The organism is Microbacterium mitrae, assembly GCF_008017445.1.
Lineage (GTDB): Bacteria > Actinomycetota > Actinomycetes > Actinomycetales > Microbacteriaceae > Microbacterium > Microbacterium mitrae.
The window spans coordinates 1432586-1483109 of record NZ_VRSW01000001.1 but is presented as its reverse complement, the minus strand read 5'-3'; the positions used below and the strand labels follow the sequence as shown (position 1 = coordinate 1483109).

General features: G+C 64.3%; 53 protein-coding genes and 1 pseudogene (1 of these 54 only partly in view). 32 read left to right on the top strand and 22 right to left on the bottom strand.

The window, feature by feature from the left end:
• A partial coding sequence (locus tag FVP60_RS13135) for a hypothetical protein (RefSeq protein WP_222705893.1) occupies positions 1 to 648 on the top strand: 648 nt, incomplete at its 5' end.
• Positions 649 to 1121: 473 nt separating this feature from the next.
• Here FVP60_RS13135 and FVP60_RS13005 read toward each other — a convergent pair.
• Positions 1122 to 1448: a hypothetical protein gene (locus FVP60_RS13005; protein WP_187240585.1), complete on the bottom strand. Its 327-nt coding sequence runs from the start codon at positions 1446 to 1448 to the stop codon at positions 1122 to 1124.
• 275 nt (positions 1449 to 1723) lie between these two features.
• Here FVP60_RS13005 and FVP60_RS06775 point away from each other — a divergent pair, with 275 nt between their 5' ends.
• The 4 genes from FVP60_RS06775 (at position 1724) to FVP60_RS06760 (ending at position 5665) form a co-directional block, all read left to right on the top strand.
• Positions 1724 to 2830, top strand: a complete 1107-nt coding sequence (locus tag FVP60_RS06775; RefSeq protein WP_246132478.1) for a tyrosine-type recombinase/integrase — start codon at positions 1724 to 1726, stop codon at positions 2828 to 2830.
• Positions 2827 to 3156: a helix-turn-helix domain-containing protein gene (locus FVP60_RS06770; RefSeq protein WP_147825443.1), complete on the top strand. Its 330-nt coding sequence runs from the start codon at positions 2827 to 2829 to the stop codon at positions 3154 to 3156. Before FVP60_RS06775 ends, FVP60_RS06770 begins: the two co-directional genes overlap by 4 nt.
• Positions 3157 to 3191: 35 nt before the next feature.
• Positions 3192 to 5141, top strand: a complete 1950-nt coding sequence (locus tag FVP60_RS06765; protein WP_147825442.1) for a hypothetical protein — start codon at positions 3192 to 3194, stop codon at positions 5139 to 5141.
• An 80-nt stretch (positions 5142 to 5221) separates the two neighbouring features.
• Positions 5222 to 5665, top strand: a complete 444-nt coding sequence (locus FVP60_RS06760; protein ID WP_147825441.1) for a GyrI-like domain-containing protein — start codon at positions 5222 to 5224, stop codon at positions 5663 to 5665.
• Between the two features lie 22 nt (positions 5666 to 5687).
• Here FVP60_RS06760 and FVP60_RS06755 read toward each other — a convergent pair whose 3' ends face one another.
• On the bottom strand, positions 5688 to 6071 hold the full coding sequence (locus FVP60_RS06755; protein ID WP_147825440.1) for a Fic family protein: 384 nt from the start codon (positions 6069 to 6071) through the stop codon (positions 5688 to 5690).
• A gap of 102 nt (positions 6072 to 6173) precedes the next feature.
• Positions 6174 to 6461, bottom strand: coding sequence for an antitoxin VbhA family protein (locus FVP60_RS06750; protein ID WP_147825439.1), 288 nt, complete (start codon positions 6459 to 6461; stop codon positions 6174 to 6176).
• A gap of 555 nt (positions 6462 to 7016) precedes the next feature.
• Between FVP60_RS06750 and FVP60_RS06745 the strand changes: the two genes are divergently transcribed.
• From FVP60_RS06745 to FVP60_RS06725, 5 genes are all read left to right on the top strand, one after another.
• Positions 7017 to 8135, top strand: coding sequence for a histidinol-phosphate transaminase (locus tag FVP60_RS06745; protein ID WP_147825438.1), 1119 nt, complete (start codon positions 7017 to 7019; stop codon positions 8133 to 8135).
• 4 nt (positions 8136 to 8139) lie between these two features.
• Positions 8140 to 9267 carry a thiamine pyrophosphate-dependent enzyme gene (locus FVP60_RS06740; protein ID WP_147825437.1) on the top strand — a complete coding sequence of 376 codons (1128 nt, stop codon included), beginning with the start codon at positions 8140 to 8142 and terminating at the stop codon, positions 9265 to 9267.
• Positions 9264 to 10244 (top strand): alpha-ketoacid dehydrogenase subunit beta, encoded by a 981-nt coding sequence (locus FVP60_RS06735; RefSeq protein ID WP_147825436.1) that lies wholly within the window; start codon positions 9264 to 9266, stop codon positions 10242 to 10244. Before FVP60_RS06740 ends, FVP60_RS06735 begins: the two co-directional genes overlap by 4 nt.
• 11 nt (positions 10245 to 10255) lie before the next feature.
• Entirely contained in the window at positions 10256 to 11563 is a 1308-nt protein-coding gene (locus FVP60_RS06730) for a dihydrolipoamide acetyltransferase family protein (protein WP_147825435.1), read from the top strand.
• A 208-nt stretch (positions 11564 to 11771) separates the two neighbouring features.
• Positions 11772 to 12647, top strand: coding sequence for a carbohydrate kinase family protein (locus FVP60_RS06725; RefSeq protein ID WP_147825434.1), 876 nt, complete (start codon positions 11772 to 11774; stop codon positions 12645 to 12647).
• A 39-nt stretch (positions 12648 to 12686) separates the two neighbouring features.
• Here the strand turns inward: FVP60_RS06725 and FVP60_RS13320 are convergent, their stop codons facing one another.
• Entirely contained in the window at positions 12687 to 13115 is a 429-nt protein-coding gene (locus tag FVP60_RS13320; RefSeq protein ID WP_342779450.1) for a zinc-binding metallopeptidase family protein, read from the bottom strand.
• 68 nt (positions 13116 to 13183) lie between these two features.
• A pseudogene (locus FVP60_RS13315) lies at positions 13184 to 13930 on the bottom strand (amidohydrolase); the annotation flags it as partial.
• A 248-nt stretch (positions 13931 to 14178) separates the two neighbouring features.
• On the opposite strand from FVP60_RS13315, the gene FVP60_RS06715 reads away from it, so the two are divergent.
• On the top strand, positions 14179 to 16548 hold the full coding sequence (locus FVP60_RS06715; RefSeq protein WP_187240584.1) for an alpha/beta hydrolase-fold protein: 2370 nt from the start codon (positions 14179 to 14181) through the stop codon (positions 16546 to 16548).
• A 29-nt stretch (positions 16549 to 16577) separates the two neighbouring features.
• Here FVP60_RS06715 and FVP60_RS06710 read toward each other — a convergent pair whose 3' ends face one another.
• The 4 genes from FVP60_RS06710 to FVP60_RS06695 are packed head-to-tail and all read right to left on the bottom strand — an operon-like array spanning position 16578 to position 19130.
• Positions 16578 to 17360, bottom strand: a complete 783-nt coding sequence (locus FVP60_RS06710; RefSeq protein ID WP_147825432.1) for a hypothetical protein — start codon at positions 17358 to 17360, stop codon at positions 16578 to 16580.
• Complete coding sequence (locus FVP60_RS06705; RefSeq protein WP_147825431.1) at positions 17339 to 18553, bottom strand: hypothetical protein; 1215 nt, start codon at positions 18551 to 18553, stop codon at positions 17339 to 17341. Before FVP60_RS06705 ends, FVP60_RS06710 begins: the two co-directional genes overlap by 22 nt.
• Positions 18550 to 18849, bottom strand: a complete 300-nt coding sequence (locus FVP60_RS06700; protein ID WP_147825430.1) for a hypothetical protein — start codon at positions 18847 to 18849, stop codon at positions 18550 to 18552. The genes FVP60_RS06705 and FVP60_RS06700 overlap by 4 nt, the downstream gene beginning before the upstream one ends.
• A complete protein-coding gene (locus tag FVP60_RS06695; RefSeq protein ID WP_147825429.1) occupies positions 18846 to 19130 on the bottom strand; it encodes an SAV_915 family protein in 285 nt (94 codons plus the stop codon). Before FVP60_RS06695 ends, FVP60_RS06700 begins: the two co-directional genes overlap by 4 nt.
• 132 nt (positions 19131 to 19262) lie before the next feature.
• On the opposite strand from FVP60_RS06695, the gene FVP60_RS06690 reads away from it, so the two are divergent.
• The 12 genes from FVP60_RS06690 to FVP60_RS06635 all read left to right on the top strand — a co-directional run bounded on the left by FVP60_RS06690 (position 19263) and on the right by FVP60_RS06635 (position 28429).
• Positions 19263 to 20348 carry a metal ABC transporter substrate-binding protein gene (locus FVP60_RS06690; RefSeq protein WP_147825428.1) on the top strand — a complete coding sequence of 362 codons (1086 nt, stop codon included), beginning with the start codon at positions 19263 to 19265 and terminating at the stop codon, positions 20346 to 20348.
• Positions 20345 to 21163 carry a metal ABC transporter ATP-binding protein gene (locus FVP60_RS06685; RefSeq protein WP_147825427.1) on the top strand — a complete coding sequence of 273 codons (819 nt, stop codon included), beginning with the start codon at positions 20345 to 20347 and terminating at the stop codon, positions 21161 to 21163. Before FVP60_RS06690 ends, FVP60_RS06685 begins: the two co-directional genes overlap by 4 nt.
• The gene (locus FVP60_RS06680) at positions 21160 to 22020 is read left to right on the top strand and encodes a metal ABC transporter permease (RefSeq protein ID WP_147825426.1); all 861 of its coding nucleotides are present in this window, start codon (positions 21160 to 21162) and stop codon (positions 22018 to 22020) included. The genes FVP60_RS06685 and FVP60_RS06680 overlap by 4 nt, the downstream gene beginning before the upstream one ends.
• Before the next feature lie 35 nt (positions 22021 to 22055).
• Complete coding sequence (locus FVP60_RS06675) at positions 22056 to 22457, top strand: Fur family transcriptional regulator (RefSeq protein ID WP_147825425.1); 402 nt, start codon at positions 22056 to 22058, stop codon at positions 22455 to 22457.
• On the top strand, positions 22454 to 23458 hold the full coding sequence (locus FVP60_RS06670; RefSeq protein ID WP_246132477.1) for a permease: 1005 nt from the start codon (positions 22454 to 22456) through the stop codon (positions 23456 to 23458). Before FVP60_RS06675 ends, FVP60_RS06670 begins: the two co-directional genes overlap by 4 nt.
• Positions 23451 to 24206 (top strand): TIGR03943 family putative permease subunit, encoded by a 756-nt coding sequence (locus FVP60_RS06665; protein WP_246132476.1) that lies wholly within the window; start codon positions 23451 to 23453, stop codon positions 24204 to 24206. Before FVP60_RS06670 ends, FVP60_RS06665 begins: the two co-directional genes overlap by 8 nt.
• Positions 24196 to 25623 carry a hypothetical protein gene (locus tag FVP60_RS06660; RefSeq protein ID WP_147825423.1) on the top strand — a complete coding sequence of 476 codons (1428 nt, stop codon included), beginning with the start codon at positions 24196 to 24198 and terminating at the stop codon, positions 25621 to 25623. Before FVP60_RS06665 ends, FVP60_RS06660 begins: the two co-directional genes overlap by 11 nt.
• Positions 25599 to 26285, top strand: a complete 687-nt coding sequence (locus tag FVP60_RS06655) for a DNA-3-methyladenine glycosylase (protein ID WP_147825422.1) — start codon at positions 25599 to 25601, stop codon at positions 26283 to 26285. The genes FVP60_RS06660 and FVP60_RS06655 overlap by 25 nt, the downstream gene beginning before the upstream one ends.
• Positions 26286 to 26570: 285 nt before the next feature.
• Positions 26571 to 26807, top strand: coding sequence for a 50S ribosomal protein L28 (rpmB, locus tag FVP60_RS06650; protein ID WP_147825421.1), 237 nt, complete (start codon positions 26571 to 26573; stop codon positions 26805 to 26807).
• Positions 26807 to 26977: a 50S ribosomal protein L33 gene (rpmG, locus tag FVP60_RS06645; protein WP_147825420.1), complete on the top strand. Its 171-nt coding sequence runs from the start codon at positions 26807 to 26809 to the stop codon at positions 26975 to 26977. The genes rpmB and rpmG overlap by 1 nt, the downstream gene beginning before the upstream one ends.
• A 2-nt stretch (positions 26978 to 26979) precedes the next feature.
• On the top strand, positions 26980 to 27285 hold the full coding sequence (gene rpsN / locus FVP60_RS06640) for a 30S ribosomal protein S14 (RefSeq protein WP_147825419.1): 306 nt from the start codon (positions 26980 to 26982) through the stop codon (positions 27283 to 27285).
• Between the two features lie 304 nt (positions 27286 to 27589).
• Positions 27590 to 28429, top strand: a complete 840-nt coding sequence (locus tag FVP60_RS06635) for an endonuclease domain-containing protein (RefSeq protein WP_147825418.1) — start codon at positions 27590 to 27592, stop codon at positions 28427 to 28429.
• A 234-nt stretch (positions 28430 to 28663) separates the two neighbouring features.
• Here FVP60_RS06635 and FVP60_RS06630 read toward each other — a convergent pair whose 3' ends face one another.
• Positions 28664 to 29527, bottom strand: a complete 864-nt coding sequence (locus FVP60_RS06630; protein ID WP_147825417.1) for a YfhO family protein — start codon at positions 29525 to 29527, stop codon at positions 28664 to 28666.
• A gap of 311 nt (positions 29528 to 29838) precedes the next feature.
• On the opposite strand from FVP60_RS06630, the gene FVP60_RS06625 reads away from it, so the two are divergent.
• Complete coding sequence (locus tag FVP60_RS06625; protein ID WP_147825416.1) at positions 29839 to 30126, top strand: HU family DNA-binding protein; 288 nt, start codon at positions 29839 to 29841, stop codon at positions 30124 to 30126.
• Positions 30127 to 30326: 200 nt separating this feature from the next.
• Positions 30327 to 32300, top strand: a complete 1974-nt coding sequence (locus tag FVP60_RS06620) for a bifunctional copper resistance protein CopD/cytochrome c oxidase assembly protein (protein WP_147825415.1) — start codon at positions 30327 to 30329, stop codon at positions 32298 to 32300.
• Positions 32301 to 32404: 104 nt separating this feature from the next.
• On the opposite strand, the gene FVP60_RS06615 is transcribed toward FVP60_RS06620, so the two are convergent.
• Entirely contained in the window at positions 32405 to 33463 is a 1059-nt protein-coding gene (locus FVP60_RS06615) for a hypothetical protein (protein WP_147825414.1), read from the bottom strand.
• 213 nt (positions 33464 to 33676) lie between these two features.
• Between FVP60_RS06615 and FVP60_RS06610 the strand changes: the two genes are divergently transcribed.
• A complete protein-coding gene (locus FVP60_RS06610) occupies positions 33677 to 35056 on the top strand; it encodes an ATP-dependent DNA helicase (RefSeq protein WP_187240583.1) in 1380 nt (459 codons plus the stop codon).
• A gap of 1014 nt (positions 35057 to 36070) precedes the next feature.
• On the opposite strand, the gene FVP60_RS06605 is transcribed toward FVP60_RS06610, so the two are convergent.
• Positions 36071 to 36721 carry a biliverdin-producing heme oxygenase gene (locus FVP60_RS06605; protein ID WP_147825412.1) on the bottom strand — a complete coding sequence of 217 codons (651 nt, stop codon included), beginning with the start codon at positions 36719 to 36721 and terminating at the stop codon, positions 36071 to 36073.
• A gap of 152 nt (positions 36722 to 36873) precedes the next feature.
• Positions 36874 to 37179, bottom strand: coding sequence for a DUF2470 domain-containing protein (locus FVP60_RS06600; protein ID WP_147825411.1), 306 nt, complete (start codon positions 37177 to 37179; stop codon positions 36874 to 36876).
• Positions 37180 to 37231: 52 nt separating this feature from the next.
• Between FVP60_RS06600 and FVP60_RS06595 the strand changes: the two genes are divergently transcribed.
• Positions 37232 to 38524 carry a serine hydrolase domain-containing protein gene (locus tag FVP60_RS06595; protein WP_246132475.1) on the top strand — a complete coding sequence of 431 codons (1293 nt, stop codon included), beginning with the start codon at positions 37232 to 37234 and terminating at the stop codon, positions 38522 to 38524.
• Between the two features lie 82 nt (positions 38525 to 38606).
• Here the strand turns inward: FVP60_RS06595 and FVP60_RS06590 are convergent, their stop codons facing one another.
• From FVP60_RS06590 to FVP60_RS06580, 3 genes are all read right to left on the bottom strand, one after another.
• Positions 38607 to 39215, bottom strand: a complete 609-nt coding sequence (locus tag FVP60_RS06590; protein WP_147825410.1) for a hypothetical protein — start codon at positions 39213 to 39215, stop codon at positions 38607 to 38609.
• A gap of 12 nt (positions 39216 to 39227) precedes the next feature.
• Positions 39228 to 40079, bottom strand: a complete 852-nt coding sequence (pdxY, locus tag FVP60_RS06585; protein ID WP_147825409.1) for a pyridoxal kinase PdxY — start codon at positions 40077 to 40079, stop codon at positions 39228 to 39230.
• A gap of 69 nt (positions 40080 to 40148) precedes the next feature.
• Complete coding sequence (locus tag FVP60_RS06580) at positions 40149 to 40955, bottom strand: TSUP family transporter (RefSeq protein ID WP_147825408.1); 807 nt, start codon at positions 40953 to 40955, stop codon at positions 40149 to 40151.
• A 136-nt stretch (positions 40956 to 41091) separates the two neighbouring features.
• On the opposite strand from FVP60_RS06580, the gene FVP60_RS06575 reads away from it, so the two are divergent.
• On the top strand, positions 41092 to 41706 hold the full coding sequence (locus FVP60_RS06575) for a phosphoribosylanthranilate isomerase (RefSeq protein WP_147825407.1): 615 nt from the start codon (positions 41092 to 41094) through the stop codon (positions 41704 to 41706).
• Positions 41703 to 42746 (top strand): NAD(P)H-dependent flavin oxidoreductase, encoded by a 1044-nt coding sequence (locus FVP60_RS06570; RefSeq protein WP_147825406.1) that lies wholly within the window; start codon positions 41703 to 41705, stop codon positions 42744 to 42746. Before FVP60_RS06575 ends, FVP60_RS06570 begins: the two co-directional genes overlap by 4 nt.
• Before the next feature lie 73 nt (positions 42747 to 42819).
• Here the strand turns inward: FVP60_RS06570 and FVP60_RS06565 are convergent, their stop codons facing one another.
• Positions 42820 to 43395: a flavin reductase family protein gene (locus tag FVP60_RS06565; protein WP_246132474.1), complete on the bottom strand. Its 576-nt coding sequence runs from the start codon at positions 43393 to 43395 to the stop codon at positions 42820 to 42822.
• Positions 43396 to 43448: 53 nt separating this feature from the next.
• On the bottom strand, positions 43449 to 43952 hold the full coding sequence (locus FVP60_RS06560) for a MarR family winged helix-turn-helix transcriptional regulator (protein WP_147825404.1): 504 nt from the start codon (positions 43950 to 43952) through the stop codon (positions 43449 to 43451).
• Between the two features lie 111 nt (positions 43953 to 44063).
• On the opposite strand from FVP60_RS06560, the gene FVP60_RS06555 reads away from it, so the two are divergent.
• Positions 44064 to 44429 carry a DoxX family protein gene (locus FVP60_RS06555; protein ID WP_147825403.1) on the top strand — a complete coding sequence of 122 codons (366 nt, stop codon included), beginning with the start codon at positions 44064 to 44066 and terminating at the stop codon, positions 44427 to 44429.
• A 125-nt stretch (positions 44430 to 44554) separates the two neighbouring features.
• Here FVP60_RS06555 and FVP60_RS06550 read toward each other — a convergent pair whose 3' ends face one another.
• Positions 44555 to 45262: a Type 1 glutamine amidotransferase-like domain-containing protein gene (locus FVP60_RS06550; RefSeq protein WP_147825402.1), complete on the bottom strand. Its 708-nt coding sequence runs from the start codon at positions 45260 to 45262 to the stop codon at positions 44555 to 44557.
• Positions 45263 to 45414: 152 nt separating this feature from the next.
• On the opposite strand from FVP60_RS06550, the gene FVP60_RS06545 reads away from it, so the two are divergent.
• Entirely contained in the window at positions 45415 to 46314 is a 900-nt protein-coding gene (locus FVP60_RS06545) for a VOC family protein (protein WP_147825401.1), read from the top strand.
• 59 nt (positions 46315 to 46373) lie between these two features.
• On the opposite strand, the gene FVP60_RS06540 is transcribed toward FVP60_RS06545, so the two are convergent.
• From FVP60_RS06540 to FVP60_RS06530, 3 genes are all read right to left on the bottom strand, one after another.
• Complete coding sequence (locus tag FVP60_RS06540; RefSeq protein ID WP_147825400.1) at positions 46374 to 48101, bottom strand: long-chain-fatty-acid--CoA ligase; 1728 nt, start codon at positions 48099 to 48101, stop codon at positions 46374 to 46376.
• A gap of 46 nt (positions 48102 to 48147) precedes the next feature.
• The gene (locus FVP60_RS06535; protein ID WP_147825537.1) at positions 48148 to 48987 is read right to left on the bottom strand and encodes a universal stress protein; all 840 of its coding nucleotides are present in this window, start codon (positions 48985 to 48987) and stop codon (positions 48148 to 48150) included.
• A gap of 633 nt (positions 48988 to 49620) precedes the next feature.
• Complete coding sequence (locus tag FVP60_RS06530) at positions 49621 to 50274, bottom strand: NUDIX hydrolase (RefSeq protein ID WP_147825399.1); 654 nt, start codon at positions 50272 to 50274, stop codon at positions 49621 to 49623.
• 105 nt (positions 50275 to 50379) lie between these two features.
• On the opposite strand from FVP60_RS06530, the gene FVP60_RS06525 reads away from it, so the two are divergent.
• A protein-coding gene (locus FVP60_RS06525; RefSeq protein WP_147825398.1) for a quinone oxidoreductase family protein crosses the window boundary here: on the top strand, positions 50380 to 50524 show its 5' end (the start). Its footprint extends 800 nt past the window's final position; 145 of the gene's 945 nt are visible here — the first part of the coding sequence; it begins with the start codon at positions 50380 to 50382; the stop codon falls past the right edge of the window.

Here is a 50524-nt window from a genome sequence, read left to right as displayed (position 1 = left end):
ACACCACTCGGCGGTACTTTACAAACTAAAACTTGTTTTTGGTGTGCAACGGCCTGTGGCCGTTGCACACCAAACACTACGGAGAATATCTTGACTAGTCACACGAAAGGCTTATGGAAGCTTGCAGGATGGCTTCTTATTCTTGCCGCAACGTTCACCAGTTCCGGTACTGGCTTCTCCTCCCTCTCATTCATCCCCGCAGGTTTGATTTCTGCTGCCGTCGCCCTTCTTTGCTTTACTCCTAGCCCTCGCCAGAATGTTTTCCGCGGTCACACACTCCCGACCGCAAGCGCTCTCGTCTTGGCAATATTGGCGCTATCTGGACCTCTTCTTGGTTTTGTAGGAGCTCCCTGGGGCACCATCCGCGAGGGGCTGGTGGTGTGCGTTCTCGTAGTTCTCGGCGTAGACATACATCGATCAAAACTCCTTCCACGCAGTGTGAGTCGATGCATGTTGGCTGTAGTGCTGGTGACAGCGGCTCTCTGGGCATCATGGACGCTAGTCGGTCAGGAGATCGTTACTTCACCGTCAACTGCACCGATCTACGTCGCAACCTCACAGTTCATAATGGCTGCGTTACCTGCCTTTTTTGGCGGTGTGATTCTTCATTTCATACCGGTAAAAGAAATACACCAGCTCGATCAATAGAAGTTGCGGCCAGCCTAAGACGGTTAAGGTACGACGCCCAAGACGTCGTACCTTAACCGTCTGTACTATTTTTGGTTTCCTTCGTTGGCTTCGACAGCATGGGGGTTTACACCGAACAGAAAGGAACACGAACTATGGTCACCTTCACGCAACGAGTGACCACACCTGGCAGCAGATATCACACATACCGACCGGCAAATGGTCGCTAGCGCCCCGGGCGCTCCGAGCCATGACCTGAGACCGAACCGCCTTGCGGGCCGTGGCTTCGCAAGAAAGCCCGGTGCGTTTCCTCGACGCCCCTACGCAAGGTCTGAGACCAGCCGATGACGGCACCACGGAAAGAGCACCGGTAGCGAAGTCCATCGGGTGTGCGACGTAGCTCGATGAGCCCGTAGGGCTGTCCATCGTATTCGCGCAGCTCCCACCGGCCAGGTTCAAGCTCGTGCATTTCCAAGATGGGGTGCCAAGTCATATCAGCGACCGTATGAGGGGCCGGAGTGGGTATGGCCGGCCTCGGGGGTGAGAGGGGGCGTGTTCAACTGTTCCGCCCGTAGATCTTTCAGTCGACCCGCTAGCCGCTCAGCGAGCGTGAGCGGTTCCGGCATCGGCTGTGGCGTATCGCGGTTGAGCATGTAACCGCGGGGCTGGGTGGCTTGCTCAAAAACGGGTATCAGCGGCGTGGGGTCGATCCACAATCGGTCGTTCTGTGGCCGGCTCATTTCTGACGCATGGTTCCAAACGTCAGGATCGACGCGAGCGAAATCGAACGTGTACGGGGTTTGTTCCGCAACGTGCTCCATGAACACCTTCGAGGTGCGCCCGTTGCCTTCTCGGAATGGGTGAGCTTGAAAGCGAGAACTTTTCGATCTGATGCAACATGCGGTGGTTCCGCGTGTTTCCGGGCCTTTGGGTCGCCAGGATCGCGTCGGCTTGCCAGCGTGGTGGTGGAGTGAGGCGCGGTGACGCCGCCGGGTCACGTTCAGCCCCATGATTCCGGGCTGTTTGGCGAGGGCGTGATCCGCGTTGTGGGCCATGTCATCCATTCTAGCGTTGCGTTAGATGCAATAATGATGGGGTGGGTGAGGATGCGGAGGTGCTGCTGCTTCGGCAGCCGGGCATTGTGCCGTTGCACGAGGACGCGGCCGTTTTCGGCGGAATGCTCGATGGGTTCTCCCGCCAGCAGGTGAGTCGCGGTCTGGCGACGCAGACGATCCAGATGCGCCGCTGGCAGGTGGAGCGGTTCCAACGGTTCGCGGATTCGTACCCGTGGGAGTGGCTGCCGGGTGACGTCGAGGACTTCACCACGAGCCTGTTCAGCGGCCCGCGACCGTTGTCGCGTTCGACGGTGCGGATCTATCACCTGACGTTGCGCGCGTTCTGCGATTTCGTCACCGACCAGCGCTATGGGTGGGTGGCGGAGTGCCGATCACGGTTCGGGTCGGTGCCGACGCAGGTGTGCTTCGAGTGGAACACGGTCGCGCACACCGTCGATTTCGAGGGCACGCCGGGTCGGCGGCCGCTGGACTATGACGAACTGGACGCGCTGTTCGCCGTCGCTGACGCACGTGTGGAAACACTGCGGCAGCAGGGCCGCAAGGGCGCGCTGGCCGCGTTGCGGGATGCCCAGCTACTGAAGACGACTTATGCGTGGGGGCTACGTCGCCGCGAGGTGCTGGGGCTGGATGTGGTCGATCTGCGGACGAACGCGAAGACACCGCAGTGGGGTCGGTTCGGGCTACTGCACGTGCGGCACGGGAAGTCCTCGAAAGGGTCGATTCCCAAGCGCCGGTCGGTGTTGTCGCTCCCGGAGTTCGAGTGGGCGATCGACGGGCTGCGCCTCTACGTCGAGCAGGTGCGGGAGAAGTTCAACCCCGGCAACCATCTGGGGCTCTGGCCGACCGAGCGCGGCACCCGCGTCGGTGACCGTTACCTCGACCGGCGGTTCGCGCAGCTCCGCGACGAGGCTGGGCTGCCGAGCGAGCTGACCCTGCACAGCCTTCGCCACTCCTACGTGACGCACCTCATCGAGCTTGGTTATGCGGAGCAGTTCGTGCAGGCCCAGGTCGGGCACGCCTACGCGTCGACGACGGCGATCTACACCTCGGTGACCGACGACTACCGCAACCGTGTCCTGGCGGCGGCGATCGACAAGTTCTACTTCCCGGAAGGAAGCACCCGATGACGACGAAGACGATCACCTGGCGGCTGCGGACACTGATGGCCGAACGCGGAATGTTCAAGACCACAGACCTCCTCGAACCGCTGAACGCCGAAGGCGTCGCACTCTCCCGCGAGCAGGTCTTCCGGCTGGTGACCCAGACCCCGCAACGCCTCAACGTCGAGGTCCTCGCGGCACTCTGCACGATCCTGGACTGCACGCCCAGCGACCTACTCGTCCTCGAACAAGCCGCCGCACGGTCGGTGCAGGCGACGGGGACGAGCGGAAGGATCGAGGACATCGGAGACCTGCGCCCCGTCGCCGCGCGCATCCAGCGACCGAAGCTGTGACCACGACCCCACGCGGCACTCCACAGCCAAACGGGGTGTTCGGGCGTCGCGTCGCCGCCGCCCTGGCCGCCAAGGGCGTGACCGCACCGGAACCGGCCGTCATTGACGCGGCGGAGAGGATCGTGCAAGCGAGAGCGCGGAACGGGACGCTGCGGCTGCTGACCAGCGACGAGTTCAACCCCATCGAACTGCATGGGGAGACAACACCGAGTCAGGTGCAGACGCTGCTGGCGAATCTTGTCCGCGATGGCGCGACCGGCATCCGGTTGCCGCTCTGCCCGTCATGCCGCACCAGGAGAGTCGTCAAGGTCCGCAACGAGCAGGGTCAGCGCGAATGTTTCCGCTGCGCGCAGCGCCGCTCCTACGGGGAGTGCCCCGATTGTCTGCGGATGAAGAAGCTCACCGCCACCAACACCGATGGGCAGCGCGTCTGCCAGCGCTGCGGGCCGGAGGGCATGCCGACGTTCACCTGTGACGACTGCGGGAAGACCGTCACCACCGTCGGGCGCGTCGACGGGCGACGGGTCTGCCTGAACTGCTTCCCGAAGCGTCTGCGACTCTGCGTGTCGTGCGGTCAGGAGAAGAAGATCGCCGTGAACATCCTCCACGGCCCGCACTGCTTCGCCTGCCACAACCGCATCCTCCGCAACCCGGCACCCTGCCCCGGATGCGACGAGAAGCGCATCCTCGCGTTCCTCGGTGCCGACGACCTCCCGTGCTGCGCGGGCTGCGCCGGTCAGCCTCCTCGTTACGCCTGCCGACGCTGCGGCAGCGAAGAACACAACTACGGTCGCCTCTGCGGAAAGTGTGTCCTCAGCGATCGTTGCGACGATATCCTCACCGGCCCCGACGGTGAGTTCCTTCCTCCGATGCAGGCACTGCGTGACTACCTGCTCGCGCAGCCTCGCCCGGCCCAGATCATCAAGTGGCTGCACATGGGGCCGAGCACGGACCTGCTGCGTGACATCGCATCCGCGCGAGCCGCAATCGAGTCCATACTGGACGCGCCTCGACCGAGCAAGCCATTGATCTACCTGCGCACGCTTCTCCTCGACTCCGGTGCCCTGCCGCGCGATGCGGCGGCCACGCGGCAGCTGATGGCCTGGGCGACGCACACCATCGGCGGAGCCTCCGCCGAACACCGCCAAATGCTGCGCACCTACACTCGATGGGTGCTGATGCGCCGAGCCAGCCGAGATGCCGCAGGCGACATCGCTATCGGCGCAGCTCGGCACCTCAAAGCATCGCTGCGCGGCCTGATCACTTTCCTCACCTGGACTGAGGAACAACAGACGCCCCTGCACGCTCTCACCCAGGCGCAAATCGAGGAGTTCATCACCCTCCGCACCGCACGAGGATGGCTCCCGCAGTTCCTCACCTGGGCCGCCGAACGCGACATCACGCCCGAGCTCGACATCTCGACACTCCCGCGCCGAGAACCCACGATCAGCACGTCCGAAGAACACCTCGAAAACGTCATCCGCACCCTCACCACGGATCGCACAATCCCGCTCGATGCGCGCCTCGCGGCGCTGCTGATCGCGGTCTACGGACTCCCCGCAACCAAGACGCTCGCGCTGCGTCGCCGCCAGCTCCGCGACGAGAGCGACGGCCTCGACCTCCACATCGGAGACCGTCCGCTCACGTTGCCCGCGCCGATCACCCTGCTCGCTCGCGAGCAGCTCGACCTCCGACCCGACGCCGACGATGACGCATGGCTGTTCCCTGGCCGTCTCCCTGGGCAGCCTCTCGACCCGCAATACCTCTCACTTCGCCTGCGCCCTCTCGGCACCAGCATCTCCGCGCTACAGAACACCGCCCGGTTCCGGCTCGCCGGAGCCGTCCCCGCCAAAGTCCTCGCAGACGTACTCGATTTCGGCGTCGCCACCTTCGAAAACTACGCCCGCCTCGCCGGAGGCACCCGTGGTGACTACCCGGCCCTGCGCGCCACGGCACCAGCCATCCCCACCGGCCGGCGCCGCTGAACGCGACCTGCCACAGCACCGACACAGCCGCATTCCAGCCGCGTTGAGAAAAGCCCCGAAAATCCAGTAGACATAAGGCTATGACCGACTACCCCACGAACCATGATCTCGGCCGGATCGACGTCATCGAACTGGACGACACTCCTGCCCTGAGTCGTGACGTCACCCTCAACATCGCCACGATCCAAGCCGCCTGGCCCGACTTCGAGAGCTCCTTCGACTCAATACAGGGCCGCAGAATGATGGGACTGTTCTACGGCGAGAACGAGATATACCGCCTGTCCTCCACACGTCTTGGTCGAGACCACGACAACCCACTCGGCCTCGACGAGACCGTGATACCAGGCGGCAGCTACCTGCGCCTGCGCCTGCGCGGCACCGCCCCGTCTATCTACGAGAACATTGCCCCCGCATTCGACGCGCTCTTCGAACATGCAGACCACGACCCTGGACGGCCGCACATCGAGTACTACCGCCGCGAGGGCGAGGTCGACTGCCTCGTCCCGGTCAGCTCATCGAACTGACCTCAAACAAGGTGGATAGTTCTCACTCGGATAAGGCACTTCCACCGGTATTCACATAGGCGAAGATCACGCTGGCGTGGTTCACCAGGTTGTTGCGGGTCATTCTCCCCCAGTCGTGATCGCGCACGTATTCCTGCACGTCCGTCAGAACCTGAGAGACCTGCCCTCGTTGGGCAACAACGTCGGGTGCCACGCTGGCGTCTCGCACGTCCGCGAAACCCACCTGCCCGCCCTTACCGATATTGACGGCACGGATCTCTCCCGCCCATTCGTAGAGGTCTTGGAAGAGATAGCGGTGAATACTCTGCAGGTGCTCGGCGCCGTAGGTGCGTGCGATCCCGTCGCCGCCGTACTGCAGCTCGGAGCGTCGATCGGCGGTTCCCAGGTACTCCAACTCGCGGAGCACAAACATGTCCTTCGCGTCGAGCTTGTTGCGCAGCGTTCCTTGCCGGCTAAACGTGCTGTACGTGTCCTGGGCAGGAGAACGATTCTCACGTCGTGAAATCGGTCACTGGTTCGCTTCTGTGGCGCGTCGAAGGGCACGCTCGAGCATCTCTTCGCGGGAGATCTCACCTTTCGCGCACGCCGCCAGGTCAGTGACCGCGGCACGGTCGGGCGTCCACCCTTCATGCCAATTCGCGGCAACCGCTTGACGGATTCCGTCGCGGCTCCTCTCCGACATACCGGTGAACAGTTCCGGCCACAGCTGCACGACGTCGAACCCGGTGCCGGTCGCCTCGCGCGCCGCCTCGACACGGCTGACGCGTTCGTATGCGTCTCGCATCGAATTGCTCATGGATTTCTTCTTCCGCTTCGTTTGAGATTGTCGGCCGCGCGCCTTAGGGCGAACCCCGAGCTGCTTCTAGTCGTCTCCAGGAATGTTGGGGTTACGGCCGTGGAGAAGGACTAGGCGCTCAGCATCACCACCGCTATCAGAAGTGACAGCAAAGACTTGATAGAGACGAGCGTTCGAATGCGCAGCAGCCCACGCAAGCGCTTCGGCTGCATCAACGCAGTCCACCAGGTCCCAGGCGTCCAAGTTATACCCGTAATCAATGCCTGGGCGTTCCCAAAAGTAGACGCGATAAAGACGTGGTGAATATACATCCAGGTAATCGACAAGGACTACCGCTCGCGCCTTCATGGTGGCACATTCTGTCACAGAACTTGGCGGTTTACCGGGGTGGTAGACGTCGGCCCATCTACATGAAACCTACGGCGGCTAAGTGCGGCGGGATGGTCCAGCGCCCTGAGCTGAATCACCAAGGAGACAAGCGCGGCTTCTCGGCCAGCCCCTCCAAGTCGGCAGACATGCTGACGCGGGAATGGAGCGCAGAATAGACTCACCCTCGTGACCAACGAAGCCTCAAACTCCGCTCCCGTCCGCGTCCGGCCAGAAATCGCCTCGCTCCCGCCCTACAAGCAGGGCAAGCAGGCGGGTGCCGATGCCTTCAAGCTGTCGAGCAATGAGAACCCGTTTGAACCGCTGCCCGCGGTGGTCGATGCGATCCGCGCCGAGGTGACCATCAACCGCTATCCCGACGCCTCGGCCGGGCGCCTGCGTGCCCGCCTTGCCGAAAAGTATGGCGTTACCAGTGATGAGGTGCACGTCGGCTCCGGAAGTGTCGCTCTCATCGCGCAGCTGTTGCTTGCCGTCGCGGGCCCCGGGGATGAGGTGATCTTCGCTTGGCGCTCCTTCGAGGCCTACCCGGGTCTGACGCTGGTTCCGGGCGCCACGAGCGTCAAGGTTCCACTCACCGCCGACTTCGCGCATGACCTTGACGCCATGGCCGCCGCCGTCACCGACCGCACGCGCGCCATCATTCTCTGCACGCCCAATAACCCGACGGGCGGAACCATGTCGGCAGCCGCCGTGCGCGAGTTCCTTGCGAAGGTGCCGGGCGATGTGCTCGTCATGCTCGATGAGGCATACGCCGAATTCGTCACCGACCCCGACGCGGTCGACGGTGTGCGCGACGGCATTCTCGCCGACTTCCCCAACGTCGTCGTCTTGCGCACCTTCTCGAAGGCCTATGGCCTCGCGGGGCTCCGCGTCGGCTACGTGCTCGGCCACCAGCGCATTCTCGACGCCGCCCGCTCCACCGCGATTCCGCTGTCGGTCACGGCGCAGGCCGAGACCGCGGCTCTCGCGAGCCTCGACAACGAGGCGCAGCTCAAGGCGCGCGTTGCCGTTCTCGTCGAGCGCCGCACCCAACTGCTCGACCGCCTGCGCGCCGCCGGCATCATGGTTCCTGACTCCCAGGCCAACTTCGTGTGGCTCGCCTTCGGCGACGACACCATGGCCGCTGCCGCCGCATTTGAAGCCGGCGGCGTCATCGTGCGACCGTTCGCCGGCGAGGGCGTTCGCGTCTCCATTGGCGAGGCTGAATCTATTGATGTCATCGTGCGTATTGCGCAATCCGTTGTAGATACCCTCCCAGAAGGGCACCCGGTCCGGGGGCTAGCGTAGAACTGTGACTCGTACGAATACACCCGGTCTCGTTCGCGTCCTCGCCGCCGATGGCACGTTCGCGCCGACGGATGCGGCCGAACAGTTTCGTCCGATCATCGACGCGGTGAGTGACGAGCAACTCGAGCAGTTCTATCGCGAAATGGTGATCGTTCGCGGCTTCGATCGCGAGGCCACCAACCTGCAGCGTCAGGGCCAGCTCGCGCTGTGGCCGCCGAGTTTCGGCCAGGAGGCAGCCCAGGTGGGCTCCGCCTTCGCCGCCCGCAGCCAAGACACCCTCTTTCCGTCGTATCGCGAGCACGTCGTCGCGAAGATCCGCGGCGTCGACGTGATCGACATCGTTCGACTGATGCGCGGCCTCACGCACGGTGGCTGGAACCCCAACGACCCGAAAAACGGCAACACCCGCATCTACACCCTGGTGCTCGGCTCGCAGACGTTGCACGCAGCCGGCTTCGGTATGGGCCTCGTCTTCGACGGCAAGACCGGCACCGGCAACCCCGACACCGACCAGGCCGTGATCGCCTACTACGGCGACGGATCGTCCAGCCAGGGCGATGTACACGAGGCCATGGTCTTCGCCGCGAGCTACCAGGCGCCGACCGTCTTCTTCTTGCAGAACAACCAGTGGGCCATCTCCGTGCCGGTCAGCCGCCAGTCGCGCACGCCGCTGCACGAGCGTGCCGCCGGCTACATGCCCTCCTTCGAGGTCGATGGCAACGACGTGCTCGCCAGCTACGCCGTCTCCCGCTACGCGCTCGATGAGGCCCGCGCCGGCCACGGCCCGCAGGCCATCGAAGCCGTCACCTATCGCCGCGGTGCTCACACCACGAGCGATGACCCCACGAAGTACCGCACGAAGGATGAAGAAGAGGCGTGGGCCGAGCGCGACCCCATCGCTCGCATGCGCGCCTTCCTGGAAGGGCGAGGCGCGAGCGCCGAATTCTTCGAAGGCGTCGAAGAAGAGTCGCGTGATTTCAGTGCCGACATTCGCCGCCGCACGCTTGAACTGCCCGTACCCGGGCACGACAGCATGTTCACCCACGTCTACACCGACGATCACCCGCTGATGGCGGAACAACGCCGCTGGTTGGCGGAGTATGAGCAGACGTTCGAGGGAGGTGCAGCATGAGCGGAACCACGATGACCTTTTCAAAGGCGCTGAACGCTGGCATGCGCGCCGCGTTGGCGAACGATGACCGCGTGCTGCTGATGGGCGAAGACATTGGCCCCCTCGGCGGCGTCTTTCGCGTCACCGAAGGGTTGCAGGCCGAGTTTGGCGAGCAGCGCGTGCTGGACACGCCTCTCGCCGAGTCGGGAATCGTCGGAACCGCGATCGGGCTTGCCATGGCGGGCTTCCGTCCGGTGATTGAGATTCAGTTCGACGGATTCGTGTTTCCGGCGTTTGACCAGATCACCTCGCAACTGGCCAAACTCACCAACCGGCATGAAGGTTCCGTGCCTTTTCCCGTTGTGATTCGCATTCCGTATGGCGGCCACATTGGTGCGGTTGAGCACCACCAGGAGAGCCCCGAAGCGTACTTCGCGCACACTCCGGGGCTGCGGGTGATTAGCCCGTCGACGCCGAATGACGCGTACTGGATGATCCAGGAGGCCATCGCGTCGAACGACCCCGTGATCTTCATGGAGCCGAAGAGCCGGTACTGGCAGAGGGGTGAGGTTGACCTCGAGTCATCGGCCCTCCCCACTCACGCGAGCCGCGTGGTTCGCCGCGGCACCGACGTCACTCTGGTCGGCCACGGCGCCATGGTTTCGGTACTGCTGCAGGCCGCGGTGCTCGCCGAGAGCGAGGGCATCAGCTGCGAGGTTATTGACCTGCGTTCGCTGTCGCCCATCGACTACACGCCGATTCTTGACTCGGTGCGCCAAACCGGCCGCATGGTTTACGCGCAGGAGGCGCCCGGGCACGTCTCGGTCGGTAGCGAAGTGGCAGCCACGGTGATGGAGCGCGCGTTCTACTCGCTGGAGGCGCCCGTTATTCGGGTCTCGGGCTTTGACACGCCCTTCCCGCCAGCAAAGCTCGAAGGCACCTACCTGCCTGACCCTGACCGCGTGCTCGAAGCTGTCGACCGCGCTCTCGCGTACTGATCGGAGATATCATGGCGACGCAGACGTTTAACCTCCCCGATGTTGGTGAAGGTCTCACCGAGGCCGAAATCGTGCAGTGGCGCGTGAAGCCCGGTGACACCGTCGCCGTCAACGACGTGCTCGTCGAGATTGAGACGGCAAAGTCGCTGGTGGAGTTGCCGTCGCCGTTTGCCGGAACCATTGGCGACCTGCTGGTTGCCGAGGGCGTCACGGTCGAAGTGGGCGCTCCGATTATTACCGTCGCCGATGGTTCCGACTCGCCTTCCGCCCCGGCCACGCCTGCGGCCGCGAGCGAGGGCGGCGGTTCGGTGCTGGTCGGCTACGGAACCATGGGTGAGGTGAAGTCGCGTCGCCGCAAGGTGGTGCAAGACCCGGTGGTTTCCAGTGCCGGCGTGATCGCGAAGCCGCCGATTCGCAAGCTCGCGCGTGACCTCGGCGTTGACCTCACGCACGTGGCGGGCACCGGTCCTGCCGGTGAAGTGACCCGCGATGACGTCGTCGGCCAGGCGTCGCAGGCCAGCGTCTTCCGCAACATTCAGACCCCGCAGTGGGGTGCGGAGCGGGAGGAGACCATCGTTGTCTCCCCCACGGCCGCAGCCGATGGTTCCGCCGACGATGACCGCCAGGAGACGATTCCGGTGCGGGGCGTGCGCAAGGTGACCAGCGCTGCCATGGTGCGCTCGGCGTATTCGGCGCCGCACGTCACGGTGTGGAAAGACGTTGATGCGTCGCGCACGATGGAGCTCGTCAAGCGGATGAAGGCTTCGCCCGACTTCGCGGAGATTCGCGTTTCGCCGCTGCTCATCATGGCGCGCGCGGTGATTTGGGCCGCGCAGCGCACACCGATGGTGAACGCCGCGTGGGTCGACGGCGACGACGGCGCCTCAATCGTGGTGCGCAACTACGTCAACCTCGGTATCGCCGCGGCGACGCCGCGCGGACTCGTGGTTCCCAACATCAAAGACGCGCAGAACCTGTCGATGCGTGAGCTCGCGCGGGCGCTCGAAAAGCTGACGCTGACGGCGCGTGAGGGCAAGACGACGCCTGCCGATCAGCAGCAGGGCACTATCACCATCACCAACATTGGCGTGTTTGGTATGGACGCCGGAACCCCGATTCTGAACCCCGGTGAGTCAGGGATTGTGGCGCTCGGCTCGATCACGCAGAAGCCGTGGGTTGTTGACGGCGAGGTGCGCCCGCGCTGGGTGACGACGGTGTCTGGATCGTTCGATCACCGCGTGATCGACGGCGACGGCATGAGCCGCTTCATCGCCGACGTTGCCTCGATCCTGGAAGAGCCCGCGCTGCTACTTGACTAGTGCAAGGCGACCCTGATGTTGCTTCTTCTTCAATCGACGTGAGATCACTCGAGCGAAGGTGATTTGAAACGACGGCATCAATCCCGGTAAACACGGGGTGCGCCCAACCCTTCGGCTGGAATCGGCGAGAGTCTGCTCGCATACGGTGACGTCGCCCGCGAATTGCCACGGGCGACGTCGGGCACCCGCCCTTCGCTACACTCCAGCCATGGACAACACCTCCCCGCGCGTCGTGGTTTTTGGGCCGGCATCGTGGAACCAGATGGTGATGCTTGACCGGTTGCCCGAGCCCGTGCCGCACATGCAGTTTGCCAATGATTCGTGGCACACGGTGGGTGGAACCAGTGCGGGCAAGGCGCTGCACCTCACGTCGTTGGGTGTTGACCCCATGCTGCACACACTGCTCGCGAATGATGGCGACGGCCGCCGCGTCGCCGACGCGCTACGGGGCGCTGGCGTCGCATTGACCGTGCACGAGGCCGACCGCACCGAACGGCACCTCAACCTCATGACGCCCCACGGCGAACGGGTGAGTCTGTATCTCGCGACCCCCGCGCCAGCCACCGTGCACCAGCAAGCCGAACTGCTTGCCGCGCTTCGTGGTTCCGACCATGCCGTCATCGACCTCACCGAAACCGGGCGTCTGCTGATCGCCCGCGTTCGCGAGGCCGAACACCCGCCCACCATCTGGGTTGACCTGCACGATTACGACGGCATGGCTGATTTTCATGAACCGTTTCTGCGTGCCGCCGACGTGGTGTTCATGAACGGCGACGCGACGGATGACCCCGAGGCGCTGATCCGCTCGTGCGTCGCGCGCGGCCCGGCCCTCGCCGTGTGCACACTAGGGGCCGAGGGCTCCATTGCCGTTGCCGTTGACGGAACCACGGCGCGGGTAAAAGCCGAGCCGATTGTTGACATCGTGGACACGAATGGCGCCGGCGACGCGTTTATGGCTGGGTTCTTGGCCGCGCACATCGCCGGCGCGACGCTGAACGAGAGCCTTGCCGCGGCAGCGCGACAGGCTCGAACAGCCCTAGAAACGAAGCATCTTCACCCGCTGCTTGACGCCATCGAGGGGTAGCGCGCCTCGTAAGGAACACCCCTTTTCGCCGGTGACCCCTCATTCTTGTGCGTTCGGCCCCGCCAACCAGGCGAGGGATGCGACCACCAGGGCGCTCGTGCCGACGTCGAGAGTGGGCTGGATGACCGGCGCGAACTTCGGTGAATGGTTGTACGGAATGTCCTTTTCGATGGTCCCCGCTTTCGCGGCCGCGGCAAATTGTTCCGGGTCGATTCCGCCCAGACCCCAGTAGGTATATGGCGCGCCGAGCGCGTCGGGGATGTCGCTGAAGTCTTCGCTCGCGGTCTGCAACGCCAGCTCGGTGGAACCGTTGCCGAAGTAGGCGTCGAAGGCCGTGCGGACGGTCGCGGTCGTCGCCGCGTCGTTGATCGTCGGGGGAAACTCGTCGAGCGCGACGAAGTCGGGCGGTTGCGGAGCGTTCGACGACGACGCCTCGTTGTTGATGATCTCGTGAATGCTGTCGAGCACGGTCTGGCGAGCACGGCGTCGTCGGGGATCACATTGCCCTTGTCGCCGGCGTGGAAGCTGCCGACGGTGACGACCGCGGTTTCGGTTGGCGCGATCTCGCGAGACACGATCGACTGCAACCTCACGACCGCCATCGCGGCCATCACGATCGGATCCACCGTCGCCTGCGGGCTGGCGCCGTGCCCGCCACGCCCATGCAACGTCACGCGCAAGGTGTCCCCAGCCGAGAGCACGGCGCCGCTGCGCGTGCCGACCGTGCCAGCGGCCAACGGCAAGACCTGCTGTGCCAGTGCAACATCAACGTGCCCGACAATGTCAGCGAGGTGATCTTCGACCATTCCCGAGGCGCCGTTGCCGACCTCCTCAGCTGGCTGGAACAGGGCGATGAGGGTTCCCGACCAAGCCTCAGTGTGGTCCGACATCAGCCGAGAAGCCCCCAGCAGGCAGGTGATGTGAATATCGTGTCCGCATGCGTGCGCCACCGGAACCGTCTTGCCCTGCGGATCCGTCGCCACCGCGGTGCTGGCGTACGGTAGCCCCGTGTCTTCTTTCACGGGCAACGCGTCCAGCTCGGAGCGCAGCAACACCGACGGTCCGTCGCCATTGCGCAATACGCCCACGACCCCGGTTCCGCCGACCTTCTCGGTCACCGTGAAGCCGGCATCTCGCAGATGCTGCGCAACAGTCTTGGCCGTCTCGACCTCTTGGTGAGACAACTCGGGGTGCTCGTGGATGTGTTTGTAGAGCGGCTCCTGCCACGCCCGTACTCCCGGCAGCCCGCTCAAGACCGTCGCCGTCGCAGATTGTGTTCCCATAGCGTCCCCCTTTGGTTAGAGGGAGATTAACCCACGCGGGGCCGAATGGCACGACTATGGCGAAACCCGAAAAAATCCCGGTGAACGAGGCATCTGCTCCCGCTGTTTACCGTCACCGAGGAGTAGCGCATGCGGCCGCCTCTGCACGCGGCACCATTGACGCGCCTCTCACGAGGGTGGGAGACTGGTACTCGAGAAGTATTGGAAACGTTTCCAAATTACCGAGTGCGGTTCAAAGAGGAGCCTTCATGCCTATGTCTCGTTCGCGTCGCGCGGTGTTATCCGCCGCTGGCGCCCTCGCCCTGACCCTGTCGGTGCTCGCCGTACCGGCAGCAGCGACCGCCGCTGAAGGAGGGGAGATCATGATGGCGCAGGCGCCAGATACCGCCGCGGGAGCCGTCGACTTCGCGATATACACCCCGCCCGGCTACGCCGAGTCAGAAGAGCGGTACCCCACGCTGTATCTGCTGCATGGTCGCGGCGACACGATGGCGGCGTGGCAGCAGGTGAAGGGTGACCTTGACCAAATGATCACCGACGGAGAGATCGCACCGATGATCGTCGTGATGCCTGACTCGCCTTGGTCAAGCCGCGGCAACTGGTACACCGACTCGCTATATACCGGCGATCAAGGCGCGGGTGCTGCCGTCGAGACCGCGCTGGCCATCGACCTCGTTGACTACGTCGATGACAACTACCGCACCGTTGATGACCGTCACGCGCGTGCGGTCGGTGGCTACTCCATGGGTGGCGCCGGCGCGTTGCGGTTTGCGCTTGCTCACCAACAGACCTTCTCGGCTGGACTCATTTTGAGCCCCGCCGCGTACCAGGGCGCACCGCCTGCCGATTCGTCGGCGCGTGAATACGGCGCGTACGGCGTCGGCGATGCGCTGTACGACCACGCCCGGTACGAAGAGTTGTCCTACGAGACGGCGCTCGCCAGCTTCGACCCCGCCATGCCCGTGCACCTCTACCTCGGTGTGGGCGATGATGAGTGGGCAAACCCTGACCCGGCCGATGCCATGCACGATCTCGACATGGCCACACATCTCGTCTATTCGGCGGCCCGCCGCACACCCGGTGTAACCGCAGAACTGCGGGTCATTGATGGCGGACATGACTGGGGCGTGTGGCAGTCGGCCTTCCGTGATGGCGTGCAAGATCTCAACGGTTACCTCCGCACCACGCCTCCCGCAACCTGGGAAGCCGAGCTACTGGGTACCGCGGGAGACGATCGCGCGAGCGGCATTGTTGAGCTTGAAGACGGCGGAACCATCGTCGCCTTCACCGTGGCAGACGCGTTTGACGGCGTGGCATACGCGGGCGGCATGGACGTGATCGTGCAGCGTCGCGACGCCGATGGAGCCGTGCTGTGGAACGCTCCCATCGCCACTCCAGCCAACGATCGCGCTTACGGCGTTGTGCCCAATGGTTCCGGAGGCTTTATCGTGGCCGGGTTCACGCGCTCTGACAATGCCGGTGAGCCGGGCTCGAGTGATCAGATCTTTGCTGCATCGCTCAGCGGCGACGGTGAGCAGCAATGGATCACGCGCTTTGGCGACCCCGATGCCGCCGACCGCGCCTACGCGGTTGCCTCCGATGGCGCCGGTGGCGTGTACCTCGCGGGGTATACCGGCGGCGCTGCCGTCACCCCGAGCACGGGCGACAAAGACGTGCTGTTGGTGCGCATCGGTGAAGACGGGGAGGTGCTGTGGGCTGACCAGTTCGGCTCAACCGGTGAAGACAAGGGCCAGGGCGTGAGCCTTGCACCCGACGGCGGCGCGTATGTCACAGGCATCGCAGGCAACGCGCTGCCGGGTGTAACCAGTGCCGGCGGCGTGGACGCCTACGTCGCGAAGTACTCGCCAACGGGCGAACGTGAATGGTTGACGCAGTTTGGAACTGCCGAAACCGATCAGGCCTGGGCCGCCGTCACCCGCGAAGGCGGGGTCTACGTTGTTGGCCACACCAAGGGTGCACTGGGTGATGCGAACCTCGGTGACCACGATATGTACGTCGCCGCGTTCGATGAGGCAGGTACTCGTGAGTGGGCGACGCAGTTCGGAACCACCACCGACGACCGCGCGATCGGTGGTGTTCTGGGGGCAGATGGTGGGCTCATGGTCGTCGGTGTTTCGTACGGAGCGATGGTCGAGTCGCTTGGCGGCGTCGACATTGTGACCGCAGAGATTTCGTCGACGGGCACCGTGGGAGCTCTCACGCAGTTCGGCTCATTCGAGCGTGACGGCGCCGACGAATGGGATGACCCCAACCTTTTCGCGGCCTCCGGATCGGTATGGATCAGCGGGCTGACCTATGGCGCCCCGACCGGCACGACCAACGCCGGTTCGGGTGACGTTTTCATCGCCCACCTGCCCTACGACTCCGCGGAAACCGATGGTGGCGGCGGCGGGCCAACGCCAACCACACCGGGTACGCCAAGCGGTGAACCCGGCGGTGGAGATGGTGCCGACGGTGCCGCTAGCGGTGGCGGAACCAGTGGCGGGCTCGCGTCAACGGGTGCGGTGATGGTTCCAGCGTTCAGCATCCTTGCCACCCTCGCCATCGCGCTGGGAGTGATCATGCGCCGCCGTCACCGCGGCACGCTGACCCACTGATGTGTGGTGGTCGCCCTGTTGCAGTCGAGCTAAAACCTGCCCAACTGCAGCAGGGCGATTGTGCCAGAGCCGATGGTGGCGCGAGCCGCCGGGTTTTCGGCGTAGTAGGTGATCAGCTCGGTCAGCACGACGGGATCGCTCGCCAAGTCTCGTGACGCCCAGGAGAAGGTTCCGCTGTTCGCCAGCACGCTGGCACGCTCCGCCGCAAACGTCGCACCGCCGATGGCGGGCCAGTCGGCGCTGCCGCCCGTGCGGGGCAGGGTGAGGCTCACAGTCGTGGGAGTGAGGGTGAGAGATGCGCCGCCGGAACCACGCCACGCGCGGATTCCGGGCAGGATGATGGCCGCGCCGATGGCGAAGAACGCCACCGAACCAAACCGGCCGACGCCGGAGAAGACGGCTTCACCGCTGTCGCCATAGAGCTCGCCGCTCACAAGCAACGCAACGAGGCTGGCGAGCATCAGAACGCCGACGGGCGCCAGCCAACGCATGAGGGAACGCGCACCGGTTCCGGCATCAAACGTCACGCCGTCTGCCGTGACGCGTGCGCGCACGACGAGCGGTCGCGTGTCTCGTACTTTTGCGATGAGCATGCCGATGCTCAAGCCGATCAGCGCCAGCACACTCGCGGCAAAAAGCGCGACGACGACGGAGCCGGTGGCAATCGTCACGGCCCCCAACCACGCGGTAACGATGATGGCCAGGATCGCGGCGACGATGAGGAGGGGAGCGACACCGCCCTTTGGCGGATGCCAACCCCGGCGGTTGCTGATCGTGATTTCGGTGGCGGTTAGTTCCACAAGCCATCCCATGCTTTGCCGATGCCGTGCCCGACATCTCCCACGAACTCGGTGGTGTTGTCCCAGGCATCTTCGGCAAAGTCGGTGGTGGCGTCCCAACCGTCGCGCATACCCGCGTCGATTGCCTCGCGCACATCTTGCGGCACCCAGCTCTCATACGCCCAGACGGCACCCGCACCGACGCCGATAGCAATCGCAGCGCCCGCCGCTACCGGCACCCACACCGGGGCGGTAATGCCGGCCGCGACAAGACCCGCGCCAACAAGGGCGCCGCCGACGATGCCGCCGGCGGTTCCGGCAAGAATTTCAACGCCAACCGCGCTGGGTGATCCGTCGCCTTCTAGGGCCTTCACCAGGTCAACGCCGTCGATGACCCAGCCGACCCCGGGCACCCACTTCGCCGTCTTGCCCAGCTTGCTCGCGAGCTCTTCAACTTCGCTTGCCTGCCAGCGCAATGCGTGCGGGTTCGCCGCCTCGGCGGCTGCACGCACCGCGGGGTTTCCGGAGCGGAGCTTGCGAACCCAATCATCGGCCTCCGTACGCAGGCGTTCGCCCTCGCCCTTGAGAAACTCGGCGTTCTCCTTCCAGAGGTCACCCTGAAAGCCGATGTACTCCTTGGGAATATCAGCCCCAGCCTCGCCGAGCGCCTCAAGAGCCGTGGTCAACGCGCTATCAGCGGGGATGGTTCCGGCGAAGGCATCGAGGTTCTCATGAACCCACACTTCCAACTCGCCCCACCAAGAGCCGACGTCTTCGGCAATACGGTTGTACGTCTTAACGCGGTCTTGGTAGCGCTGCCAGGCATTCCAGTTGGGGTCGTCCCGGTCAGTGACCTCGTAGCTGGTGGGCGGAACCGGCGCGCTAATTTTGTCGCCCGAGACCGACAGCCCATCGCTCTTGGCCTTCTCGCGGTGCCCGGCAAAATCGCTCTGCATGCGCTCCAGCTGCCCGGCATAGGCGCGCAGTTTCTCGGCTCCGTCACCGGCGAAGCTCATCAGCTCGCCGCTGGCATCGCCGACGTCGTGCAGGAGCGAAACGTAGGCATCGGCTGAGGCTCCATACCAGTGCGATCGGACCGAGGTGGGAACCACGTCGCCTACGGTCTCTGAAACCTCAAGCACGCCTTTGAAGGAGGGGTCAAGCAGTTCGGCCGCCGCCTTGATCTGCGAAGGAGTGCCCGGAACGAAAGTGTCGATGACGCTCATTTGTCGTCTTCTACTTCGTCGGCGAGGCGCGAGATGCTCGCGCTGACATCCTCTTCGGTCTTGGTTGCGTCGTTCGCGATACCTCGCACCAGTGCTCCGAGGGTGCCATGCACCCGATACGCGGCATCGACAGGGTCAACCAGCTTGGCGACAATCGTCGCGACGGCATCAGAACCGAGTCCGGCATCGATTGACCGCGGCGTCTTGCTTAGCGCCTTCTTGGCTTCTTCGGCCACAAGCTCATGTGCTTCGGCATGCTTCTTCATGACCTGTGGGTCCATCGAGATTTGCGTCATGCGATTGCTCCGTCCGCGCGGTACATCTCGGGTACCTCGAGGTCGAAGATGACCACATCAAACGGCTGTTCCTTCTTCAAGGTGTCAAGCTCGTCGGTGCGCATCACGATCCACGCCTGATTGGGCCCCGCGAGGTCGAGCAGGCGGTCAAGCGACGAGTAGGTCAGCAGCGCTTGACGGCCGTCGCGCAGTTCGCGAATTTCGGCTGCCATCTCGGTGCCTTCGTTGCGCGTGCGAATCGCAACATAGAGCACCGGCGGAACGACGGACGGAGTGGTCATTTTGTATCCCCTTTTCACCTGATCCGACTTCACTGTAGAGGCAGCAACTATTGAGTCGCTGAAAATCGCAGATCGTGCCCGCGCTCATCGACCGCAGTTGATAACGATTCTCATTAACGTTAGGGTGGAGTAATGCATCGTTCCGCACCACTCGCACTGATCGCCCTGTCTGCCCTCACCCTCGCGGGCTGTGCTGCCACCCCGGCCGCCTCCGAAGGCAAGATTCAGGTGGTGGCATCGACGAGCGTGTACGGCAGCATCGTTGAGCAGATCGGCGGCGAGCACGTTGATGTGACCTCGCTGATCTCGTCTGCCGCACAAGACCCGCACGAGTATGAGCCATCGTCAAAAGACAAGCTACTCATCAATCGTGCCGACCTGGTCGTGAGCAATGGCGGTGGCTACGACGGCTTTATCGCCGGTCTCATCACCAGCGATGACCTGCCGGTGATCGAGGCCGTCGACTTCGCGCCGGACTACCCGGGCAACGACGAGCACGACGATGTCGTTGACGACGAGCACGACGATGTCGTTGTCGACGAGCACGCGCATGACGATGAGACCGCCGCCGAGCACGCCGAGCACGAGCACGACGACGCGACAGAAGAGGCCGACACCGACGATGCGGCAGAAGAGACCGAAGTGGCCGACGGGCACGACGACCACGCGGGTCACAACCACATCGCCGGATTCAATGAGCACGTCTGGTACGACCCTGCCGTGATCGCTGGCCTCGCAACAGACGTGGCAGAGCACCTTGGCGAGCTTGACCCCGAAAATGCCGCGACCTACGCGCAAAACGCCGAGGCTCTGCACGCCGAGCTCGACACCCTGACCGACGACATCGCGGCTGTCGCTGCCACCCAGCCGCACACCCACATTCTGGTCACCGAGCCTGTCGCACTGCGCCTCACCGACCTGATGGGCCTGCACAACAGCACGCCGAGCGCCTTCCTTGAGGCTGTCGAAGAGGGGCAGGATGTTGCGCCCGCGACCCTGCTTGAAACGCTGAAGGTACTTGAAGATGATGGAATTGCTGCTGTGATCGCGAATACGCAGACCGGCGGCAACGAGACCGAACGCATTATCGACGAGGCCGAAGCGGCCAATATTCCGGTGCTGGAATTCGCCGAAGTGCTCCCTGACGGTCTCACCTACGTCGAGTGGATGGCCGGCAACATCGACACCCTCGCAGACGCGCTGGGCGCAGCCTCGTGAGCGCACCTCTCCAGATTGTCGGCGGCGCGCTACACCGCGACGGCCGCACCCTGTGGGCAGGCCTTGATCTGACCGTGCACCCCGGCGAACTCATCGCGGTGCTCGGGCCCAGCGGATCAGGAAAGACGAGTCTGGTACGCGCGATTCTGGGGCTCGACAAGTTGAGCGCCGGAACCATCAGCGTGCTGGATACGCCGGTAACGCACAAGGGCAATCGCCGCATCGGGTACATTCCGCAGCAGCGCCCGCTTCCACCCGATACCTCGCTGCGCGGACGCGATCTCATCATGCTCGGTGTCACCGGGCACCGCTTCGGTTTTCCGGTGCGACGCAAGGCCGACGCGCAGCGCGTCGAACGACTGATTGACGCGGTTGATGCCCGCTCGTTTGCTGATCGCCCGGTCGGTCAGCTCTCCGGTGGCGAACAGCAGCGCCTCCGCGCCGGCCAGGCTCTCGCCGACGAGCCAGGGCTCTTGCTCTGCGACGAACCCCTCACCAGCCTCGACCTCGCCAATCAACAGGGCCTGGTGGCGTTGCTGGATCAGTACCGCCGCCGCACGCAGGCGGGCGTATTGCTGGTGACGCACGACATCAACCCGGTGCTCGACTCCGTCGATCGCATTCTGTACCTTGCGGGCGGCAAATTCACCCTCGGAACCCCGGCTGAGGTTCTCAACAGTGAGGTGCTGAGCGATCTCTACGGCGCACCCGTCGAGGTGCTGCGCGCGGGTGGGCGGCTCGTCGTCGTTGGCGCCCCCGACGCCGGCGAGGCACACTGCCATGCCGAAGCCGACGCCCACGGAGGAGACCAGTGAACTGGGATGACATTGCCGAGCTGATGTTCGGTGGCCTGCCGTTTTATGGCGAGGTGCTTGGCCTGGTGTGGATGTCGATTGTTGCCGGCGCCGTGCTTGGTCTTGTCGGCGGCCTCATTGGCACGTTTGTGATGCAACGCGATATGGCTTTTGCCGTTCACGGCATCAGCGAGCTTTCTTTTGCCGGTGCCGCCGCGGCCCTGCTCATCGGCGCCGATGTCGTCACGGGCTCTGTCATTGGTTCCGTCATCGCAGCCGCCATCATCGGCCTGATGGGCGCCAAGGCGCGCGAGCGCAACTCCGTGATCGGCGTGCTGATGCCGTTTGGTCTCGGTCTCGGCGTGCTGTTTCTCAGCCTCTACGATGGCCGTAGCTCCAACCGCTTTAGTCTGCTGACCGGTCAGATTGTGTCGGTGCAGAGCCCCCAGTTGGCATCGCTGCTGGCGATTTCTGCCGTCGTGCTCATTGGCCTGCTGTTGATGTGGCGACCATTGCGGTTCGACTCCCTCGACCCGCAATCGGCCGCTGCCCGCGGCGTTCCGACCACGTTCGTATCGCTCGCGTTCATGGTGCTGCTCGGCCTGATCGTCGCCGTCGCCGTTCACATTGTGGGCGCGCTGCTGGTGATGGCGCTCATCGTGACCCCCGCCGCAGCCGCGATGCGCGTGGCGACTGGCCCGGTTGCCGTTCCGCTGCTGGCGGCCGCGTTTGGTGTGGTCTCAGCCGTTGGCGGCATCTTGCTCGCGGTGATGGGAACGCTGCCCGTCAGCCCGTACATCACCACCGTGAGCTTCGTCATCTATCTCGTCTGCCGCATGGTTGGCGCTCGCCGCGATCGCGTCTTGCGGCTGCCATAACGCCGACACTCAGAAATCCTCAGTAGGCTCGGACTATGGCTCAGCGAAACACGTGGCAGCGCGAACGAGTGCGCGAAGCGCTCGCAGACGCGGGCGGTTTCGTGAGCGCTCAGGCGCTGTACTCGGCGCTGCGAGACGACAACACGGGCATCGGCCTGGCCACCGTCTATCGTGCGCTGGCATCGCTGGCGTCAAACGGCGACGCCGACTCATTGCAGAGCCCCGAGGGTGAGTCGCTGTACCGCGCCTGCTCGTCCGACGGGCACCACCACCACCTGATTTGCCGCCGTTGCGGACTGACGGTCGAAATCGCCGCCACCGACGTTGAGCAGTGGGCACGAACGACGGCTGCCGCGCACGGCTTTACCGAAGCCGAGCACGTGGTCGACATCTTCGGCCTCTGCGCGTCGTGCAGCGCGGCACGCGAAGGCTCGTGACCAGCACCCGTCCCCGGGCCGCCGACCGCGCGGCGGTGTTGCTCGGCGTCGGCGTCGCGGTGATCGCCGCCCTGATCGCTATCGACCTGTGGGCTCCCACGCTGTTCAGCGTTGACCTGCCCGATCGCGCCCAAGACGGACTCACCCTCGCGCTGAGCGTTCTCATCGAAGCGTTGCCGTGGGTGATCCTCGGCGTCACCCTCTCCATCGTGGTGCAGGTGTGGTTGCCTGCCGGCGTGCTCGAACGACTTATGCCCAAACGGGCATGGGCCAGACGCATGGTGCTCTCGCTGCTGGGCATCGTGGTTCCGGTGTGCGAATGCGGCAACGTGCCCTTCGCTCGCGGCCTCATGATGCGCGGGTTTACCCCGGCAGATACCCTGACGTTTTTGATCGCGGCGCCGATCGTCAATCCGATCGTCATTATTACGACGCACGCCGCCTTTGGCTGGGATGGCGGCATTCTGGTGGCGCGCCTGGTCGGTGGTTTTGCGGTCGCGAACCTCATCGGCTGGGTGTTCTCCCGCCACCCCAACCCCGACGCGCTGCTCACCGAAAAGTTTCTCGCAACGTGCGATGCCGCCCATCACACGCACGCGGCAAAGACCGAGCGCACGCTGGTTCAGTTCATCATTGAGCTTCGTGCGGTGATGCCGGCCCTCGTGATCGGCTCGGCCATCGCCGGCGCCGTTCAGGTGCTTATTCCGCGAGAGGCATTAATCGCGATCGGCTCGAATCCGGTGCTCTCGATTGTCACCATGATGCTGCTCGCGATGATCGTTGCGATCTGTTCTAACGTCGACGCGTTCTTTGCGCTGTCGTTTGCCAGCACGTTCTCCTCCGGCTCGATCGTTGCCTTTCTCGTTGTCGGCCCCATCGTCGATGTGAAGATGCTTGCGCTGATGCGCACCACATTCACCACCCGCACCCTGGTGATCATCGTCGCCATTGTGCTGCTGTTCGCGTTCGCACTCGGAACGGCGGTGAACCTCTTTGTCTAACGCCTCATCGATCGCCACCCGCCTGCTGGGCGTCGGAATCACCGCCGCCATCGCCGTCGTCACCATCGTGCTCGCAGCCACCGGCAGCCTCGCGCTCTACATCAACCCTGACGGCTCATGGTTTGCCATCGGAATGGCGGTAGTCGCGCTCACCGGATGCGTTGCCTCGTTCGCGATTCCGCTGGGCCGCGAAGCCGAGCACGATCACGACCATGGGCACGTGGCGCAGGCGCCGGCACGCCGCGCGGCTGGCGCCGTCGCGGGTGCGGTGGGCGGAACCATCGCACTGGTCGTGGTGGCTGCCGCACTGTTGTTGCCGCCGGCCTCGCTGTCTGCCCAGACCGCAATGGACCGCGATCTCGGCGTGACTCCGCTGTTTGGTGGCGATGACGTTATCGCCCTCGCCACCACCGGTGACACCGCAACGTTTGGCGTGGGGGACTGGGCGAGCGTCTTCGCGACCGCGCCGGACTCCCGTCTCTACGAGGGCACGACCGTGACTCTCACCGGGTTTGTTACGCCTTCGAAGAGCGGGGGTGGCTCACAGCTGACCCGACTCGTGGTCACCCACTGCGTGATCGATGCGCAGCCGGCGAGTGTTCCGCTGGTTGAGCTGGCGAGCAGCGAAGAAACCGGCCAGTGGGTGAGCGTTACCGGCACGGTCGAAGCCAACAGCGCCGGCGACCTCGTCGTGCGCGCGACCGAAGTCACACCGATTGACGAACCGGCAGACCCGTATGAGTACTGACAGCCGATCGGGCGCGCAGGGCCGCGCCAGCAGTGAGTCTCGGCGCCGCCGCACCAAGCAGACCACGGCGACCTTCTGGCGACGTGTCGCCGCCGTGGTCGGCGTGCTCGCCGTACTCTCCGGCGTCGGCGCGGGCATTGCGCTCACGCAGGGGCCGCGACTGACGAATGTCACGTTCGACGAGCAGGCGGCGATTGAATCGTCGGGAACACGCCTGACCCTCACCACCAATCAGGCGCTGGATGGCATCACGGCAGACGACGTGACGGTGACTCCGGCGACCGACTTCACCGTCGATGCGCAGGGGCGCAACATCGGGGTGCGCTTTACCGCGCCCCTTAACGACGCCACGACTTACACGGTAAAAATCAACGGAGTGAACGCCGTCGGAGGCGGGCCAGAGGTCACGATTGAGACCAGCATCACCACGGCACCCGCCTCGATCTTCTTGCTGCAGCGCGACGGCACCGGCGAGCTCGACATGATCGTCACGATGCCGATTGACGGCATGAGCAGGCAGACAATCTTCACGCACGATCACATCGAAGAGATGCGCGTCGCGCCTGACGCCCTCGTCATTCTGGTTGAAGAAGACGATCGCAGCGCCATCATCATCACCGATCGAGACGGAACCAATCCCCGGTATGCGACGCTGCCGGGTGACGGATATATCTCGAGCCTGCAGGTTGCGCACCGTGGCGGCGCGTTCGGTTATCTCTTCACCGATCGCGAGCTGACCGAAACCACGGGCCGCGCCAGCATTCTGTACACCGCCTCCATTCACGACCCAGCGGCTGAACCGGTCGAGCTAAGCCTCGCGAGCACCGACCCATCCGTCGCCGACTGGATGTTCGTTCCCGACTCCCCAGGGCTTCTCACGGTGACCTTTGCCGGTGATCTGCTGTTGGCTGCCGATGGATCGTCTGCGCGACTCGGAACCGCATATGCAATTGATGGCATATCTCGCGGCACGTACGAAGCCATCATTGACCGCTCCGGGGTTCCGGTCGGCATCAACCTGCAAACGGGCGTTGAGACTCCGATCGAACTGCCCGCGCTGAGCGGCACCCCGGGGCGGGTGGAGCCCGCTGCCGACGACGGCCAACTGTGGGCCGTCACGCAGCGAGATGAAGGCGGGCTGCCGACGGGGCACGCGATCGAGCTCGTCGCCTCCGACGGCTCGGTGCGCACGGTGGTGCTGAACGAAAAGACAGATCCGATTCTGCAGTTCTGCGTGTCACCCAGCGCGCAATACGTTGCCGTCATCGTCGCCCCCGACTACGCGAACAACCCCTACGACACCTACACGCGCCCCATGCCGAAAACCGTCACGCGCATCGTCGACGTCGACAATGGTTCCGTCATCAGTGAACTCAACGGATTCGATATCTCATGGTGCTCACGCAGCCAGTTCTGAGGCCGGCAACGCGCGCCGACCTGCTTGGCTACGCGGTTGACGTGGCGCCCACGCTGCTGGGCGGTGTGCTGCGCGTCACGACCGCCGACGGCACGGTCGGTGTGCGCATCACCGAGGTCGAGGCGTACCACGGCCAGGGAACAGGCGATATCCCGGACCCCGGATCCCACGCCCGCATGGGGCGCACCGCGCGCAACGCCACGATGTGGGGCGAGCCCGGTCACCTTTACGTGTACCTCAGCCACGGTATTCACTCCTGCGTCAACGTCGCGGCGGGGCCGGAAGGTCGGGGTGACGGCATGCTGTTGCGTGCGGGTGAGATTGTCGAAGGCATCGAGTTGGCGCGGCAACGGCGGGCGATTCATGGCGAGTCGGGCGTTCGTATTCCGCCGGATCGCGATCTGGCGCGCGGGCCGGGGCGGCTTGGCCAGGCCATTGGTTTGCGCCATCCGATTCACGATGGCATTGACGCCATTACTCACGCGTCCCAAGCAGGTGCCACCGCCGAGCTGTTGCTGCGAACGGAACCAGTGGCTGAGTTTTCGACCGGGCCGCGCGTCGGGGTGGCCGGGATTGCCGGCACCAGCGCCTATCCGTGGCGGTTCTGGATCACGGGCGATCCGACGGTATCGCCATTTCGTCCCGGTCGCGGCGCCGCATAGTGCGCCGGTGGTTCCGTACCCCTGATTCTGTATCGCGCGCCGCTGGTTCCGTCTCACGCGCCGCTGGTTCCGCGTCAGCGAGCGATGGTTCCACGTGAAACCATGCTCGGCTCGCGTTCAGAGGTCTCCCGCTCCCGTGCTAAACTGGTCGCTTGTCTGCGAGCACTCCAGCACGCAGTTCGTACATTCCCTTCCTCCTGACTCGGAAACGAGTAGGGGAGAGGCGTGTGCAGACAAGGGATCTTGGGTGAAGCCGTCCGGCTTCACGGTACAGAAGGAGACACCATGGCAGCAGTGTGCCAGGTGACAGGAGCTGTTCCCGGCTTCGGTCACAACATCAGCCACTCGCACCGCCGGACGAAGCGCCGCTTCGACCCGAACGTGCAGAAGAAGACCTACTACGTTGCATCGCTTGGTCGCAAGATCACGCTGAACGTTTCGGCTAAGGGCATCAAGGTTATTGACGCTCGCGGAATTGAGTCGGTCGTTAAGGACCTCCTCGCGAAGGGTGTGAAGCTCTAATGGCGAAGAAGGCTCAGGACATTCGTCCGATCATCAAGATGAAGTCGACGGCTGGCACGGGTTACACCTACGTGACCCGCAAGAACCGTCGCAACAACCCCGACCGTCTGGTGCTGAAGAAGTACGACCCCGTCGTACGCAAGCACGTTGAGTTCCGAGAGGAGCGTTAAGAATGGCTAAGAAGAGCAAGATCGCTAAGAACGAGAAGCGCAAGGTCATCGTCGAGCGCTACGCCGCAAAGCGCCTGGAGCTCAAGAAGGCTCTGGTTGACCCGACTTCGACCGACGAGCAGCGCGAAGCTGCCCGGGTCGGCCTGCAGAAGCTGCCCCGCAACGCTTCGCCGGTGCGCGTTCGCAACCGCGACGTCATCGACGGCCGCCCGCGTGGTCACCTCTCCAAGTTCGGCATCTCCCGTGTTCGCTTCCGCGACATGGCTCACCGCGGTGAGCTTCCGGGTGTTACCAAGTCGAGCTGGTAAGCACTTTTTCACACAGGGGCGTCTCCTTCGGGAGGCGCCCCTGTGGCATTTGTGGGGCAGGTGGTTCCGTGCCCCAGCCTTCTGCTCCCCGCGCTCCAGTCTCCGCGCTCCATGGTTCCGTTTGCCGAATTGCGACACCCCGCCCCGACTGCGCACAATGCTGCTCTGATCGGTCGCAGTTCGGCCGTTCGGTCGCGCTTGGGCAAGGGGCAATGTTCCTGCACAAGTGGGCCGCGGGTGCTTACTGTCCCCAACCCGGCGGAACCTGGGCCGCGTCGCGTCCCGTCGGCACACGATCAACTGCATGGACATTGCGTCGTGGATTGCAAATAACGGAACCATCGTCCATCGCCGAAGGCTCGCAGAGGCCGGATACACGAAGCATGTCATTCATCGGGGGATGGCGGCGGGGCTGTTGATTCCGGTGCGAAGGCTCTGGGTCGCACTGCCGAGTACCGCGCCGGTGCTCGTCGCAGCGGCGAACGCGGGAGGGCAACTTACGTGCGAGTCATTTGCGGAACACCGTGGCTGGTGGATCGCACCCTCGCGTCGCGTACTGCACGTCGCGCACCGCCCGCACAGTGGAGGGTTGTCGACGGAACCAAGCATCAAGCGGCATTTCCGGGTACCGATTGGTGCGCACGATCCGCTCAATGTTCTCGACACCGTCGTGTCGGCACTTCGCAATATTGCGCTGTGCCTGCCAGCAGATCACGCTATGGCGACGTGGGAGTCTGCGGTAAAGAAGGAGAGGTTGAGCCCGATCGCGCTTCAACGCCTGAACTGGGGAAGCACGCGGGCTAGAGCGTTGGCGCTGCGCGTGACGAACTTTGCGGACTCCGGCCTCGACTCCTTCCTCATTCACCGCCTCCGCCATCTCGCGGTTGAGTTACGTCCGCAGTGGCTCATCGGCTCGCACCCCTGTGATCTGCTGATCGGTGACTACCTCATCATCGAGGTCGACGGGTTCGAATTCCATAGCGGGTCTGCAGCGCGGTCGCGGGATGTTCGACGCGACGCAGAACTTGCGGTGCGTGGTTACACCACACTGCGTTTTACGTATGACCAGGTCGTCAACAACTGGCCATACGTGTACCGCACGATCCAACGTGCGATCGACGCAGGCCTGCACCTGGGTCGATAGCGCGTGCCCGAAATGCGACTGATCGCCCGAGTTGCGGGCATTGGTTTGCCGATTGGTCGCAGTTGGGGCGTGCTGTCGCATTTCGGGAACGCGTCGCATCGCTCGGGTGCGCCCTGGGGCGTGACGCAGGCGCTAGATTCGCAAAAGTCGAGCGGAACCAGGGGTTCCGCTCGACTTTTGAGGCTGGGGTTTCGCTCGACTTGCGAAGGTTACGACAAACCCTGTCGCGAAACGCTACGGAGTGGTCTCGGTGGGGTCGTTGACGATGAGCGCGCCACGCGGCCAGTCTTCGGCGACGAATGGATCTTCGCCCCGGATGACGGCCTTCCAGTTCTCGGGTAGCACGTAGTCGACGTAGCCGCACTCCTTGAGCTCGCTGTCGAGCTGCAGTGTGAGGCGCTCCTTACCGTTGTCGCGGGCATCTTGCGAGGTTCCGGAGTGGATCGTGTTGTCTTTCGACTCCATGTTCACGTCAGATGCGGCCTGGCAGAGGTGATAGACCTTGCCCGAGGTGGTCCAGTACACGAGGTCTTCGCCCGTGATTGCCTGCACGATGCCGGTCTCGGCGGTGTACTGCTCAACAGACGGCGCGTTCTGCGAGTAGCCGAAGTATCCGGCGACGAGCGCGACGATGATGCCGATGGTTCCGGCAAGCGCCTTCTGCTTGCCATCCATGTTCTTGTTCGTGAAGACCAGCACGATCATCGGCAAGAACGCGATGATCGTCATGATCAGCCCCAGCTGATTCTGCACAAAGAACCGCACCGTGTCTTTGCGCGAGGCCGGGTCAAGCTTGTTGGCGTTTTTCCACAGCAGTGAGCCGCCGATGGCGAGGAGGCCGATAACGACGATGAGAACGATCAGCAGCCACGTCTTAACGGGTACTTGGCGCAGTACGTAGAAGATCGTGAAGGCCTCGCCGGCGATCGCCAGAATCCACAGGGCGAACGCGATGATGCGGAAGGTCATTGCCTTCTTCTTAGCCTCAGCGGTGGGCTTCCAGGTGGCCTCGGCAGGCGTCGACGACGACCCCGAAGATGAGGTCTTCGCGGACTCGACGCGAACCACCTTCTTGTTGGACTTGGGTGCTTGGGCCACGGTTTACCTCCGGAATGACGATGACGACCGCCCCTATCATGCCGGATAATCAGGGGTTTGCGTGGCCACTGCGCTGTTTCGACGCACACCGGTTACGTTGGGGCCGCTCGATGAGTCACATCAGTCACATCAGCCCCAAAAACCTCAGTTTTAACGCGACACGCTGTCAAAAATCGTGAAAACTCGCGGAAAACCGGGCAAGTGTCCGATTCCATTGGTACATTCAAGGCGGTCGATTGACCACCTGAGGGCATTGCTCCTCAGACCACAAGCAATAACAGGCGGCGTATGTCGCCGCTGGAGGACAACAAATGGCTGACAAGTCCATCACCAAGACCGAGCTCGTCGCTAGCATCGCTTCGGCAACCGGTCAGAGCCAGGCTTCGGTGTCGGGTGTTCTCGACGCACTGTTCGCTACGGTTTCTGACGCTGTTGCTAAGGGTGCCAAGGTTTCGATCCCGGGCTGGATCGCATTCGAGCAGGTCGAGACGTCGGCACGCACGGGCCGCAACCCGCAGACCGGTGCTGAGATCAAGATCCCCGCTGGCAAGCGCGTCAAGGTGACCGCTGGTTCCAAGCTCAAGGCAGCTGTCAAGTAATTCAGCTTCTGAACAGAGGGTGTCGCATTGCGCGGCACCCTCTGTTGCTTTTGGGCGCAGCAGCCGACCGCTCGCGCCGCGTGCCCGCGCAGCGCCCGACCCTTGTGCCGCGTGCCCGCGCAGCGCCCGACCCTTGTGCCGCGTGCCCGCGCAGCACCCCGCGGGCCGGGCACTCAGGTGAGAGCGCCTAGGCTAGAAGGGTGAAACCGCGCACGCTGCGGGCCCTCGGCCCGGTGATTCTGATCGTCGCGGCTGTTGTCGCCGTTGTGATCTCCCTCGCCTACGGTGGCGGTGCGGCGCCCCTCGACCTCGGTGACCCAGGACCTGTGGCGCGCTGGGGTTTGCCGATCGCGAAACTGTTCGTCAACCTTTCGCTCGCGGGCGCTCTCGGTGCCCTGGTGCTGGCGCTGTTTGCCTTCAAGCCCAGCGATCGCGCCTACGATGTGCTGCTGGATTTGGCATCGTTCTCGGCGGCCCTGCTCACGGTCTCGGCCGGAACGGCCGCGTTCTTCAACTTCATTCTGGTTTTCAACCCGCAGGTGTCGCTCGGGCCAGACTTTGGTCAGCAGTTGGGGCGGTATCTCACCGACAATCCGCTCGGAACCGCGTGGCTGCTCACCACGATCGGTGCGGCTGTGTTGACGATGCTGACCTTCGCGTGGCGGTCGTGGCTGGCAACGCTGTTCGCTGCGGGCCTCGCCTTCGTCACCGCCATGCCCATGGTCACGCAGGGCCACGCCGGTGACCTCGCCAACCACAACCTGGCCGTTTCTTCGCTCGGCATGCACGTTATCGGCGCGGCCGTCTGGATCGGCGGCCTGATCGCCGTGGTGATGGTGCGACCGCACGTGACCCGCATCACCACCACGCTGCAGCGCTACTCGTCGCTCGCGTTGTTCGCCTTTGTTGTTGTTGCCGCCAGCGGCGTGGTTCGTGCGTTCACGGGCCTCGGCGACTGGCAGTACCTGTTCTCTCCCTACGGCGTGCTGGTGATCGTCAAGGTGCTGACGCTGATTGCCCTCGGCGTGCTCGGCGCGGTGTACCGCACCAAGCTGATTGCGAAGACCGACAACCCCAAATCGGCCGCGCCATTCTGGGGTCTGGTGGCGCTCGAACTTGCCATCATGGGTATCGCGAGCGGCGTCGCCGCGGCCCTCGCCCGCACGCCCTCCCCGGTTGCGCTGCTCTCCACGGGCGCAACGCGCACGCCGGCAGAACGACTGACCAACGCCTCGCTGCCGCCAGAGCTCACCGCCGAACGCTGGTTTACCCAGTGGAACATCGACATTCTGTGGCTCGCCGTGGCCGCCTTCGGCATTGTGCTGTACCTGATCGGCGTGTACCGCCTGCGTCGCCGCGGAGACCACTGGCCGATCTACCGCACGATCCTCTGGGTCATCGGCATGCTGCTGCTGGTGTGGGTCACCTGCGGCCCGATCAACGCCTACCAGGCCTACCTGTTCAGCGTGCACATGATGGGCCACATGCTGCTGACCATGGCCATTCCGCTGTGTCTGGTGTTTGGTTCCGCCGTTACCCTGCTGCTGCGCGCCGTCGACAAGCGGCACGACGGAACCCGTGGCGTGCGGGAGTGGGTGCTGTGGGCGATTCACTCGCCGTTCTCGAAGTTCGTCACGCACCCGATTGTGGCGGCCGCGATCTTTGTCGGATCACTGTGGCTGTTCTACTACTCCGACCTGTTCCGCTGGTCGCTGTATGACCACCTCGGCCACATTTGGATGGTCGCGCACTTCTTGATCTCGGGCTATATCTTCGTGCTGACCCTCGTTGGTATCGACCCGATTCCGTTCCGCTTTCCGTATGCTGGCCGCCTGATCACGCTCATCGCGGTGGCCGCCATGCACGCCTTCTTTGGCATGGCCATCATGATGAACGAGGGGCTCATGGCGGCGGAGTGGTACGGCTCGATGGGTCGCACGTGGGGTGATACGCCCATGCAAGATCAGTATGTTGGCGGCGGCATCGCGTGGTCGATCGGTGAAATCCCGACACTGATCACCGGCATCGTGATTGCGATTCAGTGGAGCCGCAGCGACGAGCGCCAACAGCGCAACCGTGACCGTCACGCCGATCGCACGGGTGACGCGGAGCTGGCCGAATACAACGCCAAGCTCGCCCAGATCGCGCAACGCGACGCGCAACGCGGCGAATAGGCGCTTCGACGCGCGACGCGGGTCCCGGTCCGGCGCTCGTGCGCCGCGGTTCCGCTCCGACGCGCGTGCCGTGGTTCCGCACCGACGCCGGCGCTGTGGGTCCGCTAGCGAATGTCGACCGAGGTAATGCTGATCGACGCTTGACCGTCGGGGGTCATGAGAATCGTGCCGCTCATCGTGAATGGCACCTCTTCGACGCGCTCCCAAATCGAGCCGTCGTAGAGCGATTTCATTTCGACGGTGACGGTGGCGACCGCGCTCCCCTCGGGAATGCGCCAGTTGGAACCATCGGGTGCGACGGTGATGACGGGTGGCTGTGAGATGGTCCACACGGGGAGGTTGGCGATGCGGTTTTGCACCGTGATGCCGAATGGGCAGTTCGTCGGCTGTAGCACCTGCTGGGAGGCGCACTGTGTGGTCAAGAAGTCATTCACGCGGTCTTGAATGACCTGCACAAATTCGTCGGTTGGCAGGGTCTGCACCACCACCGGAACCGAGGTGAGCGGCACGTCGGCCAGCACCGCGGTTCCGCTCGCCGTTGAAATCGCGGTGTCAACGGCGACCGAGTAGAGGCCGGGCGAAAACACCAGCATCGGCACGGCGTCGGAGGGCGCGGCGTCGATGCCGTCGACGGATACCTGCCGCTTATCGAGGTCGAACCCGTTGATGGAGTAGGTCATGGAGCCGAAAACCGTGAGGTCGATGACGCCGAGCGGGGTTCTGGCGAACTTCCAGCCGGGGGCGAGGCCCTGCCAGCCGTTGGAGGTCACGGCGAACGTGGTTGATCCGTTTACGCCGCCGGCCGTGTACGAGGCGGTGACCATGACGAGGTCGCCATCGGTGCGCTCCGAGACGATCTTGATGTTGGTGAGCGGCGCCAGAGCGTCGCGCCGCAGCAGTGCGTCAGAGGCCATCGGGTCGATGCCAGCCTCTTCGAGCTCGACGGAGTCAACGCTGACACCCGGAACCACGAGGGCGTCGGCCGCACGACCCTCGCTGAGGAGGGTGAGATAGTTCTCGACGAAGGCGCCGGGGCCGTAAACGTTTTTGTAGAGCAGGTTGTAACCAAAGAATGCGCCAACGGCAAGCAGCACTCCGGCCAGCGCCAGGAGTGCGAGGTCACGTGCGAGTCTGCGCCCGCTGCGTCGCGCGATGGGCTCCACGGGAACAGTCTATGGATCGACCCTCCACACATCCTGAGCATTTGTCGGCACGTGTGTGTCGCGCGGCGTGCCCTGCTCGCGGGCGCCGCTCGCGGCCGCCGCCGTGTGATGGTTCCACTTCCCTGTGCACGACGCGGGGTTCCCTGTGCACGACGCGGGAGGCGCGGGGCGTCGGGCATCTACGATGGAATGACGATCTTTCAAAGGACTTTTGTGAACCTCCCACCCCTCTCTGCGGAACAAGAAGCCGTGTTCCGTCTGATTGAAGACACGCGCGAACACGTGTTCGTGACGGGGCGCGCGGGAACCGGAAAGTCGACGCTGCTGCAGTATTTGGCGTGGAACACGTCAAAGCAGATCGCGATTTGCGCGCCGACGGGCGTTGCCGCGCTCAATGTAGAGGGCCAGACCATCCACTCGCTGTTTCGGTTGCCGATTGGGCTGATTGCCGACAGCGAGATTGATCAGTCCGATGCGATCCGCAAAATTTTGAACGCCATCGACACGCTGGTGATCGATGAGATTTCGATGGTGAACGCCGACCTCATGGACGGCATGGATCGCGCGCTGCGCCAGGCGCGCGGCAAGCGCGGCGAGCCATTCGGCGGCGTGCAGGTGGTCATGTTTGGCGACCCGTATCAGCTTGCGCCGGTGCCGCCACGCGGCGATGAGCTGCGCTACGTGCAAGATCACTACCGCTCGTTCTGGTTTTTCGACGCGCATGTGTGGGCGGGCACCGCGGCGCGTTCCGACGGCATGCTCGACATCGGAACCCCGGGCGCACCGCTGCACATTGTTGAGCTGATTGACATTCACCGGCAGTCAGACGATGGCTTCAAGACCATGCTCAACGCGGTGCGATACGGCCGCGTGACCGCCGACATTGCCGGCGTGCTCAACACGCAGGGCGCTCGCACCCCGTCGGATGACGCCGAGAATCCAGTCATCACGCTGGCGACCCGCAACGACATCGTCAACAACATCAACCGCAAGCACCTGGCCGCGTTGCCGGGTCGCGAGCAGACCGCGGTTGCCGAAATCAACGGCGAGTTTGGCCGCGGCGAGGCGAATTACCCGGCCGACGCCGAGCTGAAGCTCAAGATCGGCGCGCAGGTCATGTTCTTGCGCAACGACATTGGCTCGTTTCCGGAGCCCCCGCGATACGTCAACGGAACGATCGGAACCGTCACGCGCATCTCCGGAGACAGCGTGCGCGTCGACGTAGACGGCGACGAGTTCGACGTTGAGCCGACCGTGTGGGAGCGATTCCGTTACGCCTACAACGCGTCAACCAAGCAGCTCAAGCGCGATATTGTCGCGGAGTTTACGCAGTTTCCGTTGCGTCTGGCGTGGGCCGTGACGATCCACAAGTCGCAGGGCAAGACCTACGATCAGGCCATCATCGACCTCGGCTCTGGCGCGTTCGCCCCCGGTCAAACGTACGTCGCCCTCTCGCGACTGACCAGTCTCGACGGCCTGTACCTGTCACGTCCGCTGCGGCCCAGCGACATTCGCGTTGACCCCGACGTGCAGCGATTCATGGCCGGCGTCCGGCGCGCCCAGCAAGCCACCGCCCGCCCCGTGACCTCCTAACCGCGCCCCGCGTGGTTCCGCGGGTGGCGTGGTTCCCCGGTTCCGTCGTGCACAGCGTGGTTCCGTTGTTCCGTCGTGCACCGCGTGGTTCCGTTGCCAAATGTCGGAGTGGGTGGGGCGGAACCACGGTGTGAGCGGGTGGGTGCGGCGTGTCGCCGTGGTTCGTCCGACATTTGGGAACCCTGGGGTGGTTTTCGCGCGCAGGGTCCGGCTGCGGGTGTGGTTCCGTCGTGCACCGAGTGGTTCCGTTGCCAAATGTCGGAGTGGGTGGGGTGGAACCACGGTGTGAGCGGGTGGGTGCGGTGTGTCTCCGTGGTTCGTCCGACATTTGGGAACCCTGGGGTGGTTTTCGCGCGCAGGGTTCGGCTGCGGGTGTGGTTCCGTCGTGCACCGCGTGGCTGCGCGTGTGGTTCCGTGGCGCCCGCGTGGTTCCGTCGCCAAATGTCGGAGTGGGTGGGGCGGATCCACGGTGTGAGCGGGTGGGTGCGGCGTGTCGCCGTGGTTCGTCCGACATTTGGGAACCCTGGGGTGGTTTTCGCGCGCAGGGTCCGGCTGCGGGTGTGGTTCCGTCGTGCACCGCGTGGCGGCGCGTGTGGTTCCGTGGCGCCTGCGGCGTCGTTACCAAATGTCGGAGTGGGTGGGGAGGAACCACGGTGAGAGCGGGCGTTCCCGGCGTGTCGCCGAGGTTGGTCCGACATTTGGGAACCCTGGGGTGACCTTCGCGCGCAGGGTTCGGCTACGGGTGTGATTCCGTCGTGCACCGCGTGGCTGCGCGTGTGGTTCCGTGGCGCCCGCGTGGTTCCGTCGCCAAATGTCGGAGTGGGTGGGGAGGAACCACGGTGAGAGCGGGTGCACCCGGCGTGTCGGCGAAGTTAGTCCGACATTTGGGAACCCCGGGGTGGCCCTTCGGTGCCACGCGGCGGTTAGGTCGCGCGGCGGTTGGGCCGCCAGACTAGGCCGCCAGACTAGGCCGCCGGGCTCAACCGTGCCAGGCTCAGCCGGGCCGGTAGGGAATTACGCGGCGAGGCTGCGCTCGGCCCACAGTTCGGCGAAGATGTCGGTGTTGAACTGGTAGGCGGCCAGCACCTCGGCGATGATGCGTTCTTTTTCTTCGTCGCTCCAGCCGGCGTCGTCCAGCTCGGCGCGGTAGACGTCTTTGAACGCACGCGGATCGGCGATGTCGCCGAACAGGTAAAACCCGATGCCGTTGGTTTCGAAACCGAACTGACGAGCCACGACGCGGCCGATGTAAATACCGCCGGAGAGGTCGCCGAGGTAGCGCGTGTAGTGATGGGCGACGTAGCCGCCAGCCCACGTCTTGCCGACCTGCTCGATGCGATCAACGTAGCGACGCGTCGACGGCAACGCGACGATTTCGTCACGCCAATTCTCGCCAAGCAAGAAGGCAAGATCGGCCTCGAGCGCCGGAATGCGGGTCAGCTTGTCGCTGATGAATCGCGCCGCGATTGGGTCGTTGCGCATGCGCTCGGTTGCCTCTTCGAGAGCGCGGTAGATGAAGTAGTGCTGCACGACGAGGGCCGTGTAGTCCTCGCGACTGAGCTCGCCCTTAAGCAGGCTCGACATGAAGCCGGCGCCCTCGCTATCGGAATGCGCGCCGGATGCGCGGTCGCGAATTGCCGCAGAAAAGGGGACGAGTTCAGCCATACTCCAATAGTAAGGGCTACCTAACACGGCCCGCCACCGGGGTCGGCTAAGAAGGCTCGCTGCGGAACCAGGGAGCCGCGGAACCGGGGAGTTACGGACCAAGAGAGCTGCGGAACCAAGGGCGCGCGAGCGGGGCTCAACGCCGAGACCCGCTACGCGTGCGGTCGGGGCTCAACACCGAGGCGTGCACACGCCTCGTCGTACAGTGCGACCACTTCGCGGCGCACGGCCGGGCGCTCCGAGATAGAACCGGCAAGCCAGCCCACCGTCACTTCGCGCTCGCCGTCGGGGGTCACCGCGGTCCACATCGCCTCGTCGCCGGTGAAGCCGGTCATGACCGCGCTCGTTGCCTCCGGTTCGCCGAACGCGCGCACGATGAGCAGGTTGTCGGCGGTGTGATCGTCGTTCATGTGGTGCAGCACGGCGGCGACGATGGCGTCGTCAAAACGGAAAGTCATGGTCACAGCGTACGCGCGGGTATAAAAGGTGCCCACACCGTAGACTCTTCGCGTGACTGTACAGGTGAACGCGAAGCCGAGCCGCGCCCGGCGGTGGACCCGCATGATGGCACTAACCCTCGTCACGGCGAGCCTCGCCCTGACGGGTTGCACCTCAGATCGCGTCGAAAAGCTTGACACCCCTGCTCTCGCCGAAGGCAATCTGCCCGCCGAGCTAGTCGCCTCAATGGAGGGTGCAGTCGCCACCGCTATCGCTGCTTCTGGCGCGTCGGGCGCGATCGTTGGCGTCTGGGTGCCGTGGAGCGGCTCGTGGGTCGCCGGAGTCGGAACCACGCAGCTGGGCGGGTCAACGGCGATGGACCCGTCGATGACGTTCCGCGTTGGCGACATCACCCGTTCGATGACGTGTGATGCCCTGTACGGCATGGTTGCCGACGGCACCGTCAAACTCAACGCACCCGTCACCGACCTGGTTCCGGGTATTCCGAACTTGGAGGGCGTGACGCTCGGTCAGCTGTGCGACTCGACGTCGGGCGTCGGCGGGCTCGCCTCATGGACCACGAGCCGCATGCTCGCCTCCCCAGACCGTGAATGGAACCCGCGCGAGCTTGCGAGCTTTGGCTTGGGCAACGGGCTGGTTGCGGCGCCCGGCGAGCGCTATGTCGAGTCTGACACCGGCTACCTGCTGCTCGGGTTGGCGCTGGAGCGGGCCTCCGGCATGAGCGCGCAGCAGTATCTCGCCAAGTACGTCACGGAGCCGCTGGGCTTGGAGAACACCCTTCTTCCCACCGACAAGGCGCAGGCGCCCGGCGAGAACAGCCCCACCGGCTACATTACCCCCAATAGCCCGGAGGGCTGGGTGTGCGCCGAACCCACCGATGTGACCGAGGTTTCGGCCACCACCGGTTGGACGGATTCGGGCGTGGTTTCAAACATCACCGACCTCGGGCTCTACGCACGCGCGCTGGCCGAGCAGACGTTGCCGCAGGGCGAGAAGTCTGAGCGCTACGACTCGCCGTTGCCGATGGCCGAAGGATTTCCGTCGTGGTACACCAGCACCGGCGGCGTGCAGTTTGCCGACAGCATGATGGGTTACGGCGGATCGACGATCGGTTACGCGACGTCGGTATGGTCTGACCCGACGACGGGTGTGACCGTTGCCGTGATGCTCAACAACTCGACCAACGATGCGGGTATCGTGCGTTCGCTGGCCTTCCAGCTCGCCGCCCTCGCGGCGACCGCGCCTGCCGCCGGCGGCCAGACGGTTCCGGAGTTCGGACTGCCCTGGACGTTTGAAGACGAGGGCAACAGCGTGCGCGCCCAGGCAATCTGCCCGGTTCCGTAACGAGACCGCGCCCGGCGGGCACCGCGCACTCCGCGCCGAGCCCATCCCGCGCCCCCGCTCAACGCGCCGCGCTCAAGCGCCGTCAGCTCAGCAGACGGTGGGTGATAAACCGACCGGCCTCGTTCTCGGGCTGATAGGCGACCGCGCGTAGCGTTACCGTTCGCTGCCCGAAGGCCTCATCTGCGGCGGTGAGCGCGCGCACAGCGCCGTCGCTAACCTCGCAGAACCCGGTGACCGAGATCGCCAGGTTGTCGAAGGCTGCCTCGTCGCTCGCATACCGACCGGGAGCGTCGTTCAGCCGCTCCAAGAGCATTAGCGCATCCATCGCACTCACCGAGAATAGGTCGTGCTCGTCGAGCAGCAGCGGCATCGTCGCTGGCACCGATATCTGCGACAGCGCGTCTGCCTCGTAGCCCAGCACGAGCCCGGAATCACGCACTTCGCTGACGGCGTCGCCCGCTGGCGCCAGTTCTGCATACACCGCCATCAGTTCGGCTTTTTCGGCCGCGCTCATGGCGTCGCCAAACATCGCGAGCGTCTCGAGCAGCGTCGCGTCAGGAATCCGTTCGACGGTCTGCGAGAGGGCCGCGCCGTAGACCTCAGCTAACGCCTGCACCTGCTGTGCCGTCATGCCGAACTCGAGCCGCCCCAGCCCCTGTCGGGGGTGAGCGGTCCAATCTGTCGCCGACACTGCGTGTTCCGCCTAGCGAACCTGCGTCACCGAGAACTGCATGCGCGGGTGGGCATATGCCTCTTGCGACTCCACAAGCTGCAACTCACGCTGGCCAGAGGCGAGGGTGTTGTTCAACAGATCCCACACGCTTGACGACGTACGTGCCAGCGCCGTCGCAGCCGACCCGGTCTCGCGGTAGTGCGCCGTGAACAGCGCGGCTGTGACGTCGCCAGAACCGTTGGCCTTCATCGGCAGGTGTGGCGTCTGCACAATCCACGCACCCCGCTCATCTGCGGCCAGCATTTCGATGGTTCCCTCGGGGCGATCCGGGCGCTCAACGCTCGTGACCAGCACGGTCTTCGGGCCCATCGCGAATGCCGCGTCAACCGAGTCGAGGGTCGACTCGAGGGTGTCGGGTTCGGTGTCGGTCAAAAAGCCCAACTCAAACTGGTTGGGAGTGATGATGTCGGCTTGCGGAACCACGCGCTCGCGCAGCAGCACCGGAATCGCGGGTGCCACAAAACAGCCCGACTTGGCGTTGCCCATGACCGGGTCGCACGAGTACACGGCCGAGGGGTTGAGCTTCTTCACGCGAGCTACGGCGTCGAGAATCACATCGCCGATGCCGTCGCTGCCCTGGTAGCCGCTCAGCACGACATCAATGTCGCACAGGCCGCCGCGCTCTTCGATGCCCGTGATGACTTCACGCACATCGTCGGGGCTGATGAGCGGGCCGCGCCAGGCGCCGTAGCCGGTGTGGTTGGAGAAGTTGACGGTGTAGACGGGGAGAACTTCCACGCCGATCCGCTGCAGAGGAAACACGGCTGCCGAGTTGCCGACGTGCCCGTAGGCAACCGCGGACTGGATGGAAAGCACCTTCATGTAGGCATTCTCGCACCCCGTCGCCCCACGACACGAAGTTGGCCTAGGCCGAACCGACCATCGCGCGTGTCATCCGTTGAGCAGCGGCGCAATGTTCTCGTTCCATACGTCAATCGAAAGCTTGATGATGAGAGCCGCAACGACAATCAAGAACACGGCGCGTATGAACCCGGTGCCGCGCGAAATTGCCATGCGCGAGCCCACGTACGAGCCGATCATGTTGGCGATTCCGATGACGATGCCGAGCAGCCAGAGCACGGAACCATGGGGCACGAAAAGCAGCAGCGCGCCCAGGTTGGTGGCGAAGTTCACGATCTTTGCCTTCGCGCTTGCCTGCACAAAGTCGTAGCCGATGAGCCCCACCAGACTGATCACCAAGAACGTGCCGGTGCCGGGGCCGATCATGCCGTCGTAAAACCCGATCACGGCGCCGAGAGCCGTCGCGGTGAGAATGTGCTTCTTGCCGTGGAACCGGAGCGCCGCTTGCGCGCCCAGAGCCGGTTTGAAAGCAGTGAAGAGGGCGACCGCAGTGAGCGCGACGACAATGATCGGTTTGAAGACCGACGCGGGCAGAATCGTGGCGACGAACGCCCCAGCGAAGCTACCGATCAGGGCGATCACCGCCATGATGCTGGCGGTTCGCATATCGGGTTTGGCTCGGCGGTAGTAGGTGATGCTGCTGGTCGCGGTGCCGAAAATCGAGCCAAGCTTGTTGGTCGCCAGCGCCTGCACCGGCGTGATCCCAGGGATCAGCAACATGGCGGGCAACTGCACGAGTCCACCGCCGCCGACTACCGCGTCGACCCAGCCGGCAAACAGCGCCGCCAGCACGACAAAGGCCAGCACTCCCCATGTCAGTTCGTCAATGCCCAGCACCCCTCGAGATTACTCCCGTCGACATTCACGCCCGACGCGTGCGCGGTAGGTCTAGTGACATTCACGCCCAACGCGAGCGCGGCAGGTCAAGCGACATTCACGCCCGACGCGTGTGCGGCAGGTCTAGCGTGGAACCATGACAACGTACGTGAAGGTCTGCGGCTTGCGTCACCCGCACGAGGCCGAGGTGGCGCTCGAAGCCGGAGCCGATGCCATTGGCGTCGTGTTCAGCCAGAAGAGCCCGCGCCGAGTCACGATCGACGAGGCTCGGGCCGTGGTCGCCGCCGTTGCCGGGCGCATCGACACCGTCGTCGTCACCAACGATCTTGATGCCGCCGAGGCGGCGCAGCGTGCCCGCGATATCGGCGCCGACGTGCTGCAGTTGCACGGCCACTATTCGGCCGAGGACTTCGCCCGCGCCCGCGCCATCATGCCGAGAGTGTGGCGGGCGACGTCGCTCGCCGAGGCCGAGAACCCAACGGTCGGTGACTATGGCGATGAGGCGCTCCTGCTTGACGCACCGCGCCCCGGATCAGGCGAGCGGTGGGATCTCAGTGAGCTCACCTCGCGCTCGCTTGCCGGTCACTGGTTGCTCGCCGGTGGCCTCAACGCCGACAACGTGGCAGACGCGATCGCCGAGGCGCACCCCTGGGGCGTCGATGTCTCAAGCGGCGTCGAGTCGGCGCCGGGTGTGAAAGATCTCGACAAGATTCGTACGTTCGTTGCCGCTGCCCGCGGAGCCAGGGCATGACGGGCTCGGCTACGGAACTATTCGGCATCAAGGTGCCGATCGTGCTCGGCCCGTTCGGCGGAGTTTCTAGCGTCGAACTGGCGGCCGCCGTGAGCAACGCTGGTGGGCTCGGGTCGTACGGCCTGTACGGCTACACCGCCGAGCGCATTCGTGAAACCGCCGCACAGCTGCGGGCGGTGACCGATGAGCCGTTCAACCTCAACCTGTGGTGGCCAACCGGCGACGAAGTCGAGCCGCACGATATCGATTGGGCCGAGGCGACCGCCCGCGTTGCCCCGTTCTACGCCGAGGCCGGCCTTGACCTACCGCCGCGCCCGGAGCGATTCTTGCCCTCGTTTTCCGAGCAGCTTGAGGCTGTGATTGCCGCGCGGCCCGCCGTCGCCAGCTTCGTATTCGGCGTACCCGATGCCGACGCCATCGCCGCGTTGCACGACGCGGGAACGCGCGTGGTCGGCACCGCCACAAACGTCGCCGAAGCGCGTGCGCTCGCGGCGGGCGGAGTGGATGCGATCATCGCGAGCGGCATGGAGGCCGCAGGGCACCGGGTGACGTTTATCGGCGAGGCGGAGGATTCGCTCGTCGGAACCTTCGCACTGGTTCCGCAGGTCGTTGACGCCGTCGACGTGCCGGTGCTTGCTGCCGGCGGCGTCGCCGACCGGCGGGGCGTTGCCGCGGCCCGCGCGCTGGGGGCTTCTGGCGTGGTGGTCGGAACGGCGTTCTTGGCGACGGCGGAGTCGGCGGCACCGCCGTCGCACCGAGCCGCGATTCGGCAGGTTGCGCAGAGCGGAACCAGGCTGACGCGCGCCATGAGCGGGCGCCTCGCGCGCGGCATAGAAAACGACGCGATGCGCGAGCTCGAGGCTGCCGGTTACGCGCGGTTTCCGGCCCAAAACATGCTGACGGGCGGATTTCGTGCCGCAGCCGCGCGCCGCAATGACGCGTCACGGCTGTCGCTGTGGGCGGGGCAGGCGGCACCGCTTGCGGTGGGAGCGACAGCCGCCGAGGTTTTCGACGAACTCGCCGCCGGACTCACGCCCTAGCGCGCGCGTCACGAGGTTCCGCTCCCTGCGTCACGAGGTTCCGCCCCCCGCTCTGCGAGATTGCTGTGCCTCGTTATTCGCTGGGTGGCAGCGTCATGCCCGCGTCAATGCGCGATGCGTCGTCAAGGCGGTGCCATTCGCGGTTCACGTAGGCCAGCGGGGTGGAGTCTTCGCCGACTTGGCGGTTGATCGCGACCTGCAGGGCTTCGGCCGCGATCACGGTGGATCCGCTGGCGTCCATCTGGTTGATCACGCGGCAGCGCACCCAGGCGCGCGCCCCGGTGAAGACCGTCTCGCCCGTGGGGAGTCGCTGCCATAGGTCGGTGTCGCCGAAGCGATCGATGCCCTTGGTTGCGCCGCGCTGGGCGAGCGGGATGTCATCGACGTCAAGGAGGTGCACGACGACGGTGTCTGACTTGACGATCACCGCGGTGGCCGACGACACGGTGGTGACGGAGAACATCAACAGCGGGGGGTCAACGTTGACCGAGGCGACCGAGGTCGCGGTGAGCGCGACCGGCCCGTCGCCTGCGTCGGCCGTGATCAGTGCGACGCCGCCGGGGTGTCCGCGAAAGACAGCCTTGAAGGCGTCGGCAGAAACATGGTGCTCCGGGTCTGCGCCCAGGGGGATGGGGGATGCATTCGTCACCCTTCGACGGTACTCCGCCTCGACGGGGGTGGGCTCGGCTTCGCCGTTTTTCGTCATGAGGCGGCATCCGGCGTCACAGGGTCGCAGGCGAACTGCCCCGTGCGATCGAGGCGCTGCATGAGTGGTTCCAGCGCATCACCCAGGGTTCGCAGCTGGCGCTCACTGAGGTGGTCAAATACGGTGGCACGTACGTAGTCGAGGTGACCGGGCAGGGCGTGAATGAGGGCCTTTCTGCCCGCCTGCGTGAGCACCACATCGACGGCGCGGCGGTCGCCGGCAACCGTCTTGCGCGTGACGAAGCCACGCTCTTCCATGCGGGTAATCACCTTCGACACTCGGGGCATGTTTGATGACAGTATGCGCGCGAGTTCGCCCGCGCGCATTGTCGTGTGCGGCGACTGCTTGAGTGCGCTCAGCACACGAAACTCCACGTTGGTGAGGTCTGAATCTTCACGCAACTGCGCGTCGAGGGCGACGGGCAGTAGCTCCGCTACGGCGATGAGCGACAGCCATGCGCGCGATTCATCATCCGACATGCGGGGGGTGAGGCGGGCCATGGTTCCATTCTAGCCGCGAATTAGTTTCCACGGAAATAATCTGTGGTATTTTCTTTCCTTGGAAACTTTTCGCCGAGTCTGTTCGGCGTCACAAACAAAGAGAGAGAACTCATGCTGATTGCGCTGTGGATCGTGAATATTCTGCTGGCGGCCGCCATGCTGGGCGCCGGAACCATGAAGAGCATCAAGACAAAAGAGGCGATCGTCGCCGGTGGCATGGCTTGGGCAGACGACTTTCAACCGGCCGCCATCAAGGGCATTGGCGCACTCGAAGTTGTTGGCGCAGTGGGTCTGATCGTTCCCTTGGCGACCGGCATCCTGCCGATCCTGGCGCCGATCGCGGCGACGGGGCTGGCCATTGTGATGCTGGGCGCCGTTGCGGTTCACCGCCGCCGCAATGAGCCGGTCATGCCCGCGCTCGCATTCGCGATCCTCGCGATCGCCAGTGCTGTCATTGGCTTTATTGCCGTTTCGTGATCGCGGGTACTCCCCTATTGCGGCGAAGGGGGGGCGTGGCATTCTGTAGATAGTGCTAGTTCCTAGCGTCTTCTGTGGAGGCCACTGCGTCTTTCGAGTAGCAGGTCAGTATTGCCGAGTCGCTGCTATAGCGCGCGAACCGGGAGCGGCGTCTCGACGACGGCACCATTTTCAACACTGAGGGTGAGTGCCATCGGTTCGATGGCGGTGCTGATTGCCTCGACCAATTCGCCACCGTTGAAGTGCAACGAGTCGAGGTTGCCGCACGCCCACCCTTCGCCGAGCTCACCGGCCAGCAGCGCGGCGTGCACGAGGGGGCGACGCTGCCCCTCGGCGTCGTAGTGCGGGGAGAAGCTGCCCGACACAAAACCCAGCCCCTCTGGCAACACCTGCAGCGTCGGGCCAAAGCTGTCGGTGGTTCCGCCGTCGAACCAGCAGATGCCACCCGCGGAACCACCGGTGAAGACCACGTTTTCGTTCGCCGGGTCGTTGAACATGTCGGTGAGGATTTGCCACACGCCCTGCCGGCGCCACACGTCATACATGTTGGCGGTGTTGCCGCCACCCACATGAATCACATCAAAATCCGTGATCCACGAGCGCAGGTCATCGCGGTCGCGGTTGAAGAGCGGGAGGTGATGCGGTGCGCAGCGGTCAGAGTGGTAGGTCTGATAAAAGCTCACGATGTAGTCAGGGCGGTCACCGGTCGCGGTGCCGACAAACAGCACGCGTGGGCGTGACTTGCCGGTGAGGCTCAAAATGTACTCGTGGGTTGGGTCATCGCGACGATCCATCATGTCTTTGCCTGCGCCCGTCGCAACAATATGCACCATGTCCACAACCTATCGAGGGGTCGAAGCCGTGTACAGCGATTGGTCCATGTGAGGCGCTATTTGCAACGCCGAACATGGAGCTGTCACAGGGGGTTGCGTGCCAGGCGATTCCGGCGCACAGTAGGTGGGGTCGGCGGCACAAGGAGAGCACGATGCAGAAGATCATTCCCAACATCTGGTTTGACCACAACGCGCAGGAGGCCGGCGAGTACTACGCGTCGATCTTCGACGACGCAACCAGCACGGTCACCTCCCGCTATCCCGAGCAGGTTCCCGACTGGCAGGCATCGTTTGCAGGCAAGGTGCTCACCGCCGAGCTCGAGATCGGCGGGTACACGTTCAACTTCATCAACGCCGGCCCCGAGTTTCGACCCAATCCGTCGATTTCCTTCATGCTCAACTTTGACCCGCTGATGTTCGGCGGCGATGAAGCCGCGGCACGCGCCCGCATGGACGCACTGTGGGCTGCTCTTGCGGATGGCGGAACCGCGTTGATGGACATCGACGAATACGACTGGAGCAAGCGGTACGGCTGGGTACAGGATCGCTACGGCGTGAGCTGGCAACTGATGCTGAGCGACCCAGAGGGATGGCCGCGTCCATTCATCATTCCGCAGTCGATGTTCTCGGGCGATGTCGTCGGGCAGGCGCGCGAAGCCGCAGCGCACTACGTTTCAACGTTCGACGATGCCGAAATCGGCATGATCGCGGAGTACCCCGAACCGTCAGGTGCGGCGCCCGCCGGCAGCATCATGTTTGGTGAGTTTCGCATCGGTGAGCAGTGGTTCTCGATGATGGACGATGGTTCCGGCGGCCACAATCCCTTCACCCCCGCCATTTCACTCTCGGTGCAGGCAGCAGACCAGGCTGAGATCGACGACGTGTGGGAAGCCCTGTCGTCAGATCCGGGTCAGGAACAATGCGGCTGGCTGGTCGACCCGTGGGGCGTGAGCTGGCAGGTTGTGCCAGAAAACATGGGCGAACTGATGAAGCGCCCGGGCGCCTACGAACACATGATGGGCATGAAAAAGCTCATCATCGCGGAGTTTTAGACCGCGCGTAGCTCTCGCACAAACGTTGCCCAGGGCGCTACTCTGCGTTGCCCAGGGCGCTACTCGGTGTCGTCGGCAACGACCGCGCGGGTCGCCTTGCGGTCGGCGATCAGGGTCTCGCGCACGATGCGGCGCAACACCTTGCCGATGAGAGACTTGGGCAGCTCTTCCCACACCACGTAGCTCGTGGGGCGCTTGTACTCGGCGAGGTGTTCTCGCGCCGCCTGGCGCAGGGCATCCTCGTCGAGGGTTGCGCCCTCTTCCAAAATCACGACAGCGGTGACGACTTCGGCGCCGCCCCCACGAGGAATACCGACGACCGCCGTCTCGGCAACGCCGTCGACCGCGTTCATCACGCGTTCTACTTCGCTCGGCGAAACGTTGAAGCCACCCGTGATGATGAGCTCCTTCTTGCGGTCAACCACCGTCATGAAGCCATCCTCGTCTTGCACCACGAGGTCACCTGTGCGCAACCAGCCACCCTCGAGCAGCGTCGCTGCAGTCTCTTCTGGGCGGTTCCAATACCCCTGAAACACCTGAGGCCCGGCGATCAGCAGCTCGCCCACCTCGCCGAGCGCAACTTCGACCGTCGGCTGGTTGGGGTCAACGACCTTGATGTCGGTGGAGGGAAACGGAATGCCGATCGTGCCGATCTTGCGGGTGTTTTCATCAAACGGATTGGCAAGCGCGACGGGGCTCGTCTCGGTGAGGCCATACCCCTCGTTGAGCATGGAGCCGGCAACCGACTCCCACCGATTGACCACCGCGGGCGTCAACGTCATGGCGCCAGAAATTGAGTACACCACCTGCGAGAGATCTAGGTTGCCGTCGCGGGCAACGCGCGCCAGTCGGTCAAACATGGGCGGCACGGCCGGAATAAACGTGGGCGGAAACTTCTTCGCGGCTTGCGAAACGAGCTCCGGGTCAAACGTCGGAAACAGCACCGCCCGTGAGCCCGTCTCGACGGCATAAATCACCGAGAGCAGCACACCGAAAGAGTGGAACATCGGCAGCAGGCCGTAGATTGACCCCTTGCCTGGCAAGAAGTTGGGCATCCACGCCTTGCCCTGGCGAGCGTTTGCCCACAGGTTGCCGTGCGTGATGATGGCGCCCTTGGGGCTGCCCGTGGTTCCGGACGTGTACTGCAGGCACGCGACGTCGGTGACGACGGGGCGCGGGTGCGCGGAGTCCAGCGGGCGGGAGCGTTCGAGGGTCGTGAAGCTCACCGTTCCGGGCGCGGACGCGGTGAGCTTGTTGCGCGACTCCTTGGCCTTCGCGATGGGCAGCGCGAGTGCCAAGCGCATGGCGCGCGGCATCGCGGTTGTGATGTTCACCGCGACGATGGTTCCGATGCCCAGGTCTGCGGGCAGCGACTGAATCAGCGGCGCGACCTTGTCCCACGCGATCACAATCTGGGCGCCGTGGTCGCGAAACTGCACCTCAAGCTCATCGTGCGTGTACAGCGGGTTGTGCTCGACCACAATGGCGCCGAGCCGCAGCACGGCGTAGAACGCGATGACGTGTTGCGGCGCGTTCGGCATGACCAGCGCAACCCGGTCGCCCTGCTTCACACCGAGGGTGCGCAACCCTTCAGCAACGCGGGCAACGCGGTCGCCCAGCTCGCGGTATGACAGCGCCTTGCCGAAGAACGCGATCGCGTCATTGCCGGCATACTGAGCGACGCGCTCATCGAGGAGGTCGCTCAGCGATCCGGTGGGCAGTTCAATGTCGATGGGCGAACCCTCGGCGTAGAACCTGTTCCATTCGCGCTGTTCATTCAATTGCATCGTTCTAGGCTACGCCCGAATGACGCAAAACCCCGAGGGGCAGGCGTCAGCGAACGATGGCGGTGGGGGAGGTCAGGTTCAACAGAATCTCGTGGCTCACCGAGCCGAGCAAGAACCGGGCCAGCGCGCCGCGACCATGTGAGCCGACAACGGTGAGACGCGCCGTCTCTGCACGGTCGGAGATCGCGTGCGACGGATACCCGCTCAACACTTCACGCCGAATCTCGAGATCGGGGTAATCCTGCGACAGGCCGGCGAGGGCCAGTGACTGCATTTCTTCGGTGATGGATTGCATGCTGCGCAGATATTCGTCGTTGTCAAGCAACGGCATGTGCGGAACCTGCACTGGCGTCCAAACACTCACCACCACCAGCGGCTCACCCAGGCGATCGGCTTCGGCTGCGGCAAACTTCAGCGCCGCCTCCGAAATCTCCGAGCCATCGACACCAACGACAACGCCGGAGCGGCCGTCTTCATTGACCGATGCGCCAACGACGACCGTCGGGCACGAGGCGGCTGCGACGATACGCACGCCGTGCAGCCCGCGGCGACGACCGGAACCATCATGAAAGTCGCTGCCGATAACCAGCAGCGCGGCGCCCTGGGTTGCGCTGGAGATGTGCGCAACCGGGTTGCCCTGGCGCACCTCGGTTTCGACCACAATTCCCGCGCCGCGCAGGCGCTCAGCCTCACCATCTACATACGCCTCAGCGTTTGCGACGGCGGCGTCGAGCAGCCGGCCTTCGCCGACCGTGCCGGTAGCGCCGCCAACAACGGTCAATAGGTACAGGCTCTGGTGGCGCTGTAGGGCGCGCTTCTCAGCCCAGGCGAGAGCGCGGCGGCCCGCCTCAGAATCGGTGAGTGCGACGACAATCTTGCCAGCCATGACGGTTCCGTTCTCGAAGCGAAGTAGCAACACTGTCAGCGTATGCAGAGTTTGCCCGCTCAGCCAGAGACTTCGCCGTGTTTATTCTCGGAACGATCGGCTGGCACGGCGTGCTCGACTCACGATTTCTCCGGCCGTCGCCATTGATCCCTCAGGGTCGCTCTCCGATGAATGTGCGTTGCCGCTGAATGTGCTCAACCCGTTTCCCCACCACCCCCAACCCGCAAACATGACCGTTATGCACGATGCGGTGTGACTGGTGTGATTGGTGGGGCTGGTGAGGCAAATTTTTCCTGCATACGGTTTTGAATCGTGCATAACGGTTGCGTTGCCGGAACCAACGGCGCGCCCCGGAACCAACGGCGGCCTCGGAGGTTGCGCAGGGTTCCGCGCTCTGCTCGTTCCGACCGTTCCGCACAACGACCGTTATGCACGATGCGGTGTGACTGGTGTGACTGGTGGGGCTGGTGAGGCAAATTTTTCCTGCATACGGTTTTGAATCGTGCATAACGGTTGCGTTGCCGGAACCAACGCTGCGACCCGGAACCTTCGGCGGGCGTCCGAGGGTGAAAGGGCAGTTATCGCCGCGCCACGGAACCATCGCCGCGCCGCCGAGGCGGCACCCGGTTGGCCCTACCCGACGAAGATGCGTTCTACCGGTGGGCGGCCGCGGCTGGCGCCGCGACGCGACCCGGTGGTTCCGCTCCATGCGCCGGCAACCGTGTCGGCGGCATCGGAGGTTGACTTGACCACACCGGGCAGCGCGTCGAGCGCTCGATTGAGGTTACCCATGTGGGGGTCTTCGCCGGTCAGAGTGCGCAGGATGGCGCGCGCGTCGGTCGTGAGAAACGGGGAGGGCAGAATCGCCCGCGTGAAGTCGAGGTCATCGAGCATGAGCTTGCCCAAAATGGGGCGGCAGTTCTCAACGATCTGCGAGTGATCGAAAGCGAGTGGGGGAATCTCATCGAGTGGGATGCCGTCGGGAAGCTGCGCGACGATCGCCCACATCGCAATGGAGAGGCTGGGTCCGCGCGGGTCGCGGCTGGGCTCATCGAAGGTGCGCAACTGCCCGAGTGCGAGCGGCGGCAACGGGGTGAGCTTGGCGATGGCCCGGTGAGCTGCGCCATCGAGGCGTTCGCCGGCACGCATTGTGACACCGGGGAGCGCCAGCTCGCCAGGGTACGGCTCAGAGTCGCGGCGCACCAAGCCAAGGCGAATGTGCTCCCCCTGCGGGTCGTAGCTCAGGCACAGCACATCGACACTGACCACCGAAAGCAGGTCTGTCATGGGTGCTCCTTCGTGCGCGACGCACCCGTCGGTGCATTTTTTCTCACACTCTAGGCTACTCATTTCACCCTAGAGAAGATCGGGTGCACCACGTAGCCTGGCGGCATGCGCGCACACCACTGGATTGCCACCGGACCGGGCGGCCTCGCCGATTTTCAGTTTGTCGAGAAAGAGGTGGGCGAGCCCGCTCGGGGCGAGGTGACGATCACCGTTCAGGCCTCGGGCGTGAACCCCGCCGACCTCAAACACG

Bases quoted from the DNA above. Each gene is read 5' to 3' on its own strand.
- FVP60_RS13005 (WP_187240585.1), bottom strand. From the start codon at position 1,448: ATGGAGCACGTTGCGGAACAAACCCCGTACACGTTCGATTTCGCTCGC.
- FVP60_RS06770 (WP_147825443.1), top strand. From the start codon at position 2,827: ATGACGACGAAGACGATCACCTGGCGGCTGCGGACACTGATGGCCGAA.
- FVP60_RS06760 (WP_147825441.1), top strand. From the start codon at position 5,222: ATGACCGACTACCCCACGAACCATGATCTCGGCCGGATCGACGTCATC.
- FVP60_RS06750 (WP_147825439.1), bottom strand. From the start codon at position 6,461: ATGAGCAATTCGATGCGAGACGCATACGAACGCGTCAGCCGTGTCGAG.
- FVP60_RS06735 (WP_147825436.1), top strand. From the start codon at position 9,264: ATGAGCGGAACCACGATGACCTTTTCAAAGGCGCTGAACGCTGGCATG.
- FVP60_RS06730 (WP_147825435.1), top strand. From the start codon at position 10,256: ATGGCGACGCAGACGTTTAACCTCCCCGATGTTGGTGAAGGTCTCACC.
- FVP60_RS06725 (WP_147825434.1), top strand. From the start codon at position 11,772: ATGGACAACACCTCCCCGCGCGTCGTGGTTTTTGGGCCGGCATCGTGG.
- FVP60_RS06715 (WP_187240584.1), top strand. From the start codon at position 14,179: ATGCCTATGTCTCGTTCGCGTCGCGCGGTGTTATCCGCCGCTGGCGCC.
- FVP60_RS06710 (WP_147825432.1), bottom strand. From the start codon at position 17,360: ATGGGATGGCTTGTGGAACTAACCGCCACCGAAATCACGATCAGCAAC.
- FVP60_RS06705 (WP_147825431.1), bottom strand. From the start codon at position 18,553: ATGAGCGTCATCGACACTTTCGTTCCGGGCACTCCTTCGCAGATCAAG.
- FVP60_RS06700 (WP_147825430.1), bottom strand. From the start codon at position 18,849: ATGACGCAAATCTCGATGGACCCACAGGTCATGAAGAAGCATGCCGAA.
- FVP60_RS06695 (WP_147825429.1), bottom strand. From the start codon at position 19,130: ATGACCACTCCGTCCGTCGTTCCGCCGGTGCTCTATGTTGCGATTCGC.
- FVP60_RS06690 (WP_147825428.1), top strand. From the start codon at position 19,263: ATGCATCGTTCCGCACCACTCGCACTGATCGCCCTGTCTGCCCTCACC.
- FVP60_RS06675 (WP_147825425.1), top strand. From the start codon at position 22,056: ATGGCTCAGCGAAACACGTGGCAGCGCGAACGAGTGCGCGAAGCGCTC.
- FVP60_RS06660 (WP_147825423.1), top strand. From the start codon at position 24,196: ATGAGTACTGACAGCCGATCGGGCGCGCAGGGCCGCGCCAGCAGTGAG.
- FVP60_RS06655 (WP_147825422.1), top strand. From the start codon at position 25,599: ATGGTGCTCACGCAGCCAGTTCTGAGGCCGGCAACGCGCGCCGACCTG.
- rpmB (WP_147825421.1), top strand. From the start codon at position 26,571: ATGGCAGCAGTGTGCCAGGTGACAGGAGCTGTTCCCGGCTTCGGTCAC.
- rpmG (WP_147825420.1), top strand. From the start codon at position 26,807: ATGGCGAAGAAGGCTCAGGACATTCGTCCGATCATCAAGATGAAGTCG.
- rpsN (WP_147825419.1), top strand. From the start codon at position 26,980: ATGGCTAAGAAGAGCAAGATCGCTAAGAACGAGAAGCGCAAGGTCATC.
- FVP60_RS06635 (WP_147825418.1), top strand. From the start codon at position 27,590: ATGGACATTGCGTCGTGGATTGCAAATAACGGAACCATCGTCCATCGC.
- FVP60_RS06625 (WP_147825416.1), top strand. From the start codon at position 29,839: ATGGCTGACAAGTCCATCACCAAGACCGAGCTCGTCGCTAGCATCGCT.
- FVP60_RS06605 (WP_147825412.1), bottom strand. From the start codon at position 36,721: ATGGCTGAACTCGTCCCCTTTTCTGCGGCAATTCGCGACCGCGCATCC.
- FVP60_RS06600 (WP_147825411.1), bottom strand. From the start codon at position 37,179: ATGACTTTCCGTTTTGACGACGCCATCGTCGCCGCCGTGCTGCACCAC.
- pdxY (WP_147825409.1), bottom strand. From the start codon at position 40,079: ATGAAGGTGCTTTCCATCCAGTCCGCGGTTGCCTACGGGCACGTCGGC.
- FVP60_RS06575 (WP_147825407.1), top strand. From the start codon at position 41,092: ATGACAACGTACGTGAAGGTCTGCGGCTTGCGTCACCCGCACGAGGCC.
- FVP60_RS06570 (WP_147825406.1), top strand. From the start codon at position 41,703: ATGACGGGCTCGGCTACGGAACTATTCGGCATCAAGGTGCCGATCGTG.
- FVP60_RS06560 (WP_147825404.1), bottom strand. From the start codon at position 43,952: ATGGCCCGCCTCACCCCCCGCATGTCGGATGATGAATCGCGCGCATGG.
- FVP60_RS06555 (WP_147825403.1), top strand. From the start codon at position 44,064: ATGCTGATTGCGCTGTGGATCGTGAATATTCTGCTGGCGGCCGCCATG.
- FVP60_RS06550 (WP_147825402.1), bottom strand. From the start codon at position 45,262: ATGGTGCATATTGTTGCGACGGGCGCAGGCAAAGACATGATGGATCGT.
- FVP60_RS06545 (WP_147825401.1), top strand. From the start codon at position 45,415: ATGCAGAAGATCATTCCCAACATCTGGTTTGACCACAACGCGCAGGAG.
- FVP60_RS06540 (WP_147825400.1), bottom strand. From the start codon at position 48,101: ATGCAATTGAATGAACAGCGCGAATGGAACAGGTTCTACGCCGAGGGT.
- FVP60_RS06535 (WP_147825537.1), bottom strand. From the start codon at position 48,987: ATGGCTGGCAAGATTGTCGTCGCACTCACCGATTCTGAGGCGGGCCGC.
- FVP60_RS06530 (WP_147825399.1), bottom strand. From the start codon at position 50,274: ATGACAGACCTGCTTTCGGTGGTCAGTGTCGATGTGCTGTGCCTGAGC.